Source organism: Bacteroides sp. AF32-8BH (assembly GCF_003435205.1).
GTDB lineage: Bacteria > Bacteroidota > Bacteroidia > Bacteroidales > Bacteroidaceae > Bacteroides > Bacteroides ovatus.
The window spans coordinates 288,358-346,028 of the sequence record NZ_QVLZ01000001.1 but is presented as its reverse complement, the minus strand read 5'-3'; the positions used below and the strand labels follow the sequence as shown (position 1 = coordinate 346,028).

Here is a 57,671-nt window from a genome sequence, read left to right as displayed (position 1 = left end):
CAAGCACAATCACTCTTCCTTCTCCATGTTCTCTTGAGTTTATTGTCACCTTAAACCCTTTGGGTGCTACCCAGGAATCTTTCGGCGTAGGGAAGAATTTTTCCAGATTATAAGAAACTCGTCCCCATCCCCAATAGTCAGTCACATCCTCATATGTATTATAACGCAGTTCCAAATGTATGTAACCATCTTCATCCACATTCAATGTTCCCGGTTCTGACGGTTCGCCCGGCTCTCCCGGTTCCATCTTATTTTGCACAAGGCTGATACGATGTTTCTCCGAACGAGGCAACTCCTGACGGAAAATTACGTTCAGGAACTTTCCTCCCAACCACATATCACCCTGATAAATCAGAATAGGATCATTTCCGAATTCTTCCGCTTCTTCCTCTGTCGACATATCTTCCACTTCTTTTGTCAACAGTTCCTGTATGCCTTCCATCTTCACCTGAACTCCTTTTCCTCCTTCCATGTCATACAAAGGATTGAAAAAAGCCACAACACGTTCACCGTCCACTGGTTTAAACCAAGGAATAGAAGTAGCAACCGGATCAATCACCCCCCAATTATCACCTTCCAAATAATATCCTCCTCCACCGGTTGCACGAACAGTCGCCCAGTCCCAGCTGAAATCTCCAATAGAATAACCATCATCATCACATGATTGCAACATTGGCACTAATGCCAATAATAAGATTCCTAAAAGCCACTTAAATTTTTTCATATCTTTTTCCTTTCATTATTTTAGTCTTCTGCTTTATAAATAAAAAAGCCGTGCATTTACTGCATCGGCTTTACGTTTATTCAGAAAAAGAAAGTTATTTTTTCAACAAACGCAGCATTTCACGAGCTGCATGACGGGGAGCACCGGCAGGTCCTAACCGTTCGGCTACATATTCATACCCCGAAAGCATCTCATTTCTATATGCTTCATTTTCAATGATATTTCTCAATTCGCTCTGCATATTCTTCACGGTCATCGTATCTGCCACCAGTTCTTTGACTACTTCACGGTCGGCAATCAAATTTACCAACGAAATAAATTTCACTGTCAGGATATGACGCCGCAAAAAAGAAACCACTTTCCCGATCGGAGTGTAATAACAAACCACTTGAGGAACACGAAACAATGCCGTCTCAAGCGTAGCTGTACCCGAAGTAACTAAAGCTACATCTGCATGCTGCAACAGGCTATAAGTCTGATCGAAAATGATTTTCACTTTCGCTTCTCCTACATATTGTTTATAATACTCGGGAGCAATGGCAGGTGCACCGGCCAAGACAAGCTGATAATCAGGAAAAGCGGAAGCAGCCTTCAACATATCCGGCAGATTATCTTTGATTTCCTGTTTCCGGCTACCGGCAAGAAGAGCGATAATCGGCTTATCCTCCAATTGGTTCTCCGCAATAAAGTGCTCCTTATTTTTCGGATGAGCTGCCTGATAGGCTGCCACCTCATCCACCGTAGGGTTTCCTACATAGTGAATGGGGTATTGATGCTTTCCTTCGAAGAATTCCACTTCAAAAGGAAGAATGGAGAAAAGCTCATCTACATCTCGTTTTATATTCTTGATACGGTATTCTTTCCACGCCCATATCTTCGGAGAAATATAATAGTAAACCGGTATCTGTGTCTTTGCATGGACAAACTTGGCAATATCAAGATTGAATCCCGGATAATCTACCAGAATAACAACGTCCGGTTCCCAGGAAACAATGTCTTCTTTGCAACGCTTCATATTTGCAAAGATAGTGCGCAGATGGAGTAATACAGGGATAAATCCCATGTATGCCAACTCCTTATAATGCTTCACCATCGTTCCTCCGACAGCCGCCATCAAGTCACCTCCGAAAAAACGGAAATCAGCCTGCGGGTCTTCTGCCTTTAAGGCAGCCATCAGATGAGAGGCGTGCAAGTCGCCGGAAGCTTCACCGACAATCAGATAATACTTCATTGAGTTGAGAGTTGAGAGTTGAGAGTTGGTAGGGATAGATGACTAACAGGGCGTCATGCTTTCTTTTTCAAATTTCAACTAATTAAACCATTTATTAAGTTCGTCCATAAAGTGATAAGCCGTCACGTCAACCGTAGTCGGGGTGATAGCAACATAACCATTTGCCAAAGCCCAATGATCGTTCTTCTCGTTTTCAGGTTCATGATCGGTAAATTCACCGGTCAGCCAAAAATAGTTAGAATCATTCAGACGAGGGCAGGCAGCCCATTCATTCGTCCAACGTCCTTTCGCCTGTTCACAGATTTTCACTCCTTTTATATCGGCTGTATCGGGGAAGTTCACATTCAGACAAGTTAAAGGAGGAAGTCCTTTTTCCAAGATCATGGCAGCGATATTGCGGATATAAGGTCCGGCAGCTTCAAAATCAGCATCGGGTGCATGATTGCACAAGGAGAAGCCAATAGAAGGAATTCCATTCAAACAGCCCTCAAAAACCACTCCCATCGTACCGGAATAATGCACGTTGGTGGCAGAATTATCTCCATGATTGATACCGCCGACTATCAGATCCGGAGTCCGATCGAGCACTGTGTTTCGTGCCAATTTGATGCAATCGGTCGGTGTTCCCGAACATTTATAAACAGTCAAGCCCACTTCTTTCTTTACTAACTGGTAATGAACCGGCTGCGTCACCGTCAGCGCACACCCACTACCGGAACGCGGAGCATCAGGTGCCATCACTATAATCTCACCCAAAGGGCGAAGAAACTTCACCAGTTCATTAATACCTTTAGCCATCACGCCATCGTCATTCGAAACAAGTATCAACGGCTTCTCTTTTTCCATATATTCAATCCTTTCCTTTTTTATATTCGCACAAAAGTAACAAAAAGAAGCCGTACCACCAAACACCTCCCCGCATCAGATCGAAAAGTCTCTTTCACCCCCACTCCTACCCGTTTACAAATCTTAATCTTCTGCAAGCGAGCAAAAAAAGAAATAAATATCCAATATAAATATGTATATTTGCAAGCTCATAAAGAGAAAGGTAAATGATGAACCTGTCGAAGTTTGGTAACCGTTTCGTCCGACAGTTATTAACAAAACAGGCGACTTATCAACAGAAATTGCAAAGTTTCTCTTTTTTCGTAGGCGCTCTAAGGATTTATCACTTATTTCGCTGCCAATAAATTTAGAGAATATGGGAAAAATTATTGCTTTGGCCAATCAAAAAGGCGGTGTAGGAAAGACAACGACTACGATTAATCTCGCAGCTTCACTTGCTACACTGGAAAAAAAGGTACTCGTGATAGATGCCGACCCGCAAGCTAATGCCTCTTCCGGTCTGGGAGTAGACATCAAGCAGTCGGAATGCACTATCTATGAATGTATTATTGACAGAGCCAACGTACAGGACGCTATCCTTGATACGGAGATTGATTCTTTGAAAGTAATCTCTTCGCACATCAATCTCGTAGGAGCAGAGATTGAAATGCTGAACCTCCCAAACCGAGAAAAGATACTAAAAGAAGTACTCACGCCTTTGAAGAAAGAATATGACTATATCCTGATAGACTGTTCGCCTTCATTAGGACTGATCACGATCAATGCCCTGACGGCAGCCGACTCCGTGATTATCCCCGTTCAAGCTGAATATTTTGCTCTTGAAGGTATCAGCAAATTGTTGAATACCATCAAAATCATCAAGTCGAAACTGAATCCGGCTTTAGAAATCGAAGGTTTCTTACTGACAATGTATGACTCCCGTCTGCGTCAGGCTAATCAGATTTACGACGAAGTGAAACGTCATTTCCAGGAACTGGTGTTCAACACCGTTATTCAACGAAATGTGAAATTGAGCGAGGCTCCCAGCTACGGTGTCCCGACCATCCTTTACGATGCGGAATCTACCGGCGCCAAAAATCACCTGGCCCTTGCTAAAGAGATTATCAACCGAAATAAATAAAAGAAAGAAGAAGATATGGCAACACAAAAAAGAAATGCATTAGGACGTGGTCTCGACGCCTTGCTCTCAATGGATGATGTGAAAACCGAAGGGTCTTCTTCCATTAATGAAATAGAGCTGGCAAAGATTACTGTCAATCCCAACCAGCCCCGCCGTGAGTTTGACGAAACAGCATTGCAGGAACTGGCTGATTCCATTGCGGAAATCGGTATCATCCAACCTATTACCTTACGCAAACTCTCGGACGATGAGTATCAGATCATCGCGGGAGAACGTCGTTATCGTGCATCACAAAGAGCAGGACTGAAAACGATCCCTGCTTATATACGCACTGCCGACGACGAAAACATGATGGAAATGGCGCTGATTGAAAATATCCAGCGTGAAGACCTGAATGCCGTAGAAATCGCACTTGCCTACCAGCATCTGCTCGATCAGTACGAACTGACACAGGAACGTCTTAGCGAACGTATCGGAAAGAAACGAACGACGATCGCCAACTACCTGCGCTTACTGAAATTGCCGGCTCCGATACAGATGGCCCTGCAAAACAAGCAGTTGGACATGGGACATGCCCGTGCACTGATTTCATTAGGCGACCCTAAACTACAAGTTAAAATATTCGAAGAAATACAAGAACACGGATATTCAGTCCGCAAAGTAGAAGAAATTGTTAAATCATTAAGCGAAGGAGAAGCTGTGAAAAGCGGCACACGGAAAATAACACCCAAACGTGGTAAACTTCCTGAAGAATTCAACTTATTGAAGCAACAACTCTCCGGCTTTTTCAACACCAAGGTACAACTCACCTGCTCTGAAAAGGGAAAAGGCAAGATCAGTATTCCTTTCGGGAACGAGGAGGAACTGGAACGTATCATGGAAATCTTCGATACGCTAAAGAAGTAAATGACAAGAAAAAGTAAGAAATATCAGTTACTAGTCAGCGCCCTGCTTCTCTGTTTTTTACAGGTGGCAGGGATTGATGTGTATGCACAATCCACAGTTACTCCGGCACGGAAAGATACAACAATCATACAGCGAGAAGCGCCGAAAGCCCGTGCACGAAGGCATCGTGATCCGATTATACAAGACTCGGTGAAGAAGGATTCTATCCAAATCATACCATCCAAAGAACTTCCGGCCATCGACAGTTTGTCAGCTGCTAAAATACAGATAGCGGACAGCTTGGATGCAGCCAACAAGAAAGAGCTGAAAAAGATAGAGCAACCTGCCTCCATTGTTGTAAAGACCGACACTGTGCCGCCACCTGCTCAAGATATCAACAAGAAAATATTTATCCCGAATCCGACCAAAGCAACGTGGCTGGCAGTCGTATTCCCCGGTGGAGGACAGATTTACAACCGTAAATACTGGAAATTACCTATTATATATGGAGGATTTGCGGGTTGTGCTTACGCCTTAAGTTGGAACGGTAAGATGTACAAAGACTATTCGCAAGCCTATCTGGACATTATGGACAGCAATCCGAATACGAAAAGTTACGAAGATTTGTTGCCCCCGAACTCCACTTATAATGAGGAGCAGCTAAAAAACACACTAAAAAGAAGAAAAGATATGTTCCGTCGTTATCGGGACCTTAGTATATTTGCTTTTATCGGAGTTTACCTGATCTCTATCATCGACGCTTATGTAGATGCAGAGTTGTCTAACTTCGATATAACCCCCGACTTGAGTATGAAAGTAGAACCGGCTGTAATCGACAATAACAACCAGTTCCGCTCCAACAGTTTTAAAAACAAGTCGGTTGGTCTGCAATGCGTATTACGATTTTAAAAAACACAATTTAGATTGATCTTATTATTGAAGCATGAAGAAATTAGTTAACTATTGTTCGATTATTTTTCTTTTACTAGTGGCCACGTCGCAGGTAAAAGCGCAAAGTGTAGATGTAGTGATTCGTGAAAATGGAACTGAACGCAAAGAAAGCATCGACCTGCCTAAAAGTATGACTTATCCACTTGACAGTCTATTGAATGACTGGAAAGCTAAAAATTATATTGATTTAGGCAAGGATTGCAGTACGGCTGAAATCAATCCTTTATTCAGTGACTCTGTCTATATCGACCGCTTGTCACGCATCCCGGCCATCATGGAAATGCCTTATAATGATATTATCCGCAAATTCATCGATATGTATGCAGGACGCTTGCGCAATCAGGTTTCTTTCATGCTAAGTGCCTGCAACTTCTATATGCCGATCTTTGAAGAAGCACTGGATGCATACGGACTTCCACTGGAACTAAGATATCTGCCGATTATCGAATCTGCGTTGAACCCATCAGCCGTATCACGTGCAGGTGCTTCCGGTCTGTGGCAATTTATGATTGGTACAGGTAAGATCTATGGTTTGGAATCAAACAGCCTGGTAGATGAACGCCGTGACCCGATTAAAGCGACTTGGGCTGCCGCACGTTACCTCAAAGAAATGTATGATATCTATGGAGACTGGAACCTGGTAATTGCTGCTTATAACTGTGGCCCCGGTACAATCAATAAGGCAATCCGCCGTGCCAATGGCGAAACTGATTATTGGAAAATCTACAATTATCTGCCTAAAGAAACACGTGGCTATGTGCCTGCCTTTATCGCTGCCAACTATGTGATGACTTACTACTGCGATCACAATATCTGCCCGATGGAAACTAATATTCCGGCAAGTACTGACACAGTGCAAGTAAACAAAAATCTGCACTTCGAACAAATCGCTGACCTTTGTAATGTACCTCTGGATCAGATCAAGAGTCTGAATCCGCAATATAAGAAGCAAATGATTCCGGGTGACAGCAAACCTTATACGTTAAGACTGCCTATTGACGCGATCAGTACTTTTATCGATAAGCAAGATACGATTTATACGCATCGTGCCGATGAGTTGTTCCGCAACCGGAAAACCGTTGCTGTAAAGGATATTACACCTGCAACCCGCAAAACGACATCAGCAGTTGCCGGTAAGGGAAATCTGACCTATTATACAATAAAAAGTGGAGACACTTTATCCACTATTGCCAGAAAGTATGGTGTCACAATTAAGGATATACAAAGGTGGAATGGAATGTCTAGCACTAAAATTGCAGCAGGAAAACGATTGAAAATATACAAATAAATAACTTCCTGCTTGCATCGTTCGGAAATTTGCTTATTTTTGCAGAACTAAGCAAGTGAAAGGATAACAATTATGGATAATCTGGCCCCCAAAGAAATAGCTGACGAAGAGATGATTAATCAGGCGTTCCACGAACTACTGAATGATTATCTCAATACTAAGCATCGCAAAAAAGTTGAAATCATTACGAAGGCTTTCAACTTTGCCAATCAGGCGCATAAAGGTATCAAACGCCGTTCGGGCGAACCTTATATTATGCACCCGATTGCCGTTGCCAGCATTGTATGCAATGAAATAGGTCTCGGTTCCACTTCTATATGTGCAGCCTTGCTGCATGATGTGGTAGAGGACACTGATTACACAGTGGAAGACATCGAGAATATCTTTGGTCCGAAGATCGCCCAGATTGTGGACGGACTGACTAAAATATCCGGTGGAATCTTCGGTGACCGCGCTTCGGCACAGGCAGAGAACTTCAAGAAGTTGCTGCTCACCATGTCGAACGACATCCGGGTCATTCTTATCAAGATAGCAGACCGCTTGCACAACATGCGTACCCTTGGTTCCATGTTACCCAACAAGCAATATAAGATTGCAGGCGAAACGCTTTACATCTATGCTCCACTTGCCAACCGCTTGGGGCTTTATAAGATAAAAACGGAGCTTGAGAATCTAAGCTTCAAATATGAACATCCCGAAGAATATGCGGAAATAGAAGAGAAGTTGAATGCTACTGCCGCTGAACGTGACAAGGTTTTCAACGACTTCACGGCCCCGATTCGTACCCAACTGGATAAGATGGGATTGAAATACCGGATACTTGCCCGTGTAAAATCAATCTATTCCATCTGGAACAAGATGCAGACCAAACATGTTCCTTTCGAAGAAATATACGATTTACTGGCTGTTCGAATCATCTTCGAACCACGTAATGAAGAAGAAGAGCTCAATGACTGTTTCGATATCTACGTTTCTATCTCCAAGATATACAAACCCCACCCGGACCGTTTGCGCGATTGGGTCAGCCATCCTAAAGCTAATGGTTATCAGGCATTGCACGTCACTCTGATGGGTAACAACGGACAATGGATTGAAGTCCAGATTCGTAGTGAACGGATGAATGACGTTGCCGAACAAGGTTTCGCAGCCCACTGGAAATACAAAGAAGGAGGAGGCAGCGAGGATGAAGGTGAATTGGAAAAATGGTTAAGAACGATTAAGGAGATATTAGATGATCCGCAACCGGATGCCATTGACTTTCTGGATACCATTAAGCTAAATTTATTTGCTTCTGAAATATTCGTGTTCACTCCTAAAGGCGAACTGAAGACTATGCCGCAGAACTCTACGGCTCTCGACTTTGCATTTTCCCTGCACACGGATATTGGTAGCCATTGTATTGGCGCCAAAGTCAATCATAAATTAGTGCCGTTGAGCCACAAATTGCAAAGTGGTGACCAAGTTGAAATCCTTACTTCAAAATCGCAACGCGTACAACCGCAATGGGAAGTTTTTGCAACCACTGCCCGTGCCCGCGCCAAGATAGCAGCCATTCTCCGCAAAGAGCGTAAAGCAAACCAGAAGATAGGAGAAGAAATCCTTAGTGAGTTTCTGAAAAAGGAGGAAGTCCGTCCGGAAGAAGCTGTTATCGAAAAGCTACGCAAACTGCATAATGCCAAGAATGAGGAAGAACTGCTGGCTGCCATTGGCAGTAAAGCAATCGTTTTGGGAGAAGCGGACAAGAATGAACTGAAAGAAAAGCAAACCAGTAACTGGAAGAAATATCTGACTTTCTCTTTCGGCAATAGCAAAGAGAAGCAGGAAGAGAAAGAACCGCAGGAAAAAGAAAAAATCAACCCGAAAGAGGTGCTCAAACTGACGGAAGAAAGTTTGCAGAAGAAATATATCATGGCCGAATGTTGCCATCCTATTCCCGGTGATGATGTATTGGGATATGTGGATGAAAACGACCGGATCATTATCCACAAACGCCAATGCCCTGTTGCCGCCAAACTGAAGAGCAGTTATGGCAACCGTATATTAGCAACAGAATGGGATACACACAAAGAATTATCTTTCCTGGTATATATATATATAAAAGGTATAGACAATATGGGACTTTTGAATGAAGTCACCCAGGTTATCTCCAGGCAGCTCAATGTAAATATCCGTAAGCTAACCATCGAAACCGAAGATGGTATCTTTGAAGGAAAAATTCAGTTATGGGTACATGATGTGGATGATGTAAAAACCATCTGCAACAATCTGAAGAAAATACAGAATATCAAACAGGTGAGCCGTGTAGAAGAATAGCTTTCAAACGGTAAATAAGAAAACGATGAACGGTGAATAAGTTGCAGTATCATGCAAATTGTTCACCGTTCATTTTGTTATGAGGTTTCTTGCCTATCGAATCCATGATCGATTAGCATTTATTTATTCCCGTCCATCCAATTCGCGTTTAATAGCCAAAAGCTCTTCTTTTATCGCTTTCAGCTTATTTACAATCTCATAATTACGAACCGTAGCTTCTTTATTATCCTTCAAACGTTGCCGGGCACCGGGAAGTGTCATGCCCTTTTCTTTTACCAAATGATAGATAAGACCGATCGTTTCTACGTCTTCTTTGCGGTACTGACGTATTCCTCTTCCCGCTGTCTTAGGAGAGATTTGCGGAAATTCCTTTTCCCAAAAACGGAGCAATGACGGATTGACTCCGAACATGTCGGCAACCTCCCCTATTGAATAATATAGCTTCAATTCTTTGTCTGTATTAAGCATAACACTCCTGTTTTAAGATTTTAATCGAATACTTTACCATGATTGGCTGCCAACTGAATCATCTTTTCATAATCTTCGGCACTCAAATCCATGAAATAATAATTGACCGGATTCACTACCTGCCCTTTCACGTGCACTTCATAATGCAGATGCGGACCGGTACTTTTTCCTGTACTACCCACTTTTCCGATAATCTCACCACGTACCACTTTCTTTCCGACTTTCGTATTAAATCCCTGCAAGTGAGCATACCGAGTGAGATACCCGAAGCCATGATCTATCTCAATGGTATTACCATATCCGGTTTCCCATCCCACTTTCACCACTGTTCCGTTTCCGGTAGCATATACATCCGTTCCCGGATGAGCAGAGAAGTCCATGCCTGCATGGAACTTTGTCGTACCATAAATAGGATCGATACGTGTACCATAACCGGATGCTGTCTGACGAAGATCCTTATTCGAAATAGGCTGTATGGCCGGAATACATTTCAGCATCTCATCATGGTTCTTACACATATCAATCACATCATCGAAAGATTTCGACTGGATATAAAGCCTTTTGGAAAGCACGTCCAATTTTTGAGTCGTGTTCACCACCAGCTTGGCATTCGCCAAATCCATCAGTTCTTCGTAACGGTTCGTCCCGCCATAACCTGCCTGACGAATAGCCGGAGAAACAGGATCTGCCTGTAAAATCACTCGATACAGATTATCGTCACGTTGCTGAATATCCTGAAGCACTCCCATAGCGTCGTCCAAACGCCGGGAAAGCACATTGTACTGCGCCAAAAGACGGCTGTTTTCAATTCTTAATTCCTTCTCCGACGGAGAACCAAAAATCAAAAGCAATACAATAAAGCAACCTGCTCCCAACCCCATTCCATAGAAAAGCCGACGCAGGATACTAAGCGCACGCTGCCGTACGGTAGGGTAAATTCGATCATAAGTCTGGGTCTGTGGATTATAGATGTAGTATACTTTGCGCATCTTTTTGGAAATATTTCGCTTGTTAATACGGCAAAAGTAATAAAAACAAGCTATCTTTATTACCTATATTGATTATCAAGCAATTACATAATCGGTTATTAAATTCTGTGACAACATCTCATTTCAACCACTACAAAAATACATCTTCTAGCCATAACAACCAATTATTTAAGAAAAGAAAGCAATAAAAATAAAACATTTATCCTATCAGAATATTCTATACGACATTCTTCCAACACAACAGTGACTAGGTAATTCACTATTATAATTTCTTGGCATCACTTGTAATAGAGATAAAAAAGCCAGCTATCATCACTGACAACTGGCTATATTCTAATTATTTATTGAGTAGACTTTCTAAGGTCATTTTCAATATACTTTGTTTCTCTTCACTTTTAGCTTCTAGGACTCTTTTTACTATAGCATCTGGCATTTGTTTTAAAGCGTCACAAACAAGTTTATACCCATGTTCTGTAGACAGGTCGGCAACTACAGTAATCAAGTATCTTTTAGCGATAAAGGAATTGTCAAATTTAGTTCGTGCTGCATCCAAAAAGTATTTAGCACGTTCCAGATTATAATCTGTTTTTATTTCTTTACCTGCAATCAAATTACAGTATGCTGTCTTTCCCAACTTACCAGGAGCAAAACAAGCAATATAACCTATCGTAGTGGTTGGATAACCTAAATCGGCAAGTTCTTTTGTAAATTTTGCCAACTCATTTTGGGGATTAAATAGTGCCGCGCCATTAGCATAATCTGCACCACTCCACGGGTCAGTAATTGTGTTTGTTTCAGAGAGAATCTCTTTAGTGTTCTCATTGCTGTAACATTCATACAAGAACAGCTTTTCTTCATCTAAACCTGTTTCTTCGGCTGCCGTATATCTATGTTGTCCCTCAACAATGGCAACATACTTACTTGCTTCTTCATCCGGTATATCCTCTTTCGTAATAGGATGCACCAAAGTACAGCCGTCATTTACCGCTTTTTGTCCGTCTACATACATTAAAGGGACAAGATTCATTCCAAATTTCTCAAAGGACTTTTTCTTTCTTGAAATGTTCTTTGAATTAACACTACGATTGCCTTTAATAAAAGCAATCATTTTGCCTTCAACATAGAGGTCTTTTACAGTAATGATATTTTTTTTCATTGTCTATATAAATTTAGAATAATTGGCAATATTACCAACGCTGCGAAGGTAAGAAACCATAAATTACTTTTCGTGAAAAATCAGATTATCTCGAAATTTCACATTTCCTCTATGAACCTTCTATATTTAGACCTTATTTTTTCAATTTCTGGATTAGGCAGTAAGATTAAGGGGAACGACTGCCCGTTTACTGTGAATAGAGAAAGTTTTATTGGGGATTTATTATAGTCGCGCATTAATGCTCTATAATTATCTGTATTTATTGGAACATTGTTCTTAAAACGACCAAACAAGTATAGGATGTATAAAACAAGCTTCTTTCTGTTTGAGGACATTTTTCCACCTTTGTATTTGCTCAAGAAGGCTTTCAATTCTTGTGCAAAATAATAATTCAAGATTCTTTTGTTTGCTATTTCATTCATAGTGGTAATCCTTTCAATTGTATAATGCTTCAAGTTATCTACTGTTACAATATCATCTTGCAGTTCTAAATAAGCTTGTTTCATTTTATTAATCAGTAGTTGACTAGAGATAGTAAACTTTTTGGTTTTAGTTGACGATTTACCTTTTTTCGTTTCTGTTGGCAACCTACCCACTACTTCAATACTTGCAACCTTCATTCCATCGTTTAGGTGGTTGAACAAGTCTAAATATTGGTCTGCTACAGATATGGATAGTTCAGCAACATTACATCCCATTATCATAGCGTACAGCAATACGGATAATCTCCATAATTTTAATGCATCCAGTTCCTCTCTTTCTAAATATTGAGCTAGAGTACTATCGTTAACAAAGACTTCTTCACTTAGCAATAGTTTTCGTTTGTTATCATCTATGATTATGGTTTCAGCGAGTTTTACAGCTTCCTCATAATTTATAGCCTTGATATTGTTCAATATAATATGTTTGCTTTTGTCATCTATGCTTGTGGCTACCTGCAAGCATCTCTGCATATAAAAATCTACATATTCATTCATGGTATTATCTTTTAAAATCAATGACTGCAAAGAAACAAATTTATCCAATATTCCAGTCCACTGTATTATAAAAAATAAGGCAGTAAATGAATTTTCACTTACCACCTTATCAATGACTTAGTTTCATCATGTCTTACAGGTATAAAAAATAAAATCATAAATATCTGGCATGAATCAGTTACAAGAACTGCTTTGCTTGCTACCTCAAATCGCATCCTTTTGAAGATATACGCACATATATTCCAATAATCCAAAATATATATCTTGTATTAGATTTACCTGATTCTTATCAATAACTTTGCCGTAGATAAATCAATTACCAACCTATTTATTTCTACAAAAATATGCAAGTAACACCAAAGAGGAATAACACAATTCATTATTTACCACAAGAGATTAGAGAGACTAGATTAACAGAGGTTACATATTTACCTATTACAAGGGAAATGTTAGAACAGTTATTCTCTAATTCATCTAAGAAGGATAAGCATAAATTGGTTAAGAAGAGAAGGAAATGAACTAAAAAAGGCAGCAAGTGAATTATTTCAAATGCTGCCTTTCTTCTTATTCATTATCAGGATTGGCATTAAAACCTTTTATAATGGTTCGTCCTTTTGAACTCTACATTGTAGGATTCTCTTTTAAAGAATTATGTTTATCCATTAAATATTGATATGTCCAAGAATAATTGTCAAGGTTACATTGCAGATATTCTTGAATTGCAGGTATTCCATATATAAATGGCAAATGGCTCTTACAATATATAACCATAATATTTCTTTTTTTATTGATGGAATATGACAAAGTGATACGTCCCTCTAAATTCGTTTGATTTATAGCCTCTTTCATAATGTTTACATCTATGGTTAAAGGTACTCCAAATATCTTCCATAGTGTAATGAAAGGTACCCTATTATCCGCATCAATAAAAAAATCCTCACCTTGATATTTAAAACAGATATCATCTTCATCATTAACTTCTGGCTGACATCCAATTTCTTTCAAGGTCTTAATAACCAAATTTCTTGTTTTATTATCTTCTGCATCAATAGCCATATCTACAATTTTATCATTTAACAAACTTCTCATAAAACTTCTGCATTATATCAATAAATTCATTTGGCAGCCTTTTAAACACTTCATATACGATATGTTGAGGTATTTCTTTATAATATGCTTCTGCTATTCCACCTGTAATAGAACTCATTGTATCAGCGTCACCACCTAAAGATATAGTAAGACGAATGGCATTTTCAAAATCCGTACTTTCCAAGAAAGCAATAATGGATTCTGGAACTGTACCTTGACAACTTGGATTGCTTTCATAGTTCGGTCTTATTTCCTTACAAGTTCTATTAAGATTATAGTCAAAAGTTGTTTCAATGTATTCTTTAATCTCTTGCTTTGTTTTTCCTATACGAGCCAAGTAAATACAGGCTGCTGTAGCCTGTGCTCCTTTTATTCCTTCTGGATGATTATGTGTGACTTCTGCGCTTTGTTTGGCAGCTTCTAATGTCTCCTCTAAAGTATCAAAAGCCCAACCTATAGGACTTACTCGCATGGCAGAACCATTTCCCCAACTGCCGTATGGTTGAGGATTTTCTTCTCTTAACCATGATTGAAACCAACCGCCATAATTAGCTTGATAACTATGCCCATAGTCTTGCATTATTCCTAAAAGGCTATCACCTGTTAATAACCAATCTGCATTTGCAACAGTCATAACAGTGTCATCTGTAAAAGTGGAATAATCGAAAAATAGCTCAAAGTCTGTAGTCTTTATTGAACGAAATTCATAAACAGAGCCTATTATATCTCCTGCTATTGCACCTATTAGAATATTGTTTTTCATATTCTCATTTCTCTGATTATTAGATTAATATAAATGATTAAATGCTGCTCCAATATATAACCATCTTTTAATTAGAGGTGCTTTATGAAGCATATTCCAACCTATTGGTACTAGTCTTTCTTTAGATTTTTCCAAATGGATATTCTGATATTCCAACTTGTTAAAGAAATCTTCACGTGCACTATAAGAACAACCTATGTTGGTATAAAGATAACTTTCTATATGAGGAATTTCCACTATGAATGGAATTTCATGTTTGGAGTTTAATCTAAGCACCCTCTCTGTTTCATCAATAGAATAAAATATTGTTGCTATACCATGGATATTGGTTTGATTTATAGTTTCTATTACCCTATTAATATTAGGGTTGTCTAAACTTATTTTTGCCCAATTTATATCCCAAATAACAATAAATGGAGATTTATCGTCACTATCAATATAGATACAATCTTGATAACGAGTTATAAATTTTACTTTTCCAGTTGTTTCGTCTATTTCTGGTTCGTAGCCTATTTTTTTCAATATATCAATAAGCAACTTTTTATTCTCTTGTAATTTTAACATGATTACCGTTCCCCCCTTTCATTCATTTATCGTTGTTATCAGAATGTTGATTGTTGTATAAAATAATCTTCTTAAACACATCACCTGCCATTAGTCCACCACTTGCAGGTAATCCAGTCTTATTAATAGATACAATAATACTATACTTGGGATTATCAGTAGGGAAGTAACCACAGAACTCTACCGCATACATACCCTTAGTACTATCCTCGTTAGTAGATAATGAACTAGTTCCCTGCATACCTGCAACTAGTACCTTATCAGACTTGGCATGTTGACCTAATCCGTTAGTAACATTAAATACTAGAGCTTTCTTCAAACTATCAATACTAGCCCTACTTGCTATTTGGGGATTAATAACTACTACACTATCCTTATATAGTTGAGGCTGTATCATCTTCCCATCATTGGCGATAGCATTATAGAAGGTAAGGACTTGAATAGGTGAAATAAGCTGTTCATATCCTATACAGTTCCAAGTGATATTTTTTTCTGTAATCTTGTAAGGTTGTAGACTGACAATTCCATTGATACTATCTGGCTTACCATAACTCATATTAGCAAGTAAATCAAAAAAGGTTTGAGGATTATCACCAAATGCTTTCTCCATAGTCTTATAAGTAGCAATATTGGAACTAACTGCCAATCCTTCTTGTACTGTAAGCTCACCATATCCACCTCTATGCCAATTATGGTCTTTAAGCTCTCTGCCATGAACTTGGTAGATACCATTTCCAGTATCAACCTTATCACTCAACTTCACCTTACCAGTTTCTAAAGCTGCCAATAGCGATATTGGGTGCATCAGACCAGTAGACTGCCATACAGAGAAGTTCTCACATGATTGGTAGTTCGTACTGTCTTTCCTAGTAAGTCCAACCAGAGCTTTTATTTGCCCTGATTGAACTTCCATTACTATAACCTGCCCAGATTGGGCATTTATCTCTGACAACTTGCTTTCCAATATGGCAGTAACATTAGTTTGTAATGTACTGTCTATGGTGGAAATAGGTGCTGTTACTTGCTGTCTGGATTGGCAAGAACAAAGTACAACGATTAATATAGTGCACTTTAACAATATCTTTTTCATACGAGCATACCGTATAAATTTATATACAAATCATAGTAATGGATGCAGGCGAATATTGATTATTCAAGGCACTAACAATAACGGGAATGCCACAAAATACATTCGTACTCTGTATCTCCTTTGCAATCATAGAGATGTGAGGTTCAATTCCCAATAGGTGAATTGCTTTTAGATTATCCTCATAATCAATTAATAAGTGCACATCATAGTACCCTAATTTATAATTGCTTAAAACAAATCCCATTTTATAAAAATTATCAAATTCCTTTTTATCTCTTGGCTTATATTCAACGCCATGCTCCAAACATTTCTGCTTGAAATTGATAATAAATGTTTGTAAACGATTCATACTCTCATTCATTTACGATTATAGTTACTTCAAATCAGTTAATTTTACTAATTCGTCACCAGTATTAAGCCATAAGGCATAAGAAAATCTATTAATAGTTTGGGAAGCACAGAATTGATAATATTCTTGCATTTGTTTCTCATTAAAGAAGTGACAAGCATCCATAATGTGCATAGCGGCATCAATATAGGTGTACATATCCGTATCTATAAGCCTATAATATTGCCTTATATGCTTTTGGCATGAATTAAATATTGCATCCAAAATAGTCATGGCAGTTACATCTCCTTGCTTCTCATTTAAGAAAGTAACTTGCTGACTAATATCTGTTATAAATTCTTGGGTATTGGTATGCGGTATGCCAATTAATATATTTTGTTGTGGCAGAAAGTCTGGATGTCTGAAACGTGATGTTATGACACTGTCTATTACATTTCCCTCTTCCAGATTGATTATTATGTCACTTCCTTTTAAAGTTACCATTAATTTGCGATACATAATTCCATTTATTTATGTTTGTCCTATTTATTCTTTATGTAGGCATATAAGAAGAAACCTGCAATAACAAGTATGACTATTATATGTAATGCCACACTACCGTTACTGTTAAAATCTGCATAGTCTGACATCCTACCTCTGCTTAATAAAATTATCAATGAATACATAATCTTAAATTTTAATAGTTCTGTATGTTAGTTGCTATTCAACCTTTCATAGTGAAGGGTATATAATCTAAATAATCCTTGTTAAAAGGTTGAATATAATTCTGTGGATTCATTCTACTATCTGATAATAGAACTGAATAGGTAAGTAAGTAGTATGTCTGCTTCTTATAGATATTGATTTATACTTCCCAATTCTCCCCAAGAAAGTAGTTAATCATAGTATTTAAAGTACTAGAGAACCGATAGCATATAATTGACTGCTATAATACTTTATTTTGTCACAAATATAATAATTACTTAGTTTATTTGCCCAAAGATTTTAATATAAAAATGCCTAATCTCTGGATTTAGTAAAGATTTTAACTGTCTACATACTGTTTGAGAGGTAGGAGCTAGTTGTAAATATGCCTGTTTCATAGTCTATTATTAGTTGTATCTAGTTCCCGATAGATACAATTCTACATACAAATAGGTGCGGGAACTGCCAATGTATATGTCTCCAAGCATCGCCAAACGCTCCAATCACAAATACACAACAGTAACCCGCACCAGACGATATATGAACTATCATTAGATAGGCATATAGCACTAGTGCGGTGTTGTGCACGTTCCTGTGATTGTATAAATTTTGGCGAATTTAGAGACAAGAACTATGCAAAACACCTTTCGTTAATATGTCCTCCTATTTCTAGGATTGGCACAAAGATAATGAAAGGTTTTAATATGTAAATAAGATATGTCGATTAATCTTAGATTTCTTACTCTTCAATATGGCTATTATTATAAATATGATTAACTTTGTCTGCAAATTAAAACGAAGAGAAATGTCTAATAATAATACAATGGATAACACATCGCAGATAGAACTATTTCAGAAGTATTGTTCTTTATTGAAGAAACAAGACTTTGATAATGCTAATACTCTATTCAATAAGATAGATTGGTTTAGATTTTGTAAAGTTGGTTACCATAATGTACTAAAGACTGTTCCTGTAATAACAGAAGACCTTTTATTATCCATTTTCTGTAGTAGGGATAGTCGTGGTTTATGGGATTTCTATATTGATAACTTCATTCTAAAAGTCAGTATTCGTCGTAAAATGTCTCCAAAGGTTGAAGCATTTGGTTGGAAACATGTTTATCAAATGGATTATCCTGCTCGGGATGACCGCTTTATATTAGTTTCTATATTGAGTAAATATTCATTGACTGATAGAATGACTAATGAGGAATTGGATTATTATAACCAATTTTCAGAAGAATTTACAATTTATAGAGGAACTAATGAAGAAGAATTTGAAAGTAAAGAGTTTGGAGTTAGTTGGACTCCCGAACAGAAGGTCGCGGAATTCTTCGCATTTAGGGAAGAAGAGTTGACTTCAGAAAGAAGTAAACGAATAGTGCTTGCGGCTACAGTTCATAAGGCTGATATAGTAACTTGTTTATTGGGAAGAAATGAATATGAGTTTATAGTAGCCCCCGAGCGTTTATTAGATATTCATGTATTATTGAATCAAAGAACTAATTTGTATGATATTTATGTTGATGAAGTGAGACATATTAGGTTATAAGTAGGACATTAAGAGTTTGTATTTAAACCTCTTAATATATCCTACTTATGTTTAGTCAGAAGCTAAGACAGTCATAAGTATTTAATAATTCCTCTTGCCTCAATCCCAAGTATCTTTTAGTAATTGATACACTGGAATGATTGAATAACTCCATGAGCTTAACAAGTGCAAGCTCCGAATTATCACTGTTCATATTATAAACCTGTCTGCCAAAAGTCTTTCTAAGAGAATGACAACTGAAATTACCTATATGTAACTTGTACTTCTTCTTAATCTCTTTCAGCATGACATTGATTCTCTGAACTGTGTACACTGTCCCCTTCTGACTTATCAATACAGGAGCATTTATGCCAACTGGATTTATATGCTCATAACAATCTCTGATATGTTGCTGTAGCTGCATATTAATCCTAATTGTCCTTTGCTTCCCTGTCTTAATCTCTATAATGGTAAATTCTTCTGCATCTAATATCTGATTCCACCTCAAAGCAAGAATATCAGAAATTCTTAGACCTGTGAAGCAACCCAAAGCGATAAGAAGTGACATCTTATAATTACTATCCCTTGCCAACTTTCTTACTAAGTTCATTGCTTCGCTCCATTGCAAATAATCTGCTGTTGTACTTGAATATTTAAGTGACATAACGTTCTGTTTTATAGTGAAACTAATAAAAGTGAATATTAATTTTGAGTTGGAATATCTAACTTACTGATTACTAGCTAAACATTCACTAATAACAGAAGTGAATGTTATACTACTGGCTAATAATAGAGAAAGAGTACCTATATATAGTATATAGATACCCTTATTAGTTCTTCATGTACTACTTCATCGTAATAATCTTGTATATAGTCCAAATAATCATCAAGAAGAATACAACAGGTGAAATTGCACACATAACAAGTAACAAGATAATCCAAGATATAACGACTAATAACGCTTGTAACATAATCTTTTGAATATTAATAGGTAATGAATAATCAAGGGACACCCTTATTATATGGATGCCCCTTTTAAGTACTCTGTAATACCACTAACTAAGAAACCACTGATATTTGTCATCACCGTGTAAAGCGGAACATATACCCGTTGCAAGTTCTGTAGCATTATAGGCTCTATCCAAGAATGAATCTATATAGCTACTCTTATTTGCACCTGTGAGCAAGTTGTAGAATTTCCACATAGACAAATCATTTCCCAAGCTACCAAAGTTCTCGTCATTGATATAAGCCTTAGCCACATTGTTAACCTGTGTATCAGTAAGCAACATTTTAGGTATATCCTTTTGATAGCCTTGCGGTAATGACTGATAAAGTCTCATTCTTCCAAGTAGTTGGCAGAACTGATGCTCTGTCATACTGGTATTGCCTAAAGACTGCATCAAATGTATGTGTTTGGCTGCATCGTATTTGTGGAACATTTCCAATACCGCTTGATATAAATCCCTTGTATTGGTAACTTCCAAGCAACTAAGATAACCGTCTGTAGATACACATAGATTTGTGCAAACCTTACAAGTAAAGCCAATAAACACTTTAAACCGCTCCGCACCTTTCTTTGAATAAAGATTGGTATGGTTATAAGCTCTCACACCACCAATAGTAAGTGTTAGCCTGTTACCGTGTACTGTCTCATAGATAGTAGGAACTTCAATAACAAAAGCGCACCTCTCGTAGTAGATAGTCTTGTCACTTTCTAATAACTGATTGGCTGGCTTATGTATTGCTTCGGGAATCCTACCTTTGATTACATGAGAAACACGAATGTCTGGCGATTCAATTTGTTCACCGCTAAAGAATGTATTGGTTGCATCCTGTACCGCTTCAATGAAAGCCACATGAGATAATGTAGCTTCGTTGTCCTTTGCGAATACGGGTATAATACAATCATTCCTTAGATGCTCCAAACTGGCTTCAATCGTATTGGCTTCAATGAATAGAGGTCGCTTCTGCTTAATAACAGGCTCTTCAATTATTACCGCTTCTTCTGCAAATTCACCAAAGTTTCTACTAGTTCTTTGTACTGGCATAATCTGTAATGTTGATTCCATAATCTGTAATTTATTAAGTTAATATTAGAAATTCCTCTGTCTGAAAGCTAACCAAGCCACAATCAGTATTAATAATCCAATAAAGAACTGTGGCATTAAGACTACTGGCACAATTAGAATTATTCCGAACGTCAATAAAATCTTTAAATTCTCCATACGCATAATAATAGATTAGTAAATAGTGTATTTAAGGACAAAATGAGGGTTTGACATGAAGTACTATTCATTCACTTATCTTTGTGCATCTTTATATGTAGACATATACAAATCGTTGATAAGTCCGCACATTTCAGAAGTTCAAAAGGTTTGTGGGCTGAATGGCAATTCATGTAATCCTTTCTTTTTCCTAATGATTTGTATGGGGGTGTAGAGTAGTTACACCGCTATAGAGTGCATAATATATACCTCATGCTCACTGTCTGACTAATAAATCCATTTTATCAAAGCATAGTATCTCAATAAAATGGATTTTCTAAAATTAAAGAGAGGGGAATAATAGTAGGTATTCTATCTATATGCCCAAATAAGTACTGTGTTTTTTATTTTGATTTAGAACAGTTTGGCTTAGTTCTTTTCCAATAAATGTACTATATTTGTGTGTTAGATATTAAATGAATTCTTATTACATAAGGGAAAGCAATAAATGAAACTAACAGACAAAAGATTGTGGTGGTTTGAAGGCATAATGTTAATATGCGGTATCTTATCTTCATATTTGTATGCTTTGAATTTTGGTATATGTATTTCACAAATACCAAGCATTGTTGTATTCTATACATTAAGTTGTTTACTAGGTAGTATAATAGCTTGGAAAGTTTATAAAAATAATGGTGTTTGGAAACTGCTCTGTTACGTTTTCTTGTTCTCCACCATTATATATTGTACTATCGACATGATACTAAGAGTTGTATATCCCAATCCCTATGGAAATTTATTTATGTTATTTGCAAACGGACTTCTTTATTGGTGCTTGTGTTCCATATTTCCAATAATTATTCTTGTATTTGGGGCTAAAAGAATCTTAAGGCTATGAAACTAACTGATAAAAATATCTGGAAGTATGAGGGTATAATATTACTTTGTTGTATAATTGCGATGTTACTTCATCCTCTTTCATTCATGGAAATTACTTGGCTGATAGAGGGTTCTGTTATTCCAACCTATCTATGCTCATACTTATTGGGTAGTATTATTGCATGGTTATTTTACAAAGGCAATTCTTGGTGGAAGTTGGCTTTACTTACATTTTTCTCCATAAACATTTTGTTCACATGTTTAATGCAAATAGAAGTCTATGACTGTGGGGATGCAATGACATGGCTCATGTTTACAACAATGAATATTTTTAATACATTGCTATCTGCTGTATTAATATGTGGGTGTTGTTACTATATCCAAAAACGATATAATATATGGAATTAACGGGTAAAAGATTCTGGATATTAGGATTACAATTGATAGTTATTGTATCAATCCTGTCATGTACAACAAAGAAAATAAGCTCTCCTGTTGCTTTAGGGAATATATTTACACCTGCGTTTTTTCAAACAGAGGAATACTTATCTGTAATAGACTATTTAGGTAAGAACTTGTGTTTACAGGATGAAATGGAACGATATACATACAAAATTTGTGTAAAGATTGATAGTTTGGGATTTGTTAAACAAGCTACGTTAATAGACGTAGTTCAACATTCGCATAATGATTCTATTTTATTATATACACTACTCAATATGCCCCAATGGCAACCTGCTAAAGAAAACGGTAAGAATATTCATTCGTCTGTTAAATTTCTCTTGCACTTATCTCCAAATCACTAAAAATAAGTATGAATTGTTATTTTAGGGGATTAATAGATTAAATATTTCACTTTATCAAAGCATAAACTCCAAATAAAAAACACTTCCTCAATAAAAGGGGGGGGGATGAATTTCAAGTACCCTATATTTTTGAGTTGGGGATATAAAAGAATCGCATTAGAATATAAGTAATAATTCTTATGAATGTTTTTGAACGCATTTGCATAAATAAAAGAATAAAATATGTATTGTAATTATTATTTGCATTTAATATATTTGCAACATAAATGTCAATAACTAATAAAGCTAATAAATTATGAAAAGGAATCTATTTTTATTATTGTTTGCAATTGCGACTTTATCCACATTCGCTCAAACAACATCTGAACATCTAACATTTAAAGGTGTGCCCATTGATGGAACCTTGACTGAATTTGTGTCAAAGTTAAAACAGAAAGGGCTTACTCACATTGGCACAGAAGATGGAACTGCCATATTAAAAGGAGATTTTGCAGCATACAAAAACTGTACAGTAGCTGCTATAGCTTTAAAACAAAAGAATTTAGTTGCTAAGGTTGGAGTAATGTTTCCTTCTTTGGAAACATGGTCGTCACTCTCAAATAATTACTTCTCCCTAAAAGAAATGCTGACTAAAAAGTATGGTGAGCCAGAAGTTTGTATTGAAGAATTTCAGACTAAAATTATGCAAAATGACGATAATTCTAAAATACATGAAGTAAGAATGAATAGGTGCAAATATGTTACAGGATATACCACAGAGAAAGGAGACATTGAATTACAGATTAAAGGTAGTTTTACGGATGGCTGCTATGTAACACTTATTTATTTTGATAAAATTAATGGCGAAGTAATCGAAGCGGAAGCTATGGAAGATTTATAAATTGTGCCGTATGAGAAAAATTATCATTTTATTGTTTGTATTTATTTGTTGTTTGACATCATGCTCAAATCAATCAATAGCTACAGATAAAACGGAGAAAGCAAATAGTCCAGAACCCGTATGTAATGCAACTTATCAATTATTTCCCACACAAAACATGTGGACTTTCATTAAGCTGAATACTAGGGATGGACGAATGTGGCAAGTTCAATATGATGTTAAAGGCAGTGAACGTTTTGAAGTAAATCTTAATACCACCTCATTTGCTACTAAGGAAGAGGAAAGGGATGGTAGATTTACTCTTTATCCTACCCAAAATATGTGGACTTTTATTCTACTAGACCAAATTGATGGTAGAATGTGGCAGGTTCAATGGTCAATGAAGGAAGATTCTCGATTTGTCATTCAGATATAAAATAAAAGCTCCAGACCACTAATAAGTTTGGAGCTTTATTCTTGTCCTGTTCTGTCATATTGGTAGATTCTTATTCAAAGGTAAATACCATCTTGCCAAGTTCATACCCACTAACAGTTTTTCCATCTATCTTCCTGCTTGCCTTCTCCACATTGTAAAGAGTACAATTCTCTATCAGGGTAGCTTTGGGGGATAACTTGATTCCCAATCTGCCAAACTCATCCTTCAATTTGCTTTTCAAATCCTTATTGCTGATAAAGCCAGGCTGATATATAGCCAAGAAAACTTTATCAACTTGTTTCTTGTCCTCTACAGCTTTTAGCATCTTCTCCCTGTTCCATCTAAGAGTATTCATTTCAGATTCCTTCAAATATCTTTTGATTAGTGGAAATTCTGGATATTCCTGTTCATAAGATTCAGAAGGGGAATCCAGATAATCTTTTAGTAATTGCTCATAACTGACAGTCATAGCCTTTGCCAGTTTTATGTTGAAATCTTTCCATTTATTCTGGTTGGTAAGCTCAAATTTCTCTGATTGCATAAAACTGTCCCTGATGCTGATTCCATCCTTGTATGTCTTCCTTAGTGCCTGCTTATAAATGAAGGATTGTTTTTTCAGATTGTTATACACCATCTTGCCATTAATGATGGAGACTAGTTCAGTGTCTAGGTTCATCCTCTTAATATAGGTCTGTCTCTCTTCCTTATCCAGCTTGCTCCATCCGCTTAGCAACTTGTCAGCTTCCTTCTCTTTGTCCTGCATCAACATCTCAAACTCTTCATCGCTCATAACATTCTTATTGGTGGAGAACAGATGGACTATCACATTCCTAAAGATGTTCTGGTATTCGTCATTGATTCTGATTCTGCCTGCTATCTGTTCCATAGTAGTACTTATATCCACCAAAGTCTGTGTTCTGTATGCGTCACTGGCTACTATTATCAGCCCGTTATTGGTGAAAAGGTTGCATCCCTGAAAGCATTTCTTTGTAAAGAAATTAATCTTCTTATTGGGACTACTGACTGATTCAATCTGGTATTCGCCCAACAGTTTGTTATTTCTAATCCTGTCAGCACAACATATCTTCACATCATCTGGATTCAGTTTCAACGTATCTGCTATCTGCTTGATACTGGTCACAGAATTGATAAAAATATATAGTTCTTCCACTTTGCTGACATTGCCGTTTATGTCTGGGAGTGATATGCCTTCATCCAAAAATATCTGTATGAATCTAGCCAGTCCTTTGGTTAATTGCGTGACCTTGTATCTGATAGGGGTTATTTTCGTCACTCCATTCCATTGGACTTTGTAATGTGGAAGCTGTTTCAGGAAATCTATCTCAAAGTCAAGGTCAATTGGAGTGGCAGACAGAAAAGAATAATGCCTGAACTTCTGTATTTCTTCCATCAAGCCGTTAATTGCATCATATCTGAAATCCATGTCTTCCAAGATTAAATGGTATTCATCTACCAAGACTTTCCACCCTTCTGTACTGCTCAACCATCCAATTAATTTGGGCAGGCTGTCATAGGTCACGGCTATCTTATATGTGGTATTGTTTTTGATATATTTCCTGAACTGGTATTCTCTTACACCACCATAACATTTGAATACCTCATACCTGTTATTCTTATCTGCTGCTATGCTATCCACCAAATCCTTGAATGGGCATACGATAATATAGTTACTACTGCAATTTGCAGCCACATAAGTGCCACCTACATCTGTCTTTGTCTTGTTTACGATGCCAAAAGGAATACCATCTTTAAATCTTTCTAATTCGCCCAAATATCGGGCATTGCCACCATTAATGATTTCTTGTTTCATTGTGTTTAGATTAACTTAGATTTATAAAATTGTAATCTGTGTATTTGAAATATCTGACTTTAGATTAAGTTTAAGTAGGGTTATTTTTTTCTTCCTATATAGGGACGCTTTGAAGAAAAACTCGTCCATAAGAATAAAATAATAAGCGTATTACTACGCCTATTACTTTACCGCTGACTTAGCATAGTCAAGCAATCTAAATGTTATGTCTTGTATTATATCGTTTATGACGGAAGCGTCTTTTAAAACTTTAGTTTAAAAGTTTTATGAAGAAAACACCTCTTATTATGTTAGCTTGGCAACAGGGTTAGAACTAAAAAATCATTCCTGTTCCTGTTTATGATGCGGTAGGTAGATTGTGTAGGTCTTGCCTTGAACCATTTTGCGCTTTTTGATGTATCGGTCAGTAGCCCAAAGTCCGATGTGAAGCCTTGTGTCCTTAATACCGTGCTCCAGTGCCATTTTACGAATGTCTGCGTAGGTCAGTTCTTTCATTTGAAGTAGATTTAGGTTTGTAGTGGTGAATCTGGGTGATGAGAAACTCGGTCATTTCTGACTTTCAATCACATTGCAAAGGTATAAAGTCCCGACCGCATCACCAAACGACAAGTCGAAATTGTGGAATATTTGAGTTGAGGATGCAATAAAGCAAAAATTCTCCCCTTAACCGTAGCTGTTCGGGGAGAATATGATGTTCAGGCTTACCAGAAGCCTTGATTTCCAAAAAAGCTTGTCAGCCCTGATTCCTTTTATCCAATAAGGCTGTAGTGATTTCTTTTATATTGGTGAACCTTTCCTTATCCAACAAGCCTATTTCCAAAGCCTTATTGATAAACTGCATAATTGCATCCTTACTGATACCAATCTTAACGCACTTGATAATCATTTCCCTAAAACAGTCATGTAGGTCTGACTGCTTCCCAACAGATAACTGTTTCACATATTGTTTTGCCACATCAGAATCAGAAGTGGAAGATTGGGAGAATTTTTCTATCTCGCTTATAAGGGACGTGATTTCATTGTCATAACTACACAGTTTCCCATTTTTCAAATGCCCTACCTGTGATTGTAGTTCAACAGCCTTATTGATTTTAGATGCAAAAAATTGAGTATCTAACAGAGTATCGAAGGTGATATTATCAGTTACGCTTGCAGTTGAAATTGGTTTCTTAACCGTTTCTTCTTCATTCATAGTAGTATCTACCATGTTGTTTGCCTCTTCAATCTTGAATAATGTACTACCTTTGATTTTCTTTAAAGAATTAATGAGCCTTGTCCCTTTGTCATTTACAGTTTCGTGCAAATAAACATCGTCTATCATTGTGGTATCTGTATGCGCAGTTGCTATTATAACATCTTCTTTTGATACACCCAAACGACACATCAAAGTGATAAAAGTATGTCTTGCAATATGAGTATGAATCATTTCAAATAGTTTCTTTTTCTTTTCAACTACATCTTCGCCAATCTGTTCAACATAAATAACATCGCTATCTAATCCAACTTTTTTACAGACCTGTTTTATAGTTCTATTTAGTTTAGCCTCATTTCTCCTAACTATCTTCTCATCTTCTATAAGTAAATCTATATGTTTGAAACCTGTTTGCTTATACCTCTCTAATATTTCTTTCACTACAGGAAAGAGATACAATGTAGCTTCTTCTCTAGTCTTCTGAACAGTAAATGAAATCACTTCATTTTCATCGTCCAACAGAGTTATAGCATATTCTCCTTTAAATATTTTAGGTAAATCTGAAATACGCTGTCCCAACAAACATTGACAAATAAATAAATCTCTGGCTTCTACTTCCCTAGGTTTTAAGTTTGTATAGTTATATATAGCGAGTAATTGCTTTTCTGTCAATGGAACTTGTTTACTTTTCTTCTGTTCTTTAGAACGTTCATCTCTGATAGCAACAAAAGAATTTATATTTATGTTAGCTTTTATCTCTTTGTCTCTATTAGCATGATTGATTAATGTTCTGATTCCTTTTATCTTGTTTAGATGCGTTGCTATACGACGAGGATTCAAATCTAATAAATATTGTTGATAATCAGTTAAAGTATCTCCATTAATAGCGGATAAGCGATTAGGAATACTTTTAACTTTCAAGAAAGCTTCAAAAGCACTAATATAACCTAGATATATTTTCTTACTACTATCTTCCTTCACATACTTATCCACCATTTTTCTAAATACCAGAGTTGCTGATAAATGCATTTCTTTCTCCATATAATTACGACATTTCAATTTAGGATTAATAGCTTGTCTCATTTCCTCAAAAAGAAAATCTATCCTTTCCAAGTTCTCACAAAGATAATTCTTCTTCTCTTCAAAGATAGCAAGAAGCGACCTTATTTTTTTATTGACTATCTCATTATTGTGATTATCCAGCCTTGTTTGCCCGTTGCTGATAGTGGCTATCTGCTTCCGCTTATTCCATTGCGTTGGATAAACCTTGGCGCCAATATTGACCTTGTATTGTCTCCCTCTAAAGGTAAACAGAGCGTAAATAATGGTTGGCATATTCTTCTTTGTCTGCCGCAAATTGAAATTTAAACTGAAATCTAAAAATACCTGTTCACTCATCTTTGTTATTACCAAGTGTTATTAAAATCGGTTATTACATTTGGTTATTAATGAGATATTTTAGAAGGTATGTCCGTATTGTAACCCCTTGCACAATATATTGAAACAAACTTTTGCTATGTCGTAAAAACAAGCTATCTTTGCACAGTTTTTACGAATTTATGAGTTGTGATTTATGATTTATTGGGGATTCTTCCCCTCTCTCATATCCCACAGCCCATAATTCATAATTCATAAATCATAATTCTTCATTATATGTTGACTGCAAAAGAGATCAGAGATTCATTCAAGAATTTCTTTGAGTCGAAAGGACACCACATCGTTCCCTCGGCTCCGATGGTGATTAAAGATGACCCTACCCTGATGTTTACGAACGCGGGTATGAACCAGTTTAAAGATATTATTTTGGGTAACCATCCGGCGAAATACCAAAGAGTCGCGGACTCGCAAAAATGTTTGCGTGTAAGCGGAAAGCATAATGACCTGGAAGAAGTAGGACACGATACGTACCACCACACCATGTTTGAAATGCTTGGTAACTGGTCGTTCGGCGATTACTTCAAGAAAGAAGCGATCAGCTGGGCGTGGGAATATCTGGTAGAAGTCTTGAAACTGAATCCGGAACATCTCTATGCAACCGTATTTGAAGGAAGTCCCGAAGAAGGATTGAGCCGTGACGACGAAGCTGCTTCTTATTGGGAACAGTTCTTGCCAAAGGATCACATCATCAACGGTAACAAACACGACAACTTCTGGGAAATGGGTGATACAGGACCTTGCGGACCTTGTTCCGAAATCCATATCGACCTCCGTCCTGCTGAAGAACGCGCCAAGATCTCCGGTCGCGACCTCGTGAACCACGATCATCCGCAGGTAATTGAAATCTGGAATCTCGTATTCATGCAATACAACCGCAAAGCAGATGGCAGCCTTGAGCCGCTTCCTGCAAAGGTTATTGACACCGGTATGGGATTCGAACGCCTTTGTATGGCTTTACAAGGAAAAACATCCAACTACGATACAGACGTATTCCAGCCAATGCTGAAAGCTATTGCAGCTATGTCGGGTACAGAATACGGAAAAGATAAGCAGCAGGACATCGCCATGCGTGTAATTGCCGACCATATCCGTACTATTGCATTCTCTATCACAGACGGTCAGTTGCCTTCTAACGCGAAAGCTGGTTATGTGATCCGCCGTATCCTTCGCCGTGCTGTTCGTTACGGATATACTTTCCTCGGACAGAAACAGGCATTTATGTATAAGTTGCTTCCTGTATTGATTGATAATATGGGAGAAGCTTATCCTGAGCTGGTTGCACAAAAGACACTGATTGAAAAAGTAATCAAGGAAGAAGAAGAATCATTCCTCCGCACTTTGGAAACTGGTATCCGTCTATTGGACAAGACAATGGAAGATACCAAAGCCAATGGAAAAACTGAAATCAGCGGTAAAGATGCTTTTACTTTATATGATACATTCGGTTTCCCGCTCGACTTGACAGAGCTGATTCTCCGTGAAAACGGAATGACTGTCAACATTGAAGAGTTCAATGAAGAAATGCAGCAACAGAAACAGCGTGCACGTAATGCCGCCGCCATCGAAACAGGTGACTGGATTGTACTGAAAGAAGGGACTACTGAATTCGTTGGTTACGATTACACTGAATACGAGGCTTCTATCCTTCGTTACCGTCAGATCAAACAAAAGAACCAGACATTGTATCAGATTGTACTCGACTATACTCCGTTCTATGCAGAAAGTGGTGGTCAGGTAGGTGATACAGGTGTATTGGTGAGCGAGTTCGAGACGATTGAAGTGGTCGACACAAAGAAAGAGAATAATCTTCCGATACATATTACCAAAAAGCTACCCGAACATCCGGAAGCTCCGATGATGGCTTGTGTAGATACCGACAAACGTGCTGCCTGCGCAGCCAATCACTCGGCGACCCACTTGCTGGATGCTGCTTTACGTGAAGTATTGGGTGAACACATCGAACAGAAAGGTTCATTGGTTACACCGGATTCATTGCGTTTCGACTTCTCTCACTTCCAGAAAGTGACCGATGAAGAAATCCGTAAAGTTGAACATATCGTCAATGCAAGAATCCGCGCTAATATCCCATTGAAAGAATATCGCAATATTCCTATCGAGGAAGCTAAAGAGTTGGGAGCTATCGCTCTCTTTGGTGAAAAGTATGGCGACAGAGTTCGTGTGATCCAGTTCGGCACTTCTATCGAGTTCTGCGGTGGTACACACGTAGCTGCAACCGGAAATATCGGTATGGTAAAAATCATCTCCGAAAGTTCTGTTGCTGCCGGCGTTCGCCGTATTGAAGCTTATACCGGAGCACGCGTGGAAGAAATGCTGGATACAATACAAGATACACTTAGCGACTTGAAGGCTCTCTTCAACAATGCTCCTGACTTGGGTATTGCAATCCGCAAATATCTGGATGAAAATGCAGGATTGAAGAAGCAGGTGGAAGACTTCATGAAAGAAAAAGAAGCAGCGCTGAAGGAAAGACTGTTGAAGAATATACAAGAAATTCACGGCATCAAAGTGGTTAAGTTCTGTGCTCCGCTACCGGCAGAAGTAGTGAAGAATATCGCTTTCCAACTTCGTGGTGAGATTACAGAAAACTTGTTCTTCGTTGCCGGAAATATAGATAACGGAAAACCGATGCTGACAGTCATGCTTAGCGACAATCTGGTTGCGAGTGGTCTGAAAGCTGGCAATTTAGTGAAAGAAGCTGCCAAACTAATTCAAGGCGGTGGCGGTGGTCAGCCTCACTTTGCAACCGCAGGAGGTAAAAACACTGACGGACTACCGGCAGCTGTTGAAAAAGTACTGGAGCTAGCAGGAATCTAAAAGTAAATGAAAAGGAGTCTAATAAAAAGATAATAGGCTCGTTTTACATAAAGATTTAAAATTAGGCGCAGATTACGCGAATTACACGGATTTTTTATTCTTAAAACCGTGTAATCTACGAAATCCGCGCCTAAATATTACACTAATCGAGGCACCGATAAGCACTGTCCGGCACCGAGGAATATCGACCGGATGTAGAAGTCTATTTGTCTCTCTTAAAAAATATTAAGCCTATAATTTAGGCTTGTCACAGTTTTTTTCTACCTTTGTGACCAGATTAATTATTTTTCTTATCCTTCAAATAAATAAAATAAGTAATCACTAATACCTAAAGAATGATGAGAACACCTGCTTATCTATGCCTGCTGTTAACCTGCATGCTCATTTCTTGTACCCCTACGCAAGAGAAACACGAAATAGATTACACATCTTATGTAAATCCATTTATCGGAACAGACTTCACTGGAAACACTTATCCTGGTGCCCAAGCTCCTTTCGGCATGGTGCAACTTAGCCCGGACAACGGACTCCCCGGATGGGACCGTATCTCCGGTTATTTCTATCCGGATAGTACGATTGCCGGTTTCAGCCACACGCATCTCTCCGGCACTGGAGCGGGAGATTTGTATGACATCTCTTTCATGCCTGTCACTCTTCCCTACAAAGAAGCGGAAGCACCACTTGGCATCCATTCTAAATTCTCCCACAAGGATGAAAGTGCTCATGCCGGTTATTATCAAGTACGCCTGACTGATTATAACATCAACGTCGAACTGACTGCCACCGAGCGTTGTGGTATCCAACGTTATACGTTTCCGGAAGCCCAATCTGCTATCTTCTTAAATCTGAAGAAAGCCATGAACTGGGATTTTACCAACGATTCTCATATCGAAGTCGTAGACTCCGTCACCATTCAAGGTTACCGTTTCTCCGATGGCTGGGCACGCGATCAACACATCTATTTCCGCACCCGATTCTCCAAGCCTTTTGAGAAAATGGAACTGGACACAACTGCCATCATCAAAGACAATAAACGTATCGGCACAGCTGTTATCGCCCGCTTCGATTTCAACACCCAAAAGGATGAACAGATATTGGTAAACACTGCCATTTCCGGTGTCAGCATGGAAGGAGCAGCCAAAAACCTGCAAACTGAAGTCCCCGAAAATGACTTCGACAAATACTTGGCGGAAACAAAAGCAAACTGGAACCGCCAGCTCGGAAAGATTGAAATAAAAGGTGATAATGAGAACGATAAAGTGAACTTCTACACCGCTCTCTATCACTCAATGATTGCTCCAACTATTTACAGTGATGTAGACGGAGCTTACTACGGTCCCGATAAGAAAGTACACCAGACCGACGGCTGGGTTAATTATAGCACTTTCTCCCTATGGGATACATACCGTGCTGCCCACCCGCTCTTTACTTATACCGAACCCGAGCGTGTAAACGACATGGTGAAATCCTTCATCGCCTTCTACGAACAGAATGGCCGTCTGCCAGTGTGGAACTTCTACGGAAGTGAAACAGACATGATGATCGGTTATCATGCTGTTCCTGTTATTGTAGACGCCTATCTGAAAGGAATCGGCGACTTCGACACAAAGAAAGCCTTGGATGCTTGCATAGCAACGGCTAATCTGGATAATTACCGCGGCATCGGACTCTACAAAGAATTAGGATACATACCTTACAACGTAACAGACCACTACAACGCAGAAAACTGGTCGTTATCCAAAACACTGGAATACGCTTTCGATGACTATTGCATTGCCGAAATGGCGAAGAAGATGGGCAAACAAGACATTGCGGACGAATTTTACAAACGTTCTCAAAACTACAAGAATGTATATAACCCCGCTACTTCTTTCATGCAGCCACGTGACGACAAAGGCATCTTTATCAAGGACTTCAAGGCCGATGACTATACACCACACATTTGCGAAAGCAACGGATGGCAATACTTTTGGTCTGTTCAGCATGACATTAACGGACTGATCGCCCTTGTAGGAGGTAAAAACCGATTTGCCGAAAAACTGGACAGTATGTTCACCTATCATCCGGCAGCAGATGACGAACTTCCGATCTTCAGCACGGGCATGATAGGACAATATGCGCATGGCAATGAGCCAAGCCATCACGTTATTTATCTGTTCAATGCTATAGGACACGAAAATCGCACACAAGAATATGTGGCCAAAGTGATGAACGAGCTCTACAAGAACGAACCAGCCGGTCTTTGTGGCAACGAAGATTGCGGACAGATGTCAGCATGGTATGTATTCAGTGCGATGGGATTCTACCCCGTCAATCCCGTCAGTGGAAAATATGAGATAGGTACTCCCCTATTCCCGGAAATGCAATTACATCTGGCAAATGGAAAGACTTTCACCGTATTGGCCCCCAAAGTAAACAAAGAAAATATCTATATCCAATCCATCAAAATAGATGGAAAACCGTATGACAAAACATATCTTACTCACGAGCAAATCATGAGTGGAGCGACTGTCGAATTCGAAATGAGTAACACCCCTAAAGCAATTGGAGTCATATTCGAAGATAAAAAACCATAAACGAAACATGAACTTAGTCCATCGAGAGAATGAATGAAAACTTTGATGTAACCTATAAAGCACTATTTCGGCGGTACTATCCCAGCCTGATTTTCTATGCAACCCGTTTGGTGGGAGAAGAAGAAGCAGAGGATGTAGTGCAGGACGTATTTGTAGAATTATGGAAGCGGAAAGACCACATAGAGATAGGCGACCAAATCCAGGCCTTTCTCTATCGTGCCGTTTACACCCGTGCCCTTAATGTCTTGAAACACCGCAGTGTGGAAGACGGTTATTGTGTTGCCATGGAAGAAATCAACCAAAGACGCGCAGAATTCTATCAACCGGACAACAACGAAGTGATTCGGAGGATCGAAGACAAGGAACTCCGCAAGGAAATTCATGATGCAATTAATGAGCTCCCTGACAAATGCAAAGAGGTTTTCAAACTTAGCTATCTGCATGATATGAAAAACAAGGAAATAGCCGATATTCTCGGAGTTTCACTCCGCACGGTGGAAGCCCATATGTATAAGGCTTTAAAATACTTGCGTGGCCGACTTGATCCTCTTTGGACGATTCTTTTCTTATTTTTATGGCGATTATAATAAGTGTTTTTGCGTTTTGAATTGTATTACTAATATGAAGGAAAAGAAAATGAGTAATCTGAGTGAAGAAATAATAAACAGATATCTGACAGGACAGTGTTCTGAAGAAGAGCTTATCGAGGTCAATGCCTGGATGAAGGAATCGGAAGAAAACGCCCGCCAGCTCTTTCGTATGGAAGAAATTTATCATTTGGGTAAATTCGACCAGTACACTGATGAACAACGGATACTTCGTGCGGAAAAACAACTCTACAAAAAGCTGGACGAAGAGAAAGGTAAACAGAGCAAAATATTAAGCATGCATCGCTGGATGAAATATGCCGCAGTGATTGCTGTGATGTTAGTCATGGGTGGTGGAGTCGGATATTGGTTCTATCAAAGCGGAAACAATCAACAAATGATGGTTGCAGTAGCCAGCGAAGGCATTGTTAAGGAGGTAGTCTTACCGGATGGTAGCAAGGTTTGGCTGAACAATGCAGCAACCTTGAAATATCCACGTGAGTTCTCCGAAAAGGAACGCAATGTCTACCTGGAAGGAGAAGCTTATTTTGAGGTCACCAAAAACCGCCATAAGCCATTCACCGTTCAAAGTGACGCAATACGCGTACGCGTATTGGGAACTACGTTCAATTTAAAATCCGATAAGCGTTGCCGGATAGCGGAGGCGACACTTATTGAAGGTGAGATTGAAGTAAAAGGCAATAAGGAAGAGGGGCAGATTATCCTCACTCCAGGGCAACGTGCGGAACTGAACAAAAATAATGGACGATTGACCGTGAAACAAGTGGATGCCAAATTGGATGCTGTTTGGCACGATAATCTGATTCCATTCCAAAAAGCAGATATCTTCACTATCACCAAAGCGCTGGAGCGTTTCTATGATGTGAAAATCATTCTGTCTCCTGATATTCAGACAGGTAAAACTTACTCCGGTGTACTGAAAAGGAAATCGAATATCGAGTCAGTGTTGAAATCATTGCAAAACTCTATACCTATTGATTATAAAATTGTCGGAAACAATATCTTCATTTCTCCCAAATAAGAAGTAAAAGATGAACCGGCTAAAACTTAAAAGCTATTAATACCATGAAATTAAAAACATTCCTAATAGTAGGATGTTTAGGAGGTTTATTCACACTTAGCTCCTGCACAGCCCCCACTAATGTAAAAGACTATAGTGCTTACGTCAACCCTTTCATCGGTACCGGTGGACATGGTCATACCTTCCCCGGAGCGGTAGTTCCCCACGGGATGATTCAGCCCAGTCCGGACACCCGGATTGATGGTTGGGATGCTTGTTCCGGTTATTATTATGCCGACTCTACCATCAATGGCTTCTCACACACCCACGTCAGCGGTACAGGTTGTTGCGACTATGGAGATGTCTTGCTCATGCCAACTGTGGGTAAACAACAATATCGTACAACCGATCCCCAAAGCCAACGCCTAGCATACGCTTCCTCTTTCTCACATAAGAATGAAATCGCAGAACCAGGATATTATTCTGTCTTTCTTGATACTTACCAGGTGAAAGCTGAAATTTCATCCACCAAACGAGGAGCAATCCATCGCTATACTTTTCCCGAAAACGCCGAATCCGGATTTATCATCGACCTGGATTACAGCCTGCAACGACAGACTAACTCCGAGATGGAAATAGAAGTAATAAGCGATACGGAAATCTGTGGACACAAGAAAACAACTTATTGGGCTTTCGACCAATACATCAACTTCTACGCTAAATTTTCTAAACCATTCTCTTATACGCTCGTTACGGATTCTATCACCATGGACAATGGCAAACGGCTTCCTGTCTGCAAAGCATTATTGCATTTCAACACCAGTAAAGACGAACAGGTTCTTGTTAAAGTAGGTGTGTCCGCTGTCGATATTGCCGGTGCACGGAAGAACGTTGAATCAGAAATTCCCGGATGGGATTTCGAGAAAGTACGTAAAGACGCACGTACGGCATGGAATGAATATCTTTCCAAAATTGATATTACAACTTCCGATAAAGAAGATAAAGCCATCTTCTACACGGCCCTCTATCATACGGGAATCAGTCCAAATCTGTTCACTGATGCAGACGGACGTTATTTAGGAATGGATCTTGAAGTGCATCAAGGAGACACCCTTAATCCGATATACACTGTATTTTCTTTATGGGATACTTTCCGTGCGCTACATCCGCTAATGACTATCATTGATCCTGATCTGAATAATCACTTTATCAATTCGTTAATTAAGAAACATCAGGAAGGTGGGATATACCCCATGTGGGACTTGGCTTCCAATTACACCGGCACTATGATTGGTTATCATGCTGTTCCGGTCATCGTGGATGCTTACATGAAAGGGTATCGCAACTTTGATGCGAAAGAAGCTTATAAAGCTTGCCTGCGTGCCGCCGAATATGACACCACCGGTATCAAATGTCCGGATCTGGTTTTGCCTCATCTCATGCCTAAAGCAAAATATTATAAGAATGCCATCGGATATATCCCTTGTGACCGCGAAAATGAATCAGTGGCCAAAGCTCTGGAATATGCGTATGATGACTGGTGTATCTCTATCTTTGCAGAAGCAATGAGTGATTTTGAATCCAAAGCAAAGTATGAACGCTTCGCCAAGGCGTACGAATTTTATTTCGACAAATCAATCCGCTTCATGCGTGGACTGGACTCAAAAGGTGAATGGCGTACTCCATTCAATCCGCGCGCATCTACTCACCGCAGCGATGATTATTGTGAAGGAACAGCTTGGCAATGGACTTGGTTTGTGCCGCATGATGTAGAAGGGTTAGTCAATCTGATGGGTGGAGAAGATGCTTTTGTCCAGAAACTCGATTCTTTATTCTCGGCCGATTCATCACTTGAAGGTGAAACAACCTCATCAGATATCAGCGGACTTATCGGGCAATATGCACATGGAAACGAACCAAGTCATCATGTGATCCATCTATATAACTACGTTAACCACCCTTGGAGAACTCAAGAGTTGGTAGATAGTGTTTACCGGAGCCAGTATGCCAACAGTATAGACGGTCTTTCGGGTAATGAGGACTGCGGTCAGATGTCTGCCTGGTATATACTCAACTCTATGGGATTCTATCAGGTATGTCCCGGCAAGCCGGTATATTCCATCGGACGTCCTGCTTTCGACAAAGCGGTTATCAATCTGCCGGAAGGAAAGACTTTCAGTATTGTAGTAAAGAATAATGGGAAAAAGAATAAATACATTGAAAGTGTATCGCTGAACGGTAAGGCTCTAAACATTCCATTCTTTAACCATCAGGATATTGCGAATGGAGGAACGATGGAAATCAAGATGACCGATCATCCTACGAAATGGGGAGTCCTCTCTCCGGCTCTCTCCTCCAAAGAAGAGGAATGAGTTGGTATTAGCTGTTCAAATTGAATAAAAAAACAAAACCTTGAAAAATAAATTGGCTCAATCGATTTCTGATTCGATTGAGCCATAAATAATAAATAAGACCATGAAAAAGTATCTCCTATTAGTATGTGCATTAAGTTGTATCGTCTTTGCAAAAGCCAAAGACTGGACGCAGTATGTCAATCCGCTTATGGGTTCTCAATCTAGTTTCGAGTTATCAACAGGTAATACTTATCCGGCCATTGCCCGTCCATGGGGGATGAATTTCTGGACTCCACAGACAGGAAAGATGGGAGACGGATGGCAATACACTTATACGGCTAATAAGATTCGTGGATTTAAACAAACACATCAACCCAGTCCGTGGATTAATGATTACGGACAATTCTCTATTATGCCTGTAGTAGGCAAACCGGAATTCAATGAAGAAAAGCGTGCCAGTTGGTTTGCCCACAAAGGAGAAACTGCCACTCCTTATTATTATAAAGTATATCTTGCAGAGCATGATGTAGTGACAGAAATGGCTCCAACCGAGCGTGCCGTTCTTTTCCGTTTCACTTTTCCGGAAAACGATCATTCGTATGTTGTAGTGGATGCCTTTGATAAGGGATCGTATATTAAGGTTATTCCGGAAGAAAACAAGATTATCGGTTACACGACTCGCAACAGCGGTGGAGTTCCCGAAAACTTTAAAAATTACTTTATTATTGAATTCGACAAGCCTTTCACTTATAAAGCTACGGTAGCCAATGGCAATCTGCAGGAAAATGTTACCGAACAGACAACAGATCATGCCGGAGCCATTATTGGTTTCCAAACACATAAAGGCGAACAAGTACATGCAAGGATTGCTTCTTCTTTCATCAGTTTTGAACAGGCAACTTTGAATATGAAAGAGTTGGGCAAAGATAATATCGAACAGCTAGCCAAAAAAGGAAAAGAGGCCTGGAATCAGGAATTAGGCAAAATAGAAGTAGAGGGTGGCAATCTCGACCAATACCGTACATTCTATTCCTGCCTGTATCGTTCACTACTTTTCCCACGCAAGTTCTACGAACTGGATGCTGCCGGACAACCGGTTCACTACAGCCCTTATAATGGACAAGTATTACCGGGCTATATGTATACCGACACAGGCTTTTGGGATACTTTCCGTTGCCTATTCCCGTTATTGAACCTAATGTACCCGTCAGTCAACAAGGAAATGCAGGAAGGTCTGATCAATACATATAAAGAGAGCGGTTTCTTCCCGGAATGGGCAAGTCCGGGGCACAGAGGCTGTATGGTTGGTAACAATTCTGCTTCTGTCTTAGTAGATGCTTACATGAAAGGAGTGAAAGTGGACGATATAAAAACATTGTATGAAGGGCTGATTCACGGAACAGAGAATGTACATCCACAAGTATCATCAACAGGACGTCTGGGATATGAATATTACAATAAACAGGGTTACGTGCCTTATGATGTAAAAATCAATGAGAACGCCGCACGCACGTTGGAATATGCATACAATGACTGGTGTATCTACCAACTGGCAAAGGAACTTAAACGTCCGAAAAAAGAGATTAATCTTTTCGCAAAACGTGCCATGAACTACAAGAATCTTTTCGATAAGGAATCTAAGTTAATGCGTGGACGCAACGAAGATGGTACATTCCAATCTCCTTTCTCTCCGCTGAAATGGGGGGACGCCTTTACGGAAGGAAATAGCTGGCACTATACTTGGTCTGTATTCCACGATCCTCAAGGATTGATTGACTTGATGGGTGGAAAAGAGATGTTTATCACCATGATGGATTCTGTTTTTGCCGTACCTCCTATTTTTGATGATAGCTACTACGGCCAAGTGATTCATGAAATCCGTGAAATGACTGTGATGAATATGGGTAACTATGCACATGGCAATCAACCGATTCAGCACATGATTTATTTATATGACTATGCAGGACAACCTTGGAAAGCCCAATACTGGTTGCGTCAAGTAATGGATCGTATGTACTCTCCTACTCCGGACGGCTATTGTGGCGACGAAGACAACGGACAAACTTCTGCCTGGTATGTATTCTCGGCATTAGGTTTCTATCCTGTTTGTCCGGGAACGGATGAATATATTATAGGTGCTCCGTTATTCAAGAAAGCTACACTCCATTTTGAGAATGGCAATAGTTTGGTTATTGATGCTCCGAATAACAGTAAGAAGAATTTTTATGTCAATTCGATGAATGTCAATGGTGCTGATTACACTAAAAATTATCTCCGACACGAAAACTTGCTCAAGGGAGGTACAATCAGTGTTGAAATGAGCAATCAACCTAATCAGAATAGAGGAACTAAAGAAGAAGATATGCCCTATTCTTTCTCTAAAGAGCAATAGTCTCCACCCTATATTTTAAGTTTTTATCCCTGTTTCAGCTACTAGCTATCTTCGGAAGAGGGTTGTCCATCAAGGGAACAGTTAAAAACAATAGCCTGAAAGCAAAGAAGTCTGCTTTCAGGCTATTGTTTTTAATAGTTTTCACTACTTTTGCATAACAAACTACATATAAATCATGAAAGAAAAGATTGACTTTGCAAAAGTGCCTTATCAATATGCAATGTGCCTAAACCGACAATGTCCTCAAGCAAATACTTGTCTAAGACAACTCACAGAACAAAGTGTACCAGAAAATATCGAGCATTGGGTTATTATCAGTCCAAAACTTTTGGCCAGCATAAAAGGAGATTGCCCTCATTATCGTTCCAATACAAAAGTGCGATATGCCAAAGGTTTTATAGGAATCTTAGACTGTATCCCTCATAAACAGATGCAGACTGTTGTTGCCCACTTGATGAGTTATCTAAGCCGTAGAACCTATTACCGCACCCGTAAAGGAGAACGTTTACTCTCCCCCGCCGAACAACAACATATCTTGAACATTCTTAAAAACTGCGGAGTAACCTATCCGGAAAAGTTTGATGCATATATTGAAGACTATGATTGGTGACATTGTTTTCTAAATGTCACAATTAGAACATCGGCTTGGTACGACTAGTATAACAAATCGACACCACTTTTATAGCTAAATGACATGATTGTCACATCTTGTTGGCACAGCTGTGCCACCGTATTGGCACAACAGTGACATCAACGTGGCACAGTCGTGCCAATACGATGGCACAAACTAATATTAACTTAAGTTCAAGAAGCAACACAATACCATAATACGTCGAGTCCATACTCTACAATCTAAAATATAGAATCTAAAACATATCATAAACCGCTTACTCAAATATATATACAAGATAATAATTAAGATTTTAGAATATTTCTTCAAAAAAAGAAGATTTAGACTAAGTGTTTATTTAATTAGCATTGTTTTATTATCAAAGACGGAAAATCAACAACTGTCTTTGTGTATTAATAAATTCTACAACCATTAAATTAAAAGTATGAAAAGCAATCATTTGATTCGAAAAACGAAATTTGTTCGAACTTTATTGATTCTTTTGTTTATGGCAGTTCCGATGCAATGGGCGGTGGCGCAATTGACCTTATCGACTCCACGCACTACTCTAGGAATAGTCATCAAACAAATTCAGTCACAATCCAAGTATCAATTCTTCTATAGTGACAAACTATCATCCGTCACTGTAGATGCATTGCAAGTAAAAGACGCCTCTTTAACAAATGTATTGAATAGGCTACTGAAAGGAAAGAACATCTCTTACAAGGTGGAAGAAAACATCGTTTACCTTTCTGATAAAGAAGAATCCCAAGTTCCTCAACAACAAGTTGGTAAAGAACGTACCGTTAGTGGAAACGTAGTAGACTCCAAAGGAGAACCCCTTATTGGTGTCAGTGTTCTGATAAAAGGAACAACAAGTGGTAGTATCACCGACTTTGATGGTAACTATAAAGTTTCTACCAATGAAACCAATCCAATTATTGTATTCTCTTATATCGGTTATAAGTCACAGGAGATTCCTTTGAACGGACAAACCAACATCAATGTCATTTTACAAGATGACACACAAGTCATCGAAGAAGTTGTTGTTACCGCATTGGGTATCAAACGGGCAACAAAAGCATTGAGCTATAATGTACAAGAAGTTAAAAGCGAAGAACTATTAACTAATAAAGACGCCAATTTTATCAACGCATTATCAGGAAAAGTAGCAGGTGTCACAATTAATAGTAGTTCGTCTGGTGTAGGAGGTGCCAGTAAAGTGGTAATGCGCGGAACAAAAGGTATCGACCAATCCAGTAATGCCCTTTATGTCATTGACGGTGTACCAATGTTCAATTTAGGGAGTGAAGGAGGACAAGGTTACGATTCAAAAGGTAGTACGGAAGCCATTGCTGACATCAATCCTGAAGATATTGAATCTATGTCTGTTCTAACCGGTGCAGCAGCTGCGGCATTGTATGGTAGTAACGCCGCAAATGGCGCAATCGTTATTACGACTAAAAAAGGGAAAGAAGGACGTTTACAACTTACAGTCAGCCAGAACACAGAGTTTATGCGCCCATTCAGAACCCCAGAATTCCAAAACCGCTACGGAACAGGAGATAATTCACTGAACTCCGGTTCTGTAGAAAAAAGCTGGGGAAACAGATTAAACAGTTCCAATTATATGGGTTATAATCCTATTAGTGATTTCCTACAAACAGGTGTTGTTACGACAGAAAGTGTAACTCTTTCCACTGGAACAGAGCGTAATCAAACCTATTTCTCTGCAAGTGCGGTTAACTCAAAAGGAATGATTCCTAATAATAATTATAATCGTTATAATTTCACTTTCCGCAATACAACTTCTTTCTTGCAAGATAAAATGACATTAGATGTCAGTTCAAGTTATATCAAACAAAATGACCGTAATATGGTCAATCAAGGCACATATTCCAATCCTCTTGTCACTGCTTATTTATTTCCACGAGGTAATGATTGGAATGATATCAAAATGTACGAACGTTACGACGTAACCCGTAAAATCAACACGCAGTATTGGCCTGAAAGTATGTTTTCTGGTATGACCGGACAAAATCCATACTGGATCGCTTATCGCAACTTACGTGAAAATGATAAAGACCGTTATATGTTGAGCGCAAGTCTGAATTATAAAATTTTGGATTGGTTAAGTGTAAGTGGTCGTGTACGTATGGATAATTCGACAACTGACTACACTAAAAAGCTATATGCTACCAGTAACAAAACATTAACAGAAGAGTCCAATAATGGTCTGTATGGTATATTCAAGACAACAGATAAACAAACCTATGCCGACATAATGGTTAATGTCAATAAGAACTTCGGAGAAACTTTCAGTTTAAGTGCTAATATCGGTGCTTCATACTCCGATATGAAACAAGATGTATTTCAAAACGAAGGTCCAATTAGTAACAGTGGAATTCCAAATGTATTCAACGTATTCCAATTAGATGATGTAAAGACACGACGTTACCAATATGGTTATCACGATCAGACACAATCTATATTCGCTAGTGCAGAATTAGGTTATAAAAGCACTTATTACCTGACTCTAACCGGACGCACCGATTGGCCATCACAATTGGCTGGTCCCAATTCAGTAAAAAGTGCATTCTTCTATCCGTCTATTGGAGGTTCTGTTATTTTATCTGAAATCATTCCAATGCCAGAACAGATTTCTTTCTTAAAATTAAGGGCTTCATTTGCATCAGTAGGTTTACCTTTTGCCCACTTTTTAGCTAACCCAACTTATGAATGGGACCAGACAAACAAAGTTTGGACAACTAAAACCAACTACCCAATGTATGATTTGAAACCTGAAAAAACAGATTCTTGGGAACTGGGTATAACTGCCAAATTCTTAAAGAACTTTAGTTTAGACCTAGGACTATATACTACCAAGACTTATAATCAGACATTTGACCCGGGCATATCACCGTCTTCCGGCTATTCAACCATGTACGTGCAAACAGGTAGTGTACGTAATAAAGGTATTGAATTATCACTCGGTTATCATAACACTTGGAATAACAATTTCAGTTGGAGTTCTAACTTTACATTCAGTGCCAATAAAAATGAAATACTCGAATTAATGGAGAATTATGAAAATCCAATTACTCATGAGAAAAGAACTTTGGAACGCTTGGATGTTGGTGGACTAGGCTATGCACGTTTCGTGTTGAAAAAAGGAGGTAGTTTGGGAGATCTCTACTCAACAGCCAAACTTCAACAAGATAACAATGGAAATATATTTGTAAATGCTAATGGAGAAGTTATAAGCAACACTAAAGCTGAAGATATCAAATTGGGCAGTGTATTCCCCAAATGTAACATGTCGTGGCGTAATGACTTTACTTATAAGAATTTTAACTTTGGCTTCATGTTATCCGCACGTATCGGCGGAATTGTTTACTCTGCAACCCAAGCATACTTGGACTATTATGGTGTATCAGAGACAACAGCTAAAGCACGTGAGTTTGGAGGTGTACTTGTAAACAACAGTGATATGCTAGATGCACAAAAATGGTATTCTGTAGTTGGAGGTCAAAGCAACTTACCACAATACTATACATATAGCGCAACAAATTTGCGCTTACAAGAAGCGTCCATCGGATACACTATTCCTAAAAGTAAACTTTGGGGAATTGCAGATGTAACAGTATCTCTAGTAGGACGTAACTTATGGATGATCTACTGTAAAGCCCCATTCGATCCTGAATCAGTAGCTTCTACAGGTAATTATTATCAAGGAATTGATAACTTTATGGTACCAAGTGCACGCAGTATGGGATTTAATGTGAGATTTAAATTTTAATTAAGAATATGGTTAATATGAACAATTCTATTATAAAACATATTTTGTTAGGAGGAATTATAACAACGTTACTAACCTCCTGTACAGGAAACTACCTAGATTATAACACCAATCCATATGAAGTAACAAAAGATGAGATGGGACGTGACGGCTACAACCTAAGTGCAGCTTTAATCGGAATGGAAAGTTATGTAGTACCTGTAGAAGAACACTTGAATCAATTTACAGAATGTCTTCTCGGTGGTCCTTGGGGTGGTTATTTTGCAGATTCCCAAGTATGGGGTAACTCATTTTCATACTACAATCCTTCACAAGAATGGTTAGGTAAACTATACTTGGATGTTATGCCCAATATTTACGCAAATATGCAAGATGTAAAATCGGCAACAGAAGATGTAATACCTATTTCTATTGCTCAAATCATCAAAGTTGCAGCATTGTCTCGTGTAACTGACACATATGGTCCTATCCCCTATTCACAAGTAGGACTAGACGGTAAATTAGTAGCACCATTCGATACTGAAAAGGAAGTCTATTACAAAATGTTTGATGAACTGACTGATGCCATCAACACATTGACCATCAACCGAACCCAGAATCTGACTGCCAACGCTGATAAAGTTTACTCCGGAAATGTTGAAAAATGGATTAAATTTGCTAATTCACTGAAATTACGTATGGCCATGCGTATATGCTATGTCGATAAAGGAAAATCCGAAATAATGGTAAAAGAAGCCATTGATACCTCAAATGGCAAATTAGGAGTAATGACCGAAAATAGTGATAATGCTTTCATGCCGGCAACGATTAATCCATTTTATATGGTATGCTATAGCTATAATGGAGGCGAAACTAAGATTTCAGCAGACTTATCCTCCTATATGAATGGCTATCAAGACCCTCGTCGCGAAATCTATGGCGTTACATCAACATTTGACGAATCTGAAAATATAACAAACGGATTCCACGGCTTACGCGTAGGTAATGAATACCCTATCAAAACAGGCCAATGTTACTCAAATGTAAAAGTAGAAGTAAGTAGTCCTATCATGTGGATGAATGCTGCAGAAGTCATGTTTTTGAGAGCAGAAGCCGCATTAAGAGGATGGGATACAGAAAAAACACCAAAAGCATATTATGAAGCAGGCATACGTCTGTCTTTCGAACAGCTTGGAGCAAAGAATGTAGAAGATTACCTAGTAAGCACTAACACACCAGAATCATATAAAGACCCATTAGGAACATATTCTTTCAGTGGTACTCCAAGTACAATAAGTGTCCAATGGAAAGATGGTAACTTCGAAGAAAGTCTTGAGCGCATTATCACTCAAAAATGGATTGCAAACTTTCCATTGGGGCTAGAAGCTTGGGCAGAGTTCCGTAGAACAGGTTATCCTAAGTTAATGGGTACAGCATCAAATAAAAGTGGTGGAGACATAGAAGAAGGAAAATTTCCGCGCCGTCTGACTTATCCACAAGATGAATACAAAACTAATAGTGAGAATATTAGAAAAGCAGTAACAAGTCTAGGTGGGGATTATATGCATTCTCGTATTTGGTGGGATTGTAATCCAAGAATAGAACAATAAAAGCAGACTGAAATGATGAAAAACAATATAAAAAACATCGCAACTGTATGCATAGCAAGTATCACATTGCTTGCTTGCAATGACTGGACAGACGTTGAAAATATCAAGGTCAATCAACCTGACGTTAAAGAAATTAATTCTGAACAATATGCACAATATCTACAGAAATTACGTACATACAAAGATTCAGAACATAAATTCGTATATGCTTCTTTTGATAATAGTATAAAAACACCGTTTAGTCGTGGACATCATCTTAACGATATACCTGATAGTATTGATATTGTCAGCCTGATATATCCCGACGGACTGGTAGAATTCGAACAAAAAGAAATAGAAAATATCCGTACGAATAAGGCTACCAAAATAGTATATACAATTAGTTACGATACTATTGAGGAAGAATACAATCAAATGGTTAAAACGAATCAAGAAGCAGACGAGAACTACGTAGTACCTGATTTTATACCCTATTTGGAAGATGCTGTAAAAGAAGCTTTGAAACCGGCAAGCGTATATAATTACGACGGACTCATAATAGGATATATTGGCAAAAGCCCTTCACATATGATGGAAGAAGAAAAAAACGAACTTCTCTCTATACAAAATGCTTTCTTTAGTCCTATCAAAACTTGGATGGAACAACATAAAGATAAAACATTTACATTGGAAGGAAAGCCACAAAACCTAGTAGATAAAACGATACTAGAGTCATTCAGACACATTATCCTGAACACATCAAATGTAATAACCGTAACCGAACTTTCCTATAATGCAGAAATGGCAATCATGGAAGAAGGAGTACCTGGAAGCTTCATTGTGTCTGTTAGCACAACTGACCCTAATAATAAAACTACTGGATTATATGACAATGGAGCAAAACGTGCACTCACAGAAGCAGCTTACTGGGTATCAGGTGATGCTATCAACTATGAGAAAGCAGGTTTGTCTATTTATAATATCGAACGAGACTATTATAACGTAAACAATGCTTATCAATATGTGAGAGAAGCTATACAAATTATTAACCCTGCAGCAAAAAAATAGAAAAAGATGAAACGAGTAAATTTATATCTGATTTCAGCGGCATTGCTCACTGGTTTTCTGACAAGCTGCAATGACATGGAGAACTTTGACAATAATGTATTTGTAGATAATACAATCAAAGTAAACAGCATATTCCTGAAAGGTTCTAATGACAGTGAACAGCGTAGCTTTAAGGTGGCAATTGCTAAACAAGAATCGGAAGATGTTACAATCCACATAGCAGCAGATCCTTCATTAGTAAGTACTTACAATGAAGGCTATTATGATCAGACAATTGCATTGCCAACAAACTGTTATAAAATACCGGAACCGGAGGTTGTCATTCCTGCAGGTTCTGTCCAATCCAGTGAAATTACAATTGTTTTTGAGAATTTACTATCGTTAGATCGTGAACAAAAATATGTATTACCTGTAACAGTAGATAATGCCAACATTGGAATTCTCCAAAGTGCACGAACAATATATTATGTGTTCAAAGGTGCCGCACTAATCAATACGGTAGCCAATATGACTAAAAATTGTGTCTATTTTAAATGGAAAAATCCAGAGCCTCTCAACAATTTACGCAAAGTATCAATGGAAGCTCTTATACGACCGCATGAATTCCGTGCATTAAATACTGTAATGGGAATAGAAGGTTCTTTCTTACTAAGAATTGGTGATGTAGGTATTGAGCCAAACCGATTACAAGCACCAGGCATAGATGGTAAAAGCGTGAAAGGACCACTTATCGAAGCAGATGTATGGACACACCTTGCAGTGACCTACGACGCAGATGCTAAAACTTGCATCGTTTATGTCAATGGTGAAGAATTTGTAAGAAATGAAAATACACAAGCAGGAATAGAAGGAGATGGAGGAATCGTTCATATAGGTGCTCCATTTGCAGATACTCCAGAACAAGGTCCATATAGTTTCCGAATTGGTTACTCTTATAATGACGACCGATACTTATGTGGTGAAATTAGTGAATGTCGTATATGGAATAAAGTATTGACTCCTGAACAAATCAATGAGAAAGACCACTTCTATGCAGTTGACCCATCATCGGAAGGTTTAATAGCTTATTGGAAATTTGATGAAGGAGTAGGAGGTGCCATCAAGGATTATACCCAAAACGGAAATGATGGAACAGCTCTAACAGATCTGGAATGGGTAGAAGTAGAATTAGGCAAATAAAAGATGTCAAATCTAAAAAAAGAAAACAATGAATAATTTTAAATATATAAAATTAGGAGTATTAATCACAACATTATCATTGACAGGAGGTCTTTTTAATGCCTGCAATGATGACATTGAATTACCTGTACCTAATACAGATAAATACGAAGATTATGGTGTTTATGGCTACGTTAAAAATGCAGGAGGAGCAAGGGAACTATCAACTATTGAAGTTTTCAGTGACAAAGCTGCCAAGACTCAAGTCTATTTTCAGTTGACAGAAGCTGCAACACAAAATACAGAAATACAGTTTAAGATAGATTCCAAAGTACTTGATACATATAATTCGGTAAATGGAACTTCCTACGAAATGTATCCACAGGAAAATGTAACTTTCACTAATAATGGAAAGACCACAATTGAAGCAGGCGAACGTACTTCTGAAAAAGTTGAAGTAGAATTAGTAGCAGGAAGTACCTCTAGTAAAATTACTTATGCTCTCCCTATTAGTGTAGAGCTAAAAAACGGAAATACAGTATTAGAACAGAAATATCAAAATTATATCTATTTGATTAGGCCAAAAGGACAAATACCTGATATAAGCAAAGGACTGGTTAAGAATTTCTGCTATATAGAAGTAAAAAGTGACAATATTCTAAATGCAGGAGAGTATACAATGAAAGAAAGCGGAAAACCGTTCTTCGATGTGGTACATATATTTGCAGCAAAACTTAATTTTCAACCATCTGGTTCGGAAGCCGGGCGTGTATTTTTAGAATGTGGAGATGATATAAAATATATATTCCAAAACGCTGACAAACTAATCCGTCCATTACAAGAGAAAGGTATTAAAGTATGCTTAAGTATGTTTGGAAGTAATGGAGTAGGTCTTGCAAACCTTTCCAAAGAAACAGCAATCAGTGTTGCTAAAGAAATCAAATATTATGTAGAAACTTATGGATTAGATGGTGTAGATTTTGATGACGAATGGGCAGATTATAAAAAGCATAATCTGCAAAATACCTATAAAGGATTTGATGCTCCATCTGGAGATAATTATGCAAGACTAATTTATGAATGTCGGCAATTAATGCCCGATAAACTCATAACAGTGTATGAATTTGGTACTCCCCCCATTAATGGTACAACAAGAGTCACGGGCGATATGGTAGTAGAAAACCAAAAGGTAGTAGATATGATAGATTATACGTATTATGGTTCATATGGAAGTTATGCTACCAATCGTGAGAATACTGTAAAAGTCCCAAAAGAGATGTATGGTCCTTGCCCTGTAAACCTAAATTTCATAGTAAATGATGGAGGGCAAAAGAACGAAAATTATTTTACTTCAACTAGTTTCCTAGAAACAAATCTTGGTAAAGTTGTATCTAATGGATATGGGGCTATGGTATTTTACAATCTACTTCCTTCTATTGATTACAGTTTTGGCTTGAATGAAGTCGGTAAAAAACTATATGGAGAAGAAGTTGTATGGAGTGGAAAAACATATGATAAAACGTCTGCAGAACCTAAGGTAGTCGAACGAATAAATTATGACTCATATATTGGAACATGGAAAATAAAACCTCTCGAATCCCTTTATTGGTTTGCTGAAGGAGATTATTGGCAATTCGGTGGTGCTGAAGAATTTACTATAAGAATAGAACCCAAAGAAAAGGGACATACTTATAATGTTTATGGTTGGGGAGATGTTAAAGAGTTAATAGAAGACTATCCTTTCGAAATGCAATACAATAGCCAAACTGGTAGGTTAGAAGTAGCTGGAGGACAAGAACTTTATAATGAAAATGGTAAAACTTATACTCTTTATGGGCGTTATCAATCTTTTGGAAGCAACATTGCAACAATAAAGAAAACAGACACATTCTTAAAAAGTACATTACTAAGATCTAATACGAACTTCACCATATATGGACTAAATGGTACAAGTATAATAGCAGATAAGAAATTAATGATCGTACCTTTGTGTTCTGATTCAAATGAAGACAATAATAACCTAAAAAGTGGAGATAAGCATCCTGTTGGACCATTTTCTTTCACAAAAGTATCAGATTTATAGGATGTGTAAATTAAACTGTGTCAGCAAGGAATAAAATATTAACTTTGCTAACACAGTTTAATTTACATTCTCGATTTATACTAAACTCCCTTGTTATATTCCTCTCCCTTTTGGAAGGTTTTCTCATAGAAAACCTTCCATTTTTTTGTGATTCATGCTATGACATGATTATTCCACCTGCTCTTTCGGATAATTCACCAAATACAATATCTTTGTCGTCCGAGTAAAAGCGGTATACAACCACCGGAAATAATCCGGAGTCAAATACTCATCCGTCATATACCCCTGATCTAAAAATACATTCTGCCATTGTCCGCCTTGCGCTTTATGACAGGTTATTGCATAGGCATATTTCACCTGCAAAGCATTGTAATGCGGATCGGCTTTCATCTTTTTCATCCGGTCTCTTTTGTTTGGAATATCTATATAATCTTCAAGTACTGTATAGAACAATCGGTCATTGTCTTCTTTCGGCAATGCGGGTGAGTCCGAATGTAAAGTGTCTAATAATAGATTCGCATCCAATTCAAAATCATTCTGGTCAGGAAAGCGGAGAGTAATTTCAGCAAAACGAAAACCGTATATTTCACGAGTTCGACGAACACGCCGGACAACTGCAATTTCTCCATTAGCGATAAAATCCATCTCCTTATACTTCTCTGTCCAATAGTAATTATTTTTGGCTATCATCAACATATCTCCTGTGTTCAATTCATCTTCACGCCAAAGAATTTGTGCACGTATTCCATTATTATATAAGTTCGCACGTTTATTAGATCGACAGACAACAATCGTTTCATCCATACCATCATGATCGTAACAATTAGTCAGTTCTTCTATCAGTTCAGTTCCGGGTACCAGTTTAATATCAGGAAAACCTGTTATTTTTATTTTAGGTAAGGAATAACAATCATCCTCCGCTATCAGTTGCCTCAACTGCGTGGCATTCCACAATATTCCGGATTCTTGCACCTGGCGAACCACTTGGGTAAGATCAATCTCACGTACTTCAAGTCCATAACCTTTCAATGCATCAGCAAAAAGCGCAGGACTCAACTCCTCACCTACCGGGGGAAGCTGTGCTGTATCTCCCATCAACAAGAGTCGGCAACCTTGTCCCGAATACACAAATTGCACCAAATCATCCAATAAACGTCCTGTTCCAAACATACTGCCCGACAGTCCTTCGTTTGAAATCATGGAAGCCTCGTCGACAATAAACAATGTATTGGTAGCTAAATTGTCATTGATCGAAAAGTTACTAAGTTCATTAGAAAAAGATTGTTGTCTATATATTTTTTTATGAATAGTAAAAGCCGGATGTCCTGCATACGCTGAAAAAACTTTTGCCGCACGTCCTGTAGGAGCCAACAATACAGACTTCTGCTGCAGCTGATCCATCGTTTTCACCAATGCCCCTACCAACGATGTTTTACCAGTACCAGCATACCCTCTTAAGATAAAGACTTCATCTGCCAGTGTGGACAGCAGAAACTCTGAAAGAGATTTTACAGCAATTTCCTGCTCTAAAGTTGGCTGATAAGGAAAATTTTCCTTAATTTGCCTTTCTAAATAGTTATTTATCATTTTTGTACGAGAAAAAAGTTCGAGGAACTATCGTATTTAAATTTATTTATTCTATTTTTGCGATGCGAATATAACAACTAAAAACATAATTTATCATGAAAACAGTATTTAATATTGTATTGGTGCTTTGTGCTGCTGCACTGATTTACATCTGTTACACCAGCATTATGGGTCCTATCAATTTTGAAAACGCAAAAAAAGAAAGAGAAAAAGCAGTCATTGCCCGTTTGATCGACATCCGTAAGGCACAGCAGGAATACCGTTCGCTGCACCGCGGAATGTATGCACCCAAATTAGACACACTGATTGATTTCGTTAAAAATCAAAAATTGCCGTTCGTTATGAAGATGGGAATGTTAACTGACAAGCAATTGGAAGACGGACTGACTGAAAAGAAAGCCATGGCTATCATCGAAAAAGCAAAGAAAACCGGCAGATACGATGAAGTTAAGAAATGGGGACTTGAAAACTTCAAACGTGACACGATGTGGGTAGCTGTATTGGATACTATCTATCCAAAAGGATTCAATGCCGACTCTATGAAATATATTCCTCACGGAAATGGTGCTCAATTCGAAATGAACGTGAAAAATGACACTGCCAAGTCTGGTGCTCCAGTATATTTGTTCGAAGTGAAAGCTCCATACGAAACTTATTTGAGCGGACTTGACAAACAAGAAATCATCAACCTAAAAGACCTGGATTCTAAACTAGGCAAATATAGCGGCTTGATGGTAGGTTCTATCGATACTCCAAACAATGGTGCTGGTAACTGGGAATAATGATTGATTTTACTAAATCAAAACAATATACTTTATCCATCCGTCTTAGTACGGATGGATTTTCTTTTTCTATCTATAACCCGATTCATGACGATTCGCTTTCAATAATAGAGAAAGAGATAGACACATCTCTATCCCTTACAGCCAATCTAAAGGCGGTCTTTCACGAATCGGACTTCCTAAATCATCCTTACAAACGGGTAAACATTATGATGGCAGGCAAGCGTTTTACGATTGTGCCATTAGAATTGTTTGAAGAGGAACAGGCGGAACTTCTGTTTTATCATAATCATCAGAAAAGAGAAAACGAAACGGTGCTCTATAATATTCTAAGAAAGAATAATGTAGCTGTCATCTTCGGCATAGACAAAAGCGCACAGACCTTTTTGAATGAACAATATCCCGAAGCTCGTTTCTATTCTCAATCTACTCCATTCATCGATTATTTTTCTGTAAAAAGCAGATTGGGAAACAGTAAGAAGATGTATGCTTCTATACGCAAAGACGGCATTGACATCTATTGCTTTGAACGAGGACATCTGCTTCTGGCTAATTCCTTTGAATGTACGCACACAGAAGACCGTATTTACTATTTATTGTACGCCTGGAAACAACTGGAGTTTAATCAAGAACGGGATGAGTTACACCTAACCGGAATACTTCCGGAGAAAGACGTTTTAATGAGTGAATTGAAAAAGTTTATCCTACAGGTATTCATCATGAATCCTGCAACTAATATTGATATGCAAGCCTTATTAACATGCGAGTAATCAGCGGTATTTACAAACGAAGAAGATTTGACGTGCCTCGGACATTTAAAGCACGCCCTACGACAGATTTCGCCAAAGAAAATCTGTTTAATGTACTCAATAACTATATCGATTTTGAAGAAGGAATAACAGCTCTTGATTTGTTTGCCGGGACAGGAAGCATCAGTATCGAACTGGTATCCCGTGGATGTGACCATGTTATCAGCATTGAGAAAGATCCTGCACATCACTCATTCATCTGCAAAATTATGAAAGAGGTGCAGACAGACAAATGTCTGCCGATACGCGGAGATGTATTCAAGTTTATCAAAAATGGCCGCGAACAGTTCGACTTCATCTTTGCCGATCCTCCCTACGCTTTAAAAGAGTTGGAAACAATACCCGAATTAATCTTTCAGAATAATCTTCTCAAAGAAGGAGGATTATTGGTACTGGAGCATGGAAAAGATAATAATTTCGAAGAAAATCCACATTTCCTTGAGAGAAGGGTGTATGGAAGTGTGAACTTCTCACTATTCAGATAAGATCCAAATACAATTTCATCCTTATTAAAGCAGCGGAGCCAATAAACGCACGATAGACTCCGCAGCTTTTTGTCTCCACGAACGTCTGCCCCAATTCTTCAAAAAGATCTGTGTACTTTCGCGCTGGTCCTGAAGAAATATTTCTTTCATTTCAAGGGCAGTTTCTACGTCATACATAAAAGCATTCACTTCAAAGTTATGCTCAAAGCTACGGAAGTCAACATTGGTAGAGCCTACAGTGGAAAGCATATCATCTGAAACCATCAGCTTAGAATGTAGAAAACCTTTCTTATAAAAATAGACCTTAACACCTGCCTGCATCACATCTGCCAAATAAGAACGCGATCCAAGATGAGTTATCCAGTTATCTGCACGTTCCGGTAACATCAAGCGTATATCCACCCCAGACAATGCTGCTGTTTGCATAGCTGCTAATATTGGTTCTGTAGGCAAAAAATAAGGTGTTTGCATATAGAAATATTTTTTTGCACTGGTAATAGCAACAGTCAATCCCTGCATGATTTCTTTCCAAGGCCCGATAGGCTCACTCGTGACAATTTGCACTAAAGAACTTCCGCAAGAGTCAATCTTCGGAAAATAACGGGAAGCGGTTATCAACGTACGGTCTACAAAATACCAATCAAGCAAAAAAGCCGTTTGTAAACCATGCACTGCCTTGCCTTCCAACATGATATGCGTATCTCGCCAAATCCCCCAAGAAAAGCCACGCATATAACGTTCTGCCAGGTTCATTCCCCCAACGAAGCCCACGCGTCCGTCAATAACGACAATCTTTCTATGGTTGCGGTAATTCACCCTACTGGTAAATAAAGGAAAACGTACTTTCAAAAAGCTCCTGACTTCAATACCGGCATTGCGCATTTCTTCAAAAAAACGATTAGGCACATGCCAGCAACCTACATCATCATAGATAACCCGTACTTCAACCCCGTGAGAAGCTTTTTCTATCAGCACATCCCTGACCATACGCCCGATAGCGTCATCTTCAAAGATGTAATATTCCATGTGGATATGCTGCTTCGCTTTTTGCAGTTCACGCAACAATGATTGAAGTTTGGTATATCCTTCGGTATAGACTGCCACACGGTTCCCCTCAAATGGAAACGCTTGATTCGTTTGCTGGAAAAGCTGAATAAGACGGGAGTATTCATAAGGAACGTCCGAACAATCCTGTGCGAGATATTCGGCCATTGGTTTCTTCAATAAGCGGTCGTAGCTTTTTTGCCCAATGATACGTTCGCGACGTTGACTCCGCCCAAAGAAAAAATAAAAGACAAGCCCGACAATAGGAAGGAAAAGTAATATGAGTATCCATGCCATGGTTTTAACCGGATTCCGGTTGTCAAGAATGATGATGACAATCGTACCGATAATGGCTCCAAAATAAAGAATATCAAAAGCCACTGTTGCTATCTGGCTAAGCATATAGTTCCAATCAATCATAGGAATCTCCTTTCATACGAATACTAAACAACAAATATAGAGTAAATTCTCGGATTAACAAAGAAGTCCCGGCAACAACATTGAATCGTTGTGCCGGGACTTCCTGTTTTTATTTAAACCTATTACTCTGCTTTAGTGTGGTCTGCCACCTCCAAAGCCACCACGCGGGCCACGAGGTCCACCACCATCAAAACCGCCATGACGCATATTGCCGCGAGCTTCTTTATTTCCAAAAACATTCAGACGATAAGAGAAACGAAGCATGCAGTAGCTATTAATTCCGTTATATTCAGAAACAGAACGCATATCGGCTGTTAACGAACGGCTGATATTAGATTGCTGCCGCAGAATATCATATACTTCAAAACTGATGGTTGCGGCATTGCCTTTCAGGAAGTTTTGGGCAATCTGTGCATTCCAAATAAGTTCATTCTTATTCATACTGGCATCACGATAACCACGACGAGCGTTATTAGTGATATTGGTAGACAACGTCATACTCCAAGGTAAAGAGATATTAGTACTTGCACCATAACCAAATGTATAGGGTTCTTGATTGTTTTCCGGACGCAGTTGATTTCGCTCAAAGTTATAGTTGATTGAACCATTCAAGGTAAATTCAAACCAGTCGTTACGGAAAGTTCCATTCAGATTCTCTCCGAAAGTCAGTGTCGTACTAGTGTTCTTGTCATTTATTTTAGTATCGTCATTAAAAAGATAAGAAACTGCATTGGTATAATTAGCACGGGAAAAAGAATTTATGGTAAACCGCTTGTCTCTCAATGCTGTATTGAATCCAAACATTCCCATCGCATTCCAGTTTCCGTTGATATTCTCCGGTTTAACAGTCACTCCACCAGTACTCTGATTATAAGTAGTGGCATTAGTAATGCTATTTTGAGTCATATTCAAGTTTACATGAGCCATCATGCCACGCTGTTTATCTGCATTATAAGTATTATAAAACAAACGCATAGAATGAGAGAAAGAAGGTTTCAATCCCGGATTACCCTTACGGATATTCAACGGATTGGAGTCATCAGTTACATCAAGCAAATTTTCCATACTCGGCTGGCTTGCACGTCCCCGATAGGTAAAGCGCAACTGGCTGACTTTAGAAAATCTGTAACGAAAATCAACGTTAGGAGCAAAATTGAACACATTTCTTTTTACTACAGTATCTACTTCGGCTTTCTTATAATCCAATCTGGTGTTCTGCGGTTGCAAAGATACTCCAAAGTTCAATCTATATTTCTCGCGGATAATATTTAGTCCTGCATTAATATCATGGTTATAATATTTATATTGAGCATACTTACTCAAATCTCTATCTTTATTCTCTTCATATCCTACAGGCAGACCATCACCAAAATTCCAAAACCAATCCTGTCCTTTATCGGCATCAGGAATCAAGCTGTATGTACTTCTGTCACTTTCACTATATTTATATTGAAATTTATAGCGGAACTGTAAGAAGGTAGCTCTCGCAATCGGTTCGCTATAGGTCAGTTCGGCAGTATAATCATAATTTTTGGTTGGAGAAGTAGTATATTGTTTACGCTCATCATCTTCTTTTTTTGCATTATCATCAAAATAACGCGTCAATGATTCACTAAACTGTTCGCTGTCATTATCTCCATAACTAAATGTACCACGGAAAGTGATGTTTCGTCCCTGATTATTCAATCTACGATTCACTTGCAAAGAAGCATTTGCAGAGAGATTCTGCCCTTCAGATTTTGATTCACTATTACTGGCGTTGACACGAATAGCTTCTAAAGGATCATCCGTACTTCCCCAGAAAATCTTATTCAAAAACTCATTAGGA

45 protein-coding genes (2 of these 45 only partly in view) are annotated in these 57,671 nt (G+C 38.3%); 24 read left to right on the top strand and 21 right to left on the bottom strand.

All coding sequences use genetic code 11. The annotated features are described in order from the left end of the window. From DWZ47_RS01425 to surE, 3 genes are all read right to left on the bottom strand, one after another. A protein-coding gene (locus DWZ47_RS01425) for a NigD-like protein (protein ID WP_004310987.1) crosses the window boundary here: on the bottom strand, window positions 1-724 show its 5' portion. 68 nt of this gene lie to the left of the window's left edge; only the first 724 of its 792 coding nucleotides appear in the window; its start codon is at window positions 722-724; the stop codon falls past the left edge of the window. A 94-nt stretch (window positions 725-818) separates the two neighbouring features. Then, window positions 819-1,955: a lipid-A-disaccharide synthase gene (gene lpxB, locus DWZ47_RS01420; RefSeq protein ID WP_004310988.1), complete on the bottom strand. Its 1,137-nt coding sequence runs from the start codon at window positions 1,953-1,955 to the stop codon at window positions 819-821. Window positions 1,956-2,033: 78 nt separating this feature from the next. Then, window positions 2,034-2,801, bottom strand: coding sequence for a 5'/3'-nucleotidase SurE (gene surE, locus DWZ47_RS01415; RefSeq protein WP_008776782.1), 768 nt, complete (start codon window positions 2,799-2,801; stop codon window positions 2,034-2,036). Between the two features lie 355 nt (window positions 2,802-3,156). On the opposite strand from surE, the gene DWZ47_RS01410 reads away from it, so the two are divergent. The 5 genes from DWZ47_RS01410 to DWZ47_RS01390 all read left to right on the top strand — a co-directional run bounded on the left by DWZ47_RS01410 (window position 3,157) and on the right by DWZ47_RS01390 (window position 9,358). Then, window positions 3,157-3,921: a ParA family protein gene (locus tag DWZ47_RS01410; RefSeq protein ID WP_004310990.1), complete on the top strand. Its 765-nt coding sequence runs from the start codon at window positions 3,157-3,159 to the stop codon at window positions 3,919-3,921. A gap of 15 nt (window positions 3,922-3,936) precedes the next feature. Continuing rightward, the gene (locus tag DWZ47_RS01405; RefSeq protein ID WP_004301392.1) at window positions 3,937-4,827 is read left to right on the top strand and encodes a ParB/RepB/Spo0J family partition protein; all 891 of its coding nucleotides are present in this window, start codon (window positions 3,937-3,939) and stop codon (window positions 4,825-4,827) included. Continuing rightward, window positions 4,828-5,715, top strand: a complete 888-nt coding sequence (locus tag DWZ47_RS01400; RefSeq protein ID WP_004301390.1) for a DUF5683 domain-containing protein — start codon at window positions 4,828-4,830, stop codon at window positions 5,713-5,715. A 34-nt stretch (window positions 5,716-5,749) separates the two neighbouring features. Continuing rightward, complete coding sequence (locus DWZ47_RS01395; RefSeq protein WP_004301388.1) at window positions 5,750-7,045, top strand: lytic transglycosylase domain-containing protein; 1,296 nt, start codon at window positions 5,750-5,752, stop codon at window positions 7,043-7,045. Between the two features lie 72 nt (window positions 7,046-7,117). Beyond that, entirely contained in the window at window positions 7,118-9,358 is a 2,241-nt protein-coding gene (locus DWZ47_RS01390; protein WP_008776780.1) for a RelA/SpoT family protein, read from the top strand. A 123-nt stretch (window positions 9,359-9,481) separates the two neighbouring features. Here the strand turns inward: DWZ47_RS01390 and DWZ47_RS01385 are convergent, their stop codons facing one another. From DWZ47_RS01385 to DWZ47_RS01340, 10 genes are all read right to left on the bottom strand, one after another. Beyond that, window positions 9,482-9,826, bottom strand: a complete 345-nt coding sequence (locus DWZ47_RS01385; protein ID WP_004301384.1) for a MerR family transcriptional regulator — start codon at window positions 9,824-9,826, stop codon at window positions 9,482-9,484. Between the two features lie 20 nt (window positions 9,827-9,846). Beyond that, complete coding sequence (locus DWZ47_RS01380) at window positions 9,847-10,815, bottom strand: M23 family metallopeptidase (RefSeq protein ID WP_004305395.1); 969 nt, start codon at window positions 10,813-10,815, stop codon at window positions 9,847-9,849. Window positions 10,816-11,152: 337 nt separating this feature from the next. Beyond that, the gene (locus DWZ47_RS01375; RefSeq protein WP_055229287.1) at window positions 11,153-11,971 is read right to left on the bottom strand and encodes a hypothetical protein; all 819 of its coding nucleotides are present in this window, start codon (window positions 11,969-11,971) and stop codon (window positions 11,153-11,155) included. A 98-nt stretch (window positions 11,972-12,069) separates the two neighbouring features. Further along, window positions 12,070-12,948 carry a hypothetical protein gene (locus tag DWZ47_RS01370; protein ID WP_225473856.1) on the bottom strand — a complete coding sequence of 293 codons (879 nt, stop codon included), beginning with the start codon at window positions 12,946-12,948 and terminating at the stop codon, window positions 12,070-12,072. 621 nt (window positions 12,949-13,569) lie between these two features. Beyond that, the gene (locus tag DWZ47_RS01365; protein WP_055229285.1) at window positions 13,570-14,037 is read right to left on the bottom strand and encodes a hypothetical protein; all 468 of its coding nucleotides are present in this window, start codon (window positions 14,035-14,037) and stop codon (window positions 13,570-13,572) included. Further along, on the bottom strand, window positions 14,018-14,800 hold the full coding sequence (locus tag DWZ47_RS01360) for an ADP-ribosylglycohydrolase family protein (protein WP_055229284.1): 783 nt from the start codon (window positions 14,798-14,800) through the stop codon (window positions 14,018-14,020). The genes DWZ47_RS01365 and DWZ47_RS01360 overlap by 20 nt, the downstream gene beginning before the upstream one ends. A gap of 24 nt (window positions 14,801-14,824) precedes the next feature. Then, entirely contained in the window at window positions 14,825-15,364 is a 540-nt protein-coding gene (locus tag DWZ47_RS01355) for a hypothetical protein (protein ID WP_055229283.1), read from the bottom strand. A 22-nt stretch (window positions 15,365-15,386) separates the two neighbouring features. Next, window positions 15,387-16,454, bottom strand: coding sequence for a penicillin-binding transpeptidase domain-containing protein (locus DWZ47_RS01350; protein ID WP_055229282.1), 1,068 nt, complete (start codon window positions 16,452-16,454; stop codon window positions 15,387-15,389). A 19-nt stretch (window positions 16,455-16,473) separates the two neighbouring features. Further along, the gene (locus DWZ47_RS01345; protein ID WP_004323044.1) at window positions 16,474-16,803 is read right to left on the bottom strand and encodes a hypothetical protein; all 330 of its coding nucleotides are present in this window, start codon (window positions 16,801-16,803) and stop codon (window positions 16,474-16,476) included. Between the two features lie 24 nt (window positions 16,804-16,827). Further along, window positions 16,828-17,301, bottom strand: coding sequence for a hypothetical protein (locus tag DWZ47_RS01340; protein ID WP_004296542.1), 474 nt, complete (start codon window positions 17,299-17,301; stop codon window positions 16,828-16,830). A 991-nt stretch (window positions 17,302-18,292) separates the two neighbouring features. Between DWZ47_RS01340 and DWZ47_RS01335 the strand changes: the two genes are divergently transcribed. Further along, window positions 18,293-19,039: a hypothetical protein gene (locus DWZ47_RS01335; protein ID WP_011107535.1), complete on the top strand. Its 747-nt coding sequence runs from the start codon at window positions 18,293-18,295 to the stop codon at window positions 19,037-19,039. A 55-nt stretch (window positions 19,040-19,094) separates the two neighbouring features. Here the strand turns inward: DWZ47_RS01335 and DWZ47_RS01330 are convergent, their stop codons facing one another. Both DWZ47_RS01330 and DWZ47_RS01325 read right to left on the bottom strand, forming a co-directional pair. Further along, a complete protein-coding gene (locus DWZ47_RS01330) occupies window positions 19,095-19,682 on the bottom strand; it encodes a tyrosine-type recombinase/integrase (protein WP_005679026.1) in 588 nt (195 codons plus the stop codon). Window positions 19,683-20,073: 391 nt separating this feature from the next. After that, the gene (locus DWZ47_RS01325; protein ID WP_055230324.1) at window positions 20,074-21,090 is read right to left on the bottom strand and encodes a DUF3871 family protein; all 1,017 of its coding nucleotides are present in this window, start codon (window positions 21,088-21,090) and stop codon (window positions 20,074-20,076) included. A gap of 1,412 nt (window positions 21,091-22,502) precedes the next feature. Here DWZ47_RS01325 and DWZ47_RS01310 point away from each other — a divergent pair. The 3 genes from DWZ47_RS01310 (at window position 22,503) to DWZ47_RS01300 (ending at window position 24,205) form a co-directional block, all read left to right on the top strand. Beyond that, complete coding sequence (locus DWZ47_RS01310; RefSeq protein ID WP_004296535.1) at window positions 22,503-22,910, top strand: hypothetical protein; 408 nt, start codon at window positions 22,503-22,505, stop codon at window positions 22,908-22,910. 295 nt (window positions 22,911-23,205) lie between these two features. Beyond that, window positions 23,206-23,790: a hypothetical protein gene (locus DWZ47_RS01305; protein WP_004323737.1), complete on the top strand. Its 585-nt coding sequence runs from the start codon at window positions 23,206-23,208 to the stop codon at window positions 23,788-23,790. 10 nt (window positions 23,791-23,800) lie between these two features. Next, a complete protein-coding gene (locus DWZ47_RS01300; RefSeq protein ID WP_004323738.1) occupies window positions 23,801-24,205 on the top strand; it encodes a hypothetical protein in 405 nt (134 codons plus the stop codon). A gap of 70 nt (window positions 24,206-24,275) precedes the next feature. Here DWZ47_RS01300 and DWZ47_RS01295 read toward each other — a convergent pair whose 3' ends face one another. The 3 genes from DWZ47_RS01295 to DWZ47_RS01290 form a co-directional block, all read right to left on the bottom strand. Beyond that, on the bottom strand, window positions 24,276-26,036 hold the full coding sequence (locus DWZ47_RS01295) for a DEAD/DEAH box helicase family protein (RefSeq protein ID WP_055229278.1): 1,761 nt from the start codon (window positions 26,034-26,036) through the stop codon (window positions 24,276-24,278). Between the two features lie 321 nt (window positions 26,037-26,357). Continuing rightward, window positions 26,358-26,531: a hypothetical protein gene (locus DWZ47_RS30560; protein ID WP_165601829.1), complete on the bottom strand. Its 174-nt coding sequence runs from the start codon at window positions 26,529-26,531 to the stop codon at window positions 26,358-26,360. A gap of 238 nt (window positions 26,532-26,769) precedes the next feature. Continuing rightward, the gene (locus DWZ47_RS01290; protein ID WP_055229277.1) at window positions 26,770-28,626 is read right to left on the bottom strand and encodes a tyrosine-type recombinase/integrase; all 1,857 of its coding nucleotides are present in this window, start codon (window positions 28,624-28,626) and stop codon (window positions 26,770-26,772) included. Window positions 28,627-28,881: 255 nt separating this feature from the next. Here DWZ47_RS01290 and alaS point away from each other — a divergent pair, with 255 nt between their 5' ends. From alaS to DWZ47_RS01230, 12 genes are all read left to right on the top strand, one after another. Further along, window positions 28,882-31,500, top strand: coding sequence for an alanine--tRNA ligase (gene alaS / locus DWZ47_RS01285; protein WP_004305396.1), 2,619 nt, complete (start codon window positions 28,882-28,884; stop codon window positions 31,498-31,500). A gap of 338 nt (window positions 31,501-31,838) precedes the next feature. After that, complete coding sequence (locus DWZ47_RS01280) at window positions 31,839-34,076, top strand: GH92 family glycosyl hydrolase (RefSeq protein WP_032849661.1); 2,238 nt, start codon at window positions 31,839-31,841, stop codon at window positions 34,074-34,076. Between the two features lie 29 nt (window positions 34,077-34,105). Continuing rightward, complete coding sequence (locus DWZ47_RS01275; protein WP_008776778.1) at window positions 34,106-34,663, top strand: RNA polymerase sigma-70 factor; 558 nt, start codon at window positions 34,106-34,108, stop codon at window positions 34,661-34,663. Between the two features lie 34 nt (window positions 34,664-34,697). Next, a complete protein-coding gene (locus DWZ47_RS01270; RefSeq protein WP_032849654.1) occupies window positions 34,698-35,705 on the top strand; it encodes a FecR family protein in 1,008 nt (335 codons plus the stop codon). A gap of 44 nt (window positions 35,706-35,749) precedes the next feature. Further along, a complete protein-coding gene (locus DWZ47_RS01265) occupies window positions 35,750-38,056 on the top strand; it encodes a GH92 family glycosyl hydrolase (RefSeq protein WP_117512130.1) in 2,307 nt (768 codons plus the stop codon). 103 nt (window positions 38,057-38,159) lie between these two features. Further along, on the top strand, window positions 38,160-40,430 hold the full coding sequence (locus DWZ47_RS01260) for a GH92 family glycosyl hydrolase (RefSeq protein ID WP_117512129.1): 2,271 nt from the start codon (window positions 38,160-38,162) through the stop codon (window positions 40,428-40,430). A gap of 175 nt (window positions 40,431-40,605) precedes the next feature. Beyond that, window positions 40,606-41,040 (top strand): DUF6078 family protein, encoded by a 435-nt coding sequence (locus tag DWZ47_RS01255; RefSeq protein WP_117512128.1) that lies wholly within the window; start codon window positions 40,606-40,608, stop codon window positions 41,038-41,040. A 445-nt stretch (window positions 41,041-41,485) separates the two neighbouring features. Continuing rightward, window positions 41,486-44,839 carry a TonB-dependent receptor gene (locus tag DWZ47_RS01250; protein WP_117512127.1) on the top strand — a complete coding sequence of 1,118 codons (3,354 nt, stop codon included), beginning with the start codon at window positions 41,486-41,488 and terminating at the stop codon, window positions 44,837-44,839. Window positions 44,840-44,847: 8 nt separating this feature from the next. Then, on the top strand, window positions 44,848-46,428 hold the full coding sequence (locus DWZ47_RS01245; RefSeq protein WP_004305404.1) for a RagB/SusD family nutrient uptake outer membrane protein: 1,581 nt from the start codon (window positions 44,848-44,850) through the stop codon (window positions 46,426-46,428). Window positions 46,429-46,440: 12 nt separating this feature from the next. Continuing rightward, window positions 46,441-47,475: a glycoside hydrolase family 18 gene (locus tag DWZ47_RS01240; protein ID WP_117512126.1), complete on the top strand. Its 1,035-nt coding sequence runs from the start codon at window positions 46,441-46,443 to the stop codon at window positions 47,473-47,475. A gap of 6 nt (window positions 47,476-47,481) precedes the next feature. After that, window positions 47,482-48,654, top strand: coding sequence for a DUF1735 and LamG domain-containing protein (locus tag DWZ47_RS01235; RefSeq protein ID WP_117512125.1), 1,173 nt, complete (start codon window positions 47,482-47,484; stop codon window positions 48,652-48,654). Window positions 48,655-48,682: 28 nt separating this feature from the next. Next, window positions 48,683-50,716 carry a BT_3987 domain-containing protein gene (locus tag DWZ47_RS01230; RefSeq protein ID WP_117512124.1) on the top strand — a complete coding sequence of 678 codons (2,034 nt, stop codon included), beginning with the start codon at window positions 48,683-48,685 and terminating at the stop codon, window positions 50,714-50,716. 168 nt (window positions 50,717-50,884) lie between these two features. On the opposite strand, the gene DWZ47_RS01225 is transcribed toward DWZ47_RS01230, so the two are convergent. Beyond that, entirely contained in the window at window positions 50,885-52,303 is a 1,419-nt protein-coding gene (locus DWZ47_RS01225; protein ID WP_117512123.1) for an ATP-dependent RecD-like DNA helicase, read from the bottom strand. Window positions 52,304-52,398: 95 nt separating this feature from the next. Here DWZ47_RS01225 and DWZ47_RS01220 point away from each other — a divergent pair, with 95 nt between their 5' ends. From DWZ47_RS01220 to rsmD, 3 genes are read left to right on the top strand one after another with little or no spacing between them, the layout of a single operon-like run. Next, window positions 52,399-53,085, top strand: a complete 687-nt coding sequence (locus tag DWZ47_RS01220; RefSeq protein ID WP_004301363.1) for a hypothetical protein — start codon at window positions 52,399-52,401, stop codon at window positions 53,083-53,085. Beyond that, window positions 53,085-53,855 carry a DUF3822 family protein gene (locus DWZ47_RS01215; protein ID WP_117512122.1) on the top strand — a complete coding sequence of 257 codons (771 nt, stop codon included), beginning with the start codon at window positions 53,085-53,087 and terminating at the stop codon, window positions 53,853-53,855. Before DWZ47_RS01220 ends, DWZ47_RS01215 begins: the two co-directional genes overlap by 1 nt. Beyond that, entirely contained in the window at window positions 53,846-54,379 is a 534-nt protein-coding gene (gene rsmD / locus DWZ47_RS01210) for a 16S rRNA (guanine(966)-N(2))-methyltransferase RsmD (RefSeq protein WP_004305410.1), read from the top strand. Before DWZ47_RS01215 ends, rsmD begins: the two co-directional genes overlap by 10 nt. A 24-nt stretch (window positions 54,380-54,403) precedes the next feature. Here the strand turns inward: rsmD and cls are convergent, their stop codons facing one another. Then, on the bottom strand, window positions 54,404-55,843 hold the full coding sequence (cls, locus tag DWZ47_RS01205) for a cardiolipin synthase (protein WP_004301164.1): 1,440 nt from the start codon (window positions 55,841-55,843) through the stop codon (window positions 54,404-54,406). 132 nt (window positions 55,844-55,975) lie between these two features. After that, window positions 55,976-57,671, bottom strand: partial view of a TonB-dependent receptor gene (locus DWZ47_RS01200; RefSeq protein ID WP_115484510.1) — the 3' portion only. Its footprint extends 1,226 nt past the window's final position; only the last 1,696 of its 2,922 coding nucleotides appear in the window; its start codon lies beyond the right edge, outside the window; its stop codon occupies window positions 55,976-55,978.

Coding starts and splice junctions, on each gene's coding strand:
- DWZ47_RS01220 (WP_004301363.1), top strand. CDS start 52,399: ATGAAAACAGTATTTAATATTGTATTGGTGCTTTGTGCTGCTGCACTG.
- DWZ47_RS01310 (WP_004296535.1), top strand. CDS start 22,503: ATGGAATTAACGGGTAAAAGATTCTGGATATTAGGATTACAATTGATA.
- DWZ47_RS01370 (WP_225473856.1), bottom strand. CDS start 12,948: ATGAATGAATATGTAGATTTTTATATGCAGAGATGCTTGCAGGTAGCC.
- DWZ47_RS01305 (WP_004323737.1), top strand. CDS start 23,206: ATGAAAAGGAATCTATTTTTATTATTGTTTGCAATTGCGACTTTATCC.
- DWZ47_RS01405 (WP_004301392.1), top strand. CDS start 3,937: ATGGCAACACAAAAAAGAAATGCATTAGGACGTGGTCTCGACGCCTTG.
- DWZ47_RS01380 (WP_004305395.1), bottom strand. CDS start 10,815: ATGCGCAAAGTATACTACATCTATAATCCACAGACCCAGACTTATGAT.
- alaS (WP_004305396.1), top strand. CDS start 28,882: ATGTTGACTGCAAAAGAGATCAGAGATTCATTCAAGAATTTCTTTGAG.
- DWZ47_RS01270 (WP_032849654.1), top strand. CDS start 34,698: ATGAAGGAAAAGAAAATGAGTAATCTGAGTGAAGAAATAATAAACAGA.
- DWZ47_RS01265 (WP_117512130.1), top strand. CDS start 35,750: ATGAAATTAAAAACATTCCTAATAGTAGGATGTTTAGGAGGTTTATTC.
- DWZ47_RS01250 (WP_117512127.1), top strand. CDS start 41,486: ATGAAAAGCAATCATTTGATTCGAAAAACGAAATTTGTTCGAACTTTA.
- DWZ47_RS30560 (WP_165601829.1), bottom strand. CDS start 26,531: ATGAAAGAACTGACCTACGCAGACATTCGTAAAATGGCACTGGAGCAC.
- DWZ47_RS01280 (WP_032849661.1), top strand. CDS start 31,839: ATGAGAACACCTGCTTATCTATGCCTGCTGTTAACCTGCATGCTCATT.
- DWZ47_RS01245 (WP_004305404.1), top strand. CDS start 44,848: ATGGTTAATATGAACAATTCTATTATAAAACATATTTTGTTAGGAGGA.
- DWZ47_RS01255 (WP_117512128.1), top strand. CDS start 40,606: ATGAAAGAAAAGATTGACTTTGCAAAAGTGCCTTATCAATATGCAATG.
- DWZ47_RS01235 (WP_117512125.1), top strand. CDS start 47,482: ATGAAACGAGTAAATTTATATCTGATTTCAGCGGCATTGCTCACTGGT.
- DWZ47_RS01215 (WP_117512122.1), top strand. CDS start 53,085: ATGATTGATTTTACTAAATCAAAACAATATACTTTATCCATCCGTCTT.
- DWZ47_RS01295 (WP_055229278.1), bottom strand. CDS start 26,036: ATGAAACAAGAAATCATTAATGGTGGCAATGCCCGATATTTGGGCGAA.
- lpxB (WP_004310988.1), bottom strand. CDS start 1,955: ATGAAGTATTATCTGATTGTCGGTGAAGCTTCCGGCGACTTGCACGCC.
- DWZ47_RS01260 (WP_117512129.1), top strand. CDS start 38,160: ATGAAAAAGTATCTCCTATTAGTATGTGCATTAAGTTGTATCGTCTTT.
- DWZ47_RS01375 (WP_055229287.1), bottom strand. CDS start 11,971: ATGAAAAAAAATATCATTACTGTAAAAGACCTCTATGTTGAAGGCAAA.
- DWZ47_RS01330 (WP_005679026.1), bottom strand. CDS start 19,682: ATGTCACTTAAATATTCAAGTACAACAGCAGATTATTTGCAATGGAGC.
- DWZ47_RS01355 (WP_055229283.1), bottom strand. CDS start 15,364: ATGTTAAAATTACAAGAGAATAAAAAGTTGCTTATTGATATATTGAAA.
- DWZ47_RS01350 (WP_055229282.1), bottom strand. CDS start 16,454: ATGAAAAAGATATTGTTAAAGTGCACTATATTAATCGTTGTACTTTGT.
- DWZ47_RS01240 (WP_117512126.1), top strand. CDS start 46,441: ATGATGAAAAACAATATAAAAAACATCGCAACTGTATGCATAGCAAGT.
- DWZ47_RS01365 (WP_055229285.1), bottom strand. CDS start 14,037: ATGAGAAGTTTGTTAAATGATAAAATTGTAGATATGGCTATTGATGCA.
- DWZ47_RS01290 (WP_055229277.1), bottom strand. CDS start 28,626: ATGAGTGAACAGGTATTTTTAGATTTCAGTTTAAATTTCAATTTGCGG.
- DWZ47_RS01225 (WP_117512123.1), bottom strand. CDS start 52,303: ATGATAAATAACTATTTAGAAAGGCAAATTAAGGAAAATTTTCCTTAT.
- DWZ47_RS01230 (WP_117512124.1), top strand. CDS start 48,683: ATGAATAATTTTAAATATATAAAATTAGGAGTATTAATCACAACATTA.
- DWZ47_RS01395 (WP_004301388.1), top strand. CDS start 5,750: ATGAAGAAATTAGTTAACTATTGTTCGATTATTTTTCTTTTACTAGTG.
- DWZ47_RS01335 (WP_011107535.1), top strand. CDS start 18,293: ATGTCTAATAATAATACAATGGATAACACATCGCAGATAGAACTATTT.
- DWZ47_RS01410 (WP_004310990.1), top strand. CDS start 3,157: ATGGGAAAAATTATTGCTTTGGCCAATCAAAAAGGCGGTGTAGGAAAG.
- DWZ47_RS01275 (WP_008776778.1), top strand. CDS start 34,106: ATGAATGAAAACTTTGATGTAACCTATAAAGCACTATTTCGGCGGTAC.
- DWZ47_RS01385 (WP_004301384.1), bottom strand. CDS start 9,826: ATGCTTAATACAGACAAAGAATTGAAGCTATATTATTCAATAGGGGAG.
- cls (WP_004301164.1), bottom strand. CDS start 55,843: ATGATTGATTGGAACTATATGCTTAGCCAGATAGCAACAGTGGCTTTT.
- surE (WP_008776782.1), bottom strand. CDS start 2,801: ATGGAAAAAGAGAAGCCGTTGATACTTGTTTCGAATGACGATGGCGTG.
- DWZ47_RS01400 (WP_004301390.1), top strand. CDS start 4,828: ATGACAAGAAAAAGTAAGAAATATCAGTTACTAGTCAGCGCCCTGCTT.
- DWZ47_RS01300 (WP_004323738.1), top strand. CDS start 23,801: ATGAGAAAAATTATCATTTTATTGTTTGTATTTATTTGTTGTTTGACA.
- DWZ47_RS01345 (WP_004323044.1), bottom strand. CDS start 16,803: ATGAATCGTTTACAAACATTTATTATCAATTTCAAGCAGAAATGTTTG.
- rsmD (WP_004305410.1), top strand. CDS start 53,846: ATGCGAGTAATCAGCGGTATTTACAAACGAAGAAGATTTGACGTGCCT.
- DWZ47_RS01390 (WP_008776780.1), top strand. CDS start 7,118: ATGGATAATCTGGCCCCCAAAGAAATAGCTGACGAAGAGATGATTAAT.
- DWZ47_RS01360 (WP_055229284.1), bottom strand. CDS start 14,800: ATGAAAAACAATATTCTAATAGGTGCAATAGCAGGAGATATAATAGGC.
- DWZ47_RS01325 (WP_055230324.1), bottom strand. CDS start 21,090: ATGGAATCAACATTACAGATTATGCCAGTACAAAGAACTAGTAGAAAC.
- DWZ47_RS01340 (WP_004296542.1), bottom strand. CDS start 17,301: ATGTATCGCAAATTAATGGTAACTTTAAAAGGAAGTGACATAATAATC.